The organism is Streptomyces triticagri (genome assembly GCF_003429565.1).
Classification (GTDB): Bacteria; Actinomycetota; Actinomycetes; order Streptomycetales; family Streptomycetaceae; genus Streptomyces; species Streptomyces triticagri.
In genome coordinates, this window is record NZ_QUAK01000112.1 from 1 (window position 1) to 55768 (window position 55768).

Annotated in this window: 56 protein-coding genes and 1 riboswitch (1 of these 57 cut by a window edge); of the genes, 29 read left to right on the forward strand and 27 right to left on the reverse strand. The window is 70.7% G+C overall.

The window, feature by feature from the left end:
• The first annotated feature begins 76 nt into the window (after nt 1–76).
• From DY218_RS20415 to def, 3 genes are all read left to right on the forward strand, one after another.
• Nucleotides 77–1342, forward strand: a complete 1266-nt coding sequence (locus DY218_RS20415; RefSeq protein ID WP_128557597.1) for an HD-GYP domain-containing protein — start codon at nt 77–79, stop codon at nt 1340–1342.
• A 144-nt stretch (nt 1343–1486) separates the two neighbouring features.
• Nucleotides 1487–2467 carry a tetratricopeptide repeat protein gene (locus tag DY218_RS20420; protein WP_128557543.1) on the forward strand — a complete coding sequence of 327 codons (981 nt, stop codon included), beginning with the start codon at nt 1487–1489 and terminating at the stop codon, nt 2465–2467.
• Between the two features lie 80 nt (nt 2468–2547).
• Entirely contained in the window at nt 2548–3198 is a 651-nt protein-coding gene (gene def / locus DY218_RS20425) for a peptide deformylase (protein WP_128557544.1), read from the forward strand.
• A gap of 18 nt (nt 3199–3216) precedes the next feature.
• On the opposite strand, the gene DY218_RS20430 is transcribed toward def, so the two are convergent.
• Nucleotides 3217–4257 (reverse strand): GlxA family transcriptional regulator, encoded by a 1041-nt coding sequence (locus tag DY218_RS20430; RefSeq protein ID WP_128557545.1) that lies wholly within the window; start codon nt 4255–4257, stop codon nt 3217–3219.
• A 114-nt stretch (nt 4258–4371) separates the two neighbouring features.
• Between DY218_RS20430 and DY218_RS20435 the strand changes: the two genes are divergently transcribed.
• From DY218_RS20435 to DY218_RS20450, 4 genes are all read left to right on the forward strand, one after another.
• On the forward strand, nt 4372–5031 hold the full coding sequence (locus DY218_RS20435) for a DUF5701 family protein (RefSeq protein WP_233521732.1): 660 nt from the start codon (nt 4372–4374) through the stop codon (nt 5029–5031).
• 103 nt (nt 5032–5134) lie between these two features.
• A complete protein-coding gene (locus DY218_RS20440) occupies nt 5135–5755 on the forward strand; it encodes a CatB-related O-acetyltransferase (RefSeq protein ID WP_128557599.1) in 621 nt (206 codons plus the stop codon).
• Nucleotides 5748–7028, forward strand: a complete 1281-nt coding sequence (locus tag DY218_RS20445; protein WP_128557546.1) for an erythromycin esterase family protein — start codon at nt 5748–5750, stop codon at nt 7026–7028. The genes DY218_RS20440 and DY218_RS20445 overlap by 8 nt, the downstream gene beginning before the upstream one ends.
• A 110-nt stretch (nt 7029–7138) precedes the next feature.
• A complete protein-coding gene (locus tag DY218_RS20450) occupies nt 7139–7435 on the forward strand; it encodes a hypothetical protein (protein ID WP_128557547.1) in 297 nt (98 codons plus the stop codon).
• Here DY218_RS20450 and DY218_RS20455 read toward each other — a convergent pair.
• From DY218_RS20455 to DY218_RS20480, 6 genes are all read right to left on the reverse strand, one after another.
• The gene (locus DY218_RS20455; protein ID WP_128557548.1) at nt 7348–8382 is read right to left on the reverse strand and encodes a ribonucleotide-diphosphate reductase subunit beta; all 1035 of its coding nucleotides are present in this window, start codon (nt 8380–8382) and stop codon (nt 7348–7350) included. The genes DY218_RS20450 and DY218_RS20455 overlap by 88 nt on opposite strands.
• A complete protein-coding gene (locus DY218_RS20460; protein ID WP_128557549.1) occupies nt 8382–10760 on the reverse strand; it encodes a ribonucleoside-diphosphate reductase subunit alpha in 2379 nt (792 codons plus the stop codon). Before DY218_RS20460 ends, DY218_RS20455 begins: the two co-directional genes overlap by 1 nt.
• 157 nt (nt 10761–10917) lie before the next feature.
• A riboswitch (cobalamin riboswitch) is annotated at nt 10918–10994 on the reverse strand.
• 104 nt (nt 10995–11098) lie between these two features.
• Complete coding sequence (locus DY218_RS20465; RefSeq protein ID WP_128557550.1) at nt 11099–11596, reverse strand: GNAT family N-acetyltransferase; 498 nt, start codon at nt 11594–11596, stop codon at nt 11099–11101.
• 73 nt (nt 11597–11669) lie between these two features.
• Complete coding sequence (locus DY218_RS20470) at nt 11670–11894, reverse strand: CstA-like transporter-associated (seleno)protein (protein ID WP_128557551.1); 225 nt, start codon at nt 11892–11894, stop codon at nt 11670–11672.
• Nucleotides 11891–14101 carry a carbon starvation CstA family protein gene (locus DY218_RS20475; protein WP_199566810.1) on the reverse strand — a complete coding sequence of 737 codons (2211 nt, stop codon included), beginning with the start codon at nt 14099–14101 and terminating at the stop codon, nt 11891–11893. The genes DY218_RS20470 and DY218_RS20475 overlap by 4 nt, the downstream gene beginning before the upstream one ends.
• A gap of 148 nt (nt 14102–14249) precedes the next feature.
• Entirely contained in the window at nt 14250–15023 is a 774-nt protein-coding gene (locus tag DY218_RS20480) for a GntR family transcriptional regulator (RefSeq protein ID WP_128557601.1), read from the reverse strand.
• Between the two features lie 334 nt (nt 15024–15357).
• Here DY218_RS20480 and DY218_RS20485 point away from each other — a divergent pair, with 334 nt between their 5' ends.
• From DY218_RS20485 to DY218_RS20500, 4 genes are all read left to right on the forward strand, one after another.
• On the forward strand, nt 15358–16659 hold the full coding sequence (locus DY218_RS20485) for a sugar ABC transporter substrate-binding protein (RefSeq protein WP_128557552.1): 1302 nt from the start codon (nt 15358–15360) through the stop codon (nt 16657–16659).
• Between the two features lie 96 nt (nt 16660–16755).
• Nucleotides 16756–17766: a carbohydrate ABC transporter permease gene (locus tag DY218_RS20490; RefSeq protein WP_128557553.1), complete on the forward strand. Its 1011-nt coding sequence runs from the start codon at nt 16756–16758 to the stop codon at nt 17764–17766.
• Entirely contained in the window at nt 17763–18653 is an 891-nt protein-coding gene (locus DY218_RS20495) for a carbohydrate ABC transporter permease (protein WP_128557554.1), read from the forward strand. Before DY218_RS20490 ends, DY218_RS20495 begins: the two co-directional genes overlap by 4 nt.
• Before the next feature lie 10 nt (nt 18654–18663).
• Nucleotides 18664–20184: a glycoside hydrolase family 3 protein gene (locus DY218_RS20500; protein WP_128557555.1), complete on the forward strand. Its 1521-nt coding sequence runs from the start codon at nt 18664–18666 to the stop codon at nt 20182–20184.
• 141 nt (nt 20185–20325) lie between these two features.
• On the opposite strand, the gene nagB is transcribed toward DY218_RS20500, so the two are convergent.
• A complete protein-coding gene (nagB, locus tag DY218_RS20505) occupies nt 20326–21111 on the reverse strand; it encodes a glucosamine-6-phosphate deaminase (protein WP_128557602.1) in 786 nt (261 codons plus the stop codon).
• A gap of 230 nt (nt 21112–21341) precedes the next feature.
• Between nagB and DY218_RS20510 the strand changes: the two genes are divergently transcribed.
• Nucleotides 21342–22412, forward strand: coding sequence for an SIS domain-containing protein (locus DY218_RS20510; RefSeq protein ID WP_128557556.1), 1071 nt, complete (start codon nt 21342–21344; stop codon nt 22410–22412).
• Nucleotides 22413–22826: 414 nt separating this feature from the next.
• Nucleotides 22827–24308, forward strand: a complete 1482-nt coding sequence (locus DY218_RS20515) for a sensor histidine kinase (RefSeq protein WP_128557603.1) — start codon at nt 22827–22829, stop codon at nt 24306–24308.
• A 169-nt stretch (nt 24309–24477) separates the two neighbouring features.
• Here DY218_RS20515 and DY218_RS20520 read toward each other — a convergent pair whose 3' ends face one another.
• Together DY218_RS20520 and DY218_RS20525 are read right to left on the reverse strand one after the other, a co-directional pair.
• Complete coding sequence (locus tag DY218_RS20520; protein WP_040248489.1) at nt 24478–24735, reverse strand: WhiB family transcriptional regulator; 258 nt, start codon at nt 24733–24735, stop codon at nt 24478–24480.
• A 318-nt stretch (nt 24736–25053) separates the two neighbouring features.
• Nucleotides 25054–26022 (reverse strand): diacylglycerol/lipid kinase family protein, encoded by a 969-nt coding sequence (locus DY218_RS20525; protein ID WP_128557557.1) that lies wholly within the window; start codon nt 26020–26022, stop codon nt 25054–25056.
• Between DY218_RS20525 and DY218_RS20530 the strand changes: the two genes are divergently transcribed.
• The gene (locus DY218_RS20530) at nt 26021–26524 is read left to right on the forward strand and encodes a hypothetical protein (protein WP_233521733.1); all 504 of its coding nucleotides are present in this window, start codon (nt 26021–26023) and stop codon (nt 26522–26524) included. The two genes, DY218_RS20525 and DY218_RS20530, sit on opposite strands and share 2 nt — an antisense overlap.
• Before the next feature lie 42 nt (nt 26525–26566).
• On the opposite strand, the gene DY218_RS20535 is transcribed toward DY218_RS20530, so the two are convergent.
• The 3 genes from DY218_RS20535 to DY218_RS20545 all read right to left on the reverse strand — a co-directional run bounded on the left by DY218_RS20535 (nt 26567) and on the right by DY218_RS20545 (nt 28508).
• Nucleotides 26567–27589: an RNA polymerase sigma factor SigF gene (locus DY218_RS20535; RefSeq protein ID WP_128557559.1), complete on the reverse strand. Its 1023-nt coding sequence runs from the start codon at nt 27587–27589 to the stop codon at nt 26567–26569.
• Entirely contained in the window at nt 27586–27999 is a 414-nt protein-coding gene (locus DY218_RS20540) for an ATP-binding protein (protein ID WP_128557560.1), read from the reverse strand. The genes DY218_RS20535 and DY218_RS20540 overlap by 4 nt, the downstream gene beginning before the upstream one ends.
• Nucleotides 28000–28247: 248 nt before the next feature.
• Entirely contained in the window at nt 28248–28508 is a 261-nt protein-coding gene (locus DY218_RS20545; RefSeq protein WP_128557561.1) for a UBP-type zinc finger domain-containing protein, read from the reverse strand.
• A 62-nt stretch (nt 28509–28570) separates the two neighbouring features.
• Between DY218_RS20545 and DY218_RS20550 the strand changes: the two genes are divergently transcribed.
• Entirely contained in the window at nt 28571–30169 is a 1599-nt protein-coding gene (locus DY218_RS20550) for a Na+/H+ antiporter (RefSeq protein ID WP_128557562.1), read from the forward strand.
• A gap of 42 nt (nt 30170–30211) precedes the next feature.
• Here the strand turns inward: DY218_RS20550 and DY218_RS20555 are convergent, their stop codons facing one another.
• From DY218_RS20555 to DY218_RS20565, 3 genes are all read right to left on the reverse strand, one after another.
• Nucleotides 30212–31114 carry a 1-aminocyclopropane-1-carboxylate deaminase/D-cysteine desulfhydrase gene (locus tag DY218_RS20555; protein WP_128557563.1) on the reverse strand — a complete coding sequence of 301 codons (903 nt, stop codon included), beginning with the start codon at nt 31112–31114 and terminating at the stop codon, nt 30212–30214.
• Between the two features lie 21 nt (nt 31115–31135).
• Nucleotides 31136–31726, reverse strand: a complete 591-nt coding sequence (locus tag DY218_RS20560) for an N-acetylmuramoyl-L-alanine amidase (protein WP_199566811.1) — start codon at nt 31724–31726, stop codon at nt 31136–31138.
• Nucleotides 31727–31841: 115 nt separating this feature from the next.
• Nucleotides 31842–32075 (reverse strand): hypothetical protein, encoded by a 234-nt coding sequence (locus DY218_RS20565; RefSeq protein ID WP_128557565.1) that lies wholly within the window; start codon nt 32073–32075, stop codon nt 31842–31844.
• A 281-nt stretch (nt 32076–32356) separates the two neighbouring features.
• On the opposite strand from DY218_RS20565, the gene DY218_RS20570 reads away from it, so the two are divergent.
• The 6 genes from DY218_RS20570 (at nt 32357) to DY218_RS20600 (ending at nt 39065) form a co-directional block, all read left to right on the forward strand.
• The gene (locus DY218_RS20570; RefSeq protein WP_128557566.1) at nt 32357–33763 is read left to right on the forward strand and encodes a family 2B encapsulin nanocompartment shell protein; all 1407 of its coding nucleotides are present in this window, start codon (nt 32357–32359) and stop codon (nt 33761–33763) included.
• Entirely contained in the window at nt 33754–34875 is a 1122-nt protein-coding gene (locus DY218_RS20575) for a family 2 encapsulin nanocompartment cargo protein polyprenyl transferase (protein ID WP_128557567.1), read from the forward strand. Before DY218_RS20570 ends, DY218_RS20575 begins: the two co-directional genes overlap by 10 nt.
• Before the next feature lie 265 nt (nt 34876–35140).
• Entirely contained in the window at nt 35141–35737 is a 597-nt protein-coding gene (locus DY218_RS20580; protein WP_128557568.1) for a GNAT family N-acetyltransferase, read from the forward strand.
• A gap of 493 nt (nt 35738–36230) precedes the next feature.
• A complete protein-coding gene (locus tag DY218_RS20590; RefSeq protein ID WP_128557570.1) occupies nt 36231–36689 on the forward strand; it encodes a YciI family protein in 459 nt (152 codons plus the stop codon).
• A gap of 102 nt (nt 36690–36791) precedes the next feature.
• Nucleotides 36792–38090: an RNA polymerase sigma factor gene (locus DY218_RS20595; protein WP_128557571.1), complete on the forward strand. Its 1299-nt coding sequence runs from the start codon at nt 36792–36794 to the stop codon at nt 38088–38090.
• 99 nt (nt 38091–38189) lie between these two features.
• On the forward strand, nt 38190–39065 hold the full coding sequence (locus DY218_RS20600) for a hypothetical protein (RefSeq protein ID WP_128557572.1): 876 nt from the start codon (nt 38190–38192) through the stop codon (nt 39063–39065).
• A 36-nt stretch (nt 39066–39101) separates the two neighbouring features.
• On the opposite strand, the gene DY218_RS20605 is transcribed toward DY218_RS20600, so the two are convergent.
• Nucleotides 39102–39716 carry a response regulator gene (locus DY218_RS20605; protein WP_233521736.1) on the reverse strand — a complete coding sequence of 205 codons (615 nt, stop codon included), beginning with the start codon at nt 39714–39716 and terminating at the stop codon, nt 39102–39104.
• A gap of 71 nt (nt 39717–39787) precedes the next feature.
• Nucleotides 39788–41122 (reverse strand): sensor histidine kinase, encoded by a 1335-nt coding sequence (locus DY218_RS20610; protein ID WP_128557574.1) that lies wholly within the window; start codon nt 41120–41122, stop codon nt 39788–39790.
• A 133-nt stretch (nt 41123–41255) separates the two neighbouring features.
• On the opposite strand from DY218_RS20610, the gene DY218_RS20615 reads away from it, so the two are divergent.
• Both DY218_RS20615 and DY218_RS20620 read left to right on the forward strand, forming a co-directional pair.
• Nucleotides 41256–42260, forward strand: coding sequence for an ATP-binding cassette domain-containing protein (locus DY218_RS20615; protein WP_199566812.1), 1005 nt, complete (start codon nt 41256–41258; stop codon nt 42258–42260).
• The gene (locus DY218_RS20620; protein ID WP_233521734.1) at nt 42257–43117 is read left to right on the forward strand and encodes an ABC transporter permease subunit; all 861 of its coding nucleotides are present in this window, start codon (nt 42257–42259) and stop codon (nt 43115–43117) included. Before DY218_RS20615 ends, DY218_RS20620 begins: the two co-directional genes overlap by 4 nt.
• 52 nt (nt 43118–43169) lie before the next feature.
• On the opposite strand, the gene thrS is transcribed toward DY218_RS20620, so the two are convergent.
• The 4 genes from thrS to DY218_RS20640 form a co-directional block, all read right to left on the reverse strand.
• Entirely contained in the window at nt 43170–44504 is a 1335-nt protein-coding gene (thrS, locus tag DY218_RS20625) for a threonine--tRNA ligase (protein ID WP_128557576.1), read from the reverse strand.
• A 203-nt stretch (nt 44505–44707) separates the two neighbouring features.
• Nucleotides 44708–45631 carry an RNA polymerase sigma-70 factor gene (locus tag DY218_RS20630; RefSeq protein ID WP_128557577.1) on the reverse strand — a complete coding sequence of 308 codons (924 nt, stop codon included), beginning with the start codon at nt 45629–45631 and terminating at the stop codon, nt 44708–44710.
• 39 nt (nt 45632–45670) lie between these two features.
• Nucleotides 45671–46144: a carboxymuconolactone decarboxylase family protein gene (locus tag DY218_RS20635; RefSeq protein WP_128557578.1), complete on the reverse strand. Its 474-nt coding sequence runs from the start codon at nt 46142–46144 to the stop codon at nt 45671–45673.
• An 81-nt stretch (nt 46145–46225) separates the two neighbouring features.
• Nucleotides 46226–46849, reverse strand: a complete 624-nt coding sequence (locus DY218_RS20640) for a TetR/AcrR family transcriptional regulator (RefSeq protein ID WP_407703664.1) — start codon at nt 46847–46849, stop codon at nt 46226–46228.
• A gap of 71 nt (nt 46850–46920) precedes the next feature.
• Here DY218_RS20640 and DY218_RS20645 point away from each other — a divergent pair, with 71 nt between their 5' ends.
• Nucleotides 46921–47907, forward strand: a complete 987-nt coding sequence (locus tag DY218_RS20645; protein ID WP_128557579.1) for a DMT family transporter — start codon at nt 46921–46923, stop codon at nt 47905–47907.
• A gap of 137 nt (nt 47908–48044) precedes the next feature.
• Here the strand turns inward: DY218_RS20645 and sodN are convergent, their stop codons facing one another.
• On the reverse strand, nt 48045–48440 hold the full coding sequence (gene sodN, locus DY218_RS20650) for a superoxide dismutase, Ni (RefSeq protein ID WP_128557580.1): 396 nt from the start codon (nt 48438–48440) through the stop codon (nt 48045–48047).
• A 229-nt stretch (nt 48441–48669) separates the two neighbouring features.
• On the opposite strand from sodN, the gene sodX reads away from it, so the two are divergent.
• Complete coding sequence (gene sodX, locus DY218_RS20655; protein WP_128557581.1) at nt 48670–49122, forward strand: nickel-type superoxide dismutase maturation protease; 453 nt, start codon at nt 48670–48672, stop codon at nt 49120–49122.
• Here the strand turns inward: sodX and DY218_RS20660 are convergent.
• Nucleotides 49029–49655, reverse strand: a complete 627-nt coding sequence (locus DY218_RS20660; protein ID WP_128557582.1) for a CGNR zinc finger domain-containing protein — start codon at nt 49653–49655, stop codon at nt 49029–49031. The genes sodX and DY218_RS20660 overlap by 94 nt on opposite strands.
• A 130-nt stretch (nt 49656–49785) precedes the next feature.
• Between DY218_RS20660 and DY218_RS20665 the strand changes: the two genes are divergently transcribed.
• The 3 genes from DY218_RS20665 to DY218_RS20675 all read left to right on the forward strand — a co-directional run bounded on the left by DY218_RS20665 (nt 49786) and on the right by DY218_RS20675 (nt 52425).
• Nucleotides 49786–50547 (forward strand): class I SAM-dependent methyltransferase, encoded by a 762-nt coding sequence (locus DY218_RS20665; protein ID WP_128557583.1) that lies wholly within the window; start codon nt 49786–49788, stop codon nt 50545–50547.
• 351 nt (nt 50548–50898) lie between these two features.
• Nucleotides 50899–51888 carry a chitinase gene (locus DY218_RS20670; RefSeq protein WP_325052011.1) on the forward strand — a complete coding sequence of 330 codons (990 nt, stop codon included), beginning with the start codon at nt 50899–50901 and terminating at the stop codon, nt 51886–51888.
• Between the two features lie 258 nt (nt 51889–52146).
• The gene (locus tag DY218_RS20675) at nt 52147–52425 is read left to right on the forward strand and encodes a hypothetical protein (RefSeq protein WP_128557585.1); all 279 of its coding nucleotides are present in this window, start codon (nt 52147–52149) and stop codon (nt 52423–52425) included.
• A 55-nt stretch (nt 52426–52480) separates the two neighbouring features.
• Here the strand turns inward: DY218_RS20675 and DY218_RS20680 are convergent, their stop codons facing one another.
• The 3 genes from DY218_RS20680 to DY218_RS20690 are packed head-to-tail and all read right to left on the reverse strand — an operon-like array spanning nt 52481 to nt 55172.
• On the reverse strand, nt 52481–53242 hold the full coding sequence (locus DY218_RS20680; protein ID WP_128557586.1) for an amino acid ABC transporter ATP-binding protein: 762 nt from the start codon (nt 53240–53242) through the stop codon (nt 52481–52483).
• Complete coding sequence (locus DY218_RS20685) at nt 53239–54177, reverse strand: amino acid ABC transporter permease (protein ID WP_128557587.1); 939 nt, start codon at nt 54175–54177, stop codon at nt 53239–53241. The genes DY218_RS20680 and DY218_RS20685 overlap by 4 nt, the downstream gene beginning before the upstream one ends.
• A 32-nt stretch (nt 54178–54209) precedes the next feature.
• The gene (locus DY218_RS20690) at nt 54210–55172 is read right to left on the reverse strand and encodes an ABC transporter substrate-binding protein (RefSeq protein WP_128557588.1); all 963 of its coding nucleotides are present in this window, start codon (nt 55170–55172) and stop codon (nt 54210–54212) included.
• Nucleotides 55173–55705: 533 nt separating this feature from the next.
• Between DY218_RS20690 and DY218_RS20695 the strand changes: the two genes are divergently transcribed.
• Nucleotides 55706–55768 carry the start of an NAD(P)-dependent malic enzyme gene (locus tag DY218_RS20695; protein WP_128557589.1) on the forward strand. Its footprint extends 1146 nt past the window's final position, so only the first 63 of its 1209 coding nucleotides appear in the window; the start codon lies at nt 55706–55708; the stop codon falls past the right edge of the window.

Consider the following 55768-nt stretch of genomic DNA (forward strand, 5'->3'; position numbering starts at 1 on the left):
CCACCCGGCGCGGCAGCCCTTCGGGGGCGCCCCTGCGCCCGGCCCGGCGCACGCCCGGCCACGGCGCCACGGCCCACTGCCCAGTCTCGTACTGATCCACGGCGCGGCCGCCGTCACCGCGGCCCTCTGCCTCACCCACACCCTCTGGCACGGCCTGGACGAGCGCGGCGCGACGCTCGCCTTCGGCACCCTGATCCTGCTCGGCGAGCTGGCCCGCTGGGGCGGCGGCCAGCGCGAGCCGGCGCCCCTCGGGGCGGCCGGGGCCCTCGCGTACGCCCTGCTCGGCGACATCGCGGGCCGGCCGGCGGAGCACGGCGCACTGCAGGTCGTCGCCGTGGTCGGGGCCGCCACCCTGGCCGGCTCGGTGCCGCACATCGCCGCCGGGCAGGGCCGGGCCCTCGAGCACCTCACCCGCCGGACCCTGACCGTGGGCTTCGCCGCCGTCTGCTTCCAGACGCCGTACAACACCGGGCTGCTGGACCAACTCGTGGGCCGTGGACCGTTCTACGCCCTGTGGATCGTGCTCGTCCTGGTGCTCACCGCGCTCAGCGACGCCGTGCTGGCCGCCGCGCTCGCCCGGGCCCGCACCCTCCCCGACGCCTTCCGCCGCACCGGCGGCACCCCGCTCCCGTACGGGCCGCTGCTGCGCGACCAGCTGCGTGCGATGACGGGGATCGTCTCCGCCGTCGGGGCCACCGGCGCCGTGATGGCGCTCGCCGTCGCGGTCGGCGGGCTCTGGGCGCTGCCGGTCTTCTGCGTACCGCTGCTCCTGACCCAACTGGCCTTCCGGCGCTACACCGCGGTGCGCACCACCTACCGGCAGACCATCGCCTCACTCGCCCGGGCCACCGAGATCGCCGGCTACACCCCGCAGGGCCACGCCCGCCGGGTCGCCCTGCTCAGCCGCGCGATCGGCCGCGATCTGGGGCTCACCGGACCCGACCTGCAGGTACTCGAGTACGCGGCCCTGATGCACGACATCGGCCAGCTGTCCCTGGTGGACCCGGTCCCGGCCGGCGCCACCGCCGAGCTGCCGGCCGCGGACCAGCGCCGCATCGCGCTGCTCGGCGGTGCCGTGGTGCGTCAGACCGGAGTCGCCCGGGAGGTCGCGGTCGTCGTGGAACGCCAGGCAGACCCCTTCCGGGAGCAGCCGCTGACCGCCAGGATTGTGCGTACGGCGAACGCTTACGACGAGATGACCCGTGGCGACGGACCCGGCGGCGCCCTGGCCGCACTGGAGCGGCTGCGCCTGGGCACCGGGCACGACTACCAGGCCGAGATCGTCGAGTCCCTGGCACGGGTCCTCTCGCGCGGCGGACCGGCTCGCTCCGCAGCGGTCTGATCCGCGTCCTGCCTGGGTAACCCATGGGTAATGAGCGGGCCGAAGACGGGGCATGGTTGGATGCGAAGTAGTGAGTAGTCATGGGTGCCCGGGGGCACAGGCCCGGCACAGGACAGTTCCCAGTGAAGCTGGCAGGCGGGAATCGTGAGGATCTTCGGCAAGGGACGGCACCGGCCCTCCGCCTCCTGGCGGCAGGCCACCGACCGGGCATTCACGCTCATCGGGGACGGCCGCTACGAGGACGCGGGAGCACTGCTCACCCGGGCCGCCGATCTGGAGCCCTGGCTCTCGGAGTCCTGGTTCAATCTGGCACTCCTGCACAAGTTCCGGCACGACTGGGAGCAGGCCCGCGCCGCCGGACTGCGCGCTGTCGCCCTGCTCGACCGCGAGACGGGCGCCCCCGACTGGTGGAACGTGGGCATCGCCGCGACCGCCCTGCAGGACTGGCCGCTCGCCCGGCGGGCCTGGCAGGCGTACGGCCTGAAGGTCCCCGGCGGTGCGGCCGCCGCGGGCGAGCCGCACGGCATGGACCTCGGCAGCGCTGCCGTGCGGCTCTCGCCCGAGGGCGAGGCCGAGGTGGTCTGGGGCCGCAGGCTCGACCCGGCTCGCCTGGAGATCCTGTCGATCCCGCTGCCGTCCTCCGGGCGCCGCTGGGGCGAGGTCGTCCTGCACGACGGGGTGCCGCACGGCGAGCGGACCACGGCCGCCGGCCACTCGTACCCGGTCTTCGACGAGATCGAACTGTGGGCGCCCTCGCCGGTGCCGACCTGGGTGGTGCTCCTGGAGGCGGCGGGCGAGGCGGACCGCGACGCCCTCGAGCGGCTCGCGGCCGAGGCCGGTTTCGCCGCGGAGGACTGGTCGTCCTCGGTGCGGCTGCTCTGCCGGATGTGCTCGGAGAGCCGGATGCCGAGTGACGAGGGCGACGGTGAGCATCTCGACCCGCACGACCACAGCGAGCCGGGCCATCCGGGCCCGCTCGGCCACCGCAGCCCCGGCGCCCTGTGGGTGCCCGAGCGCGAGTGCGGGATCGCGGCGCCGGCCGGCCTGGTGCGCGGACTGCTCGACGGCTGGGTCGCGGACAGCCCGGACACCCGCGACTGGCGGGACCTGGAAGAGGTCTGCTGAGCCCGTCCGGGACCGGCGGGGCTTTCGGCCCCGTAGGCTGTACGGCATCACAGGCTTGTCGAGGAAGGCATACGTCGGACATGGCGCAGCAGGACACTGAGCAGCAGCACGCCGGGGTGCTCCCCGTCGACGACGAGGGTTTCGTCGTGGACGTCGAGGACTGCGAGGAGCGCGAGGCGGCGTACCGGGAGCGGGGCACGGCGCGGCCGATCACCGTCGTCGGCAATCCCGTGCTGCACAAGGAGTGCCGGGACGTCACGGAGTTCGACGCGGAGCTTGCGAAGCTCGTCGACGACATGTTCGCCAGTCAGCGGGCGGCAGAGGGTGTGGGGCTCGCGGCGAACCAGATCGGTGTCGATCTGAAGGTCTTCGTCTACGACTGCCCGGACGACAACGGCGTGCGGCACGTGGGGGTGGTGTGCAACCCGGTCGTCGAGGAGCTCCCGGCCGCCGACCGCTCCCTGGACGACTCGGGCGAGGGCTGCCTCTCCGTCCCGACCGCATACGCGCCGCTCGCTCGGCCCGACTACGCGGTGGTCACGGGGCGTGACGAGCGGGGGAATCCGATTCGGGTGCGGGGGACCGGGTACTTCGCGCGGTGCCTGCAGCACGAGACGGACCATCTGTACGGGTACCTCTACATCGACCGGCTGTCGAAGCGGGAGCGGAAGGACGCGTTGCGTCAGATGGAGGAGGGGACTCCGCGGTACGAGACGGTGCCCAACGCCTGAGCGGCGGGTATTTGTCCCCTACCCGCCCCTTCCCGAGACTCCTGCTGGAGGGGCCTCCTCAAGCTCCCCCAGACTTCGTCCGGGGGGACCCCCAGGAGGGGCTGTAGAAGGCCCCCGGAACGTACGCCGGTACGAGTGCGGTGTCGTGCCGAGTGAGGCGAGGAAGTGGTGGCGGAGGGCTGCTGCGTTGCCGAAGCCCGCGTGGGCGGCTATCGCGTCGATCGTGTCGTCGGAGCCCTCGAGCAACTCCTGGGCGAGCAGCACCCGTTGCCGCAGCAGCCAGCGGTACGGCGTGGTGCCCGTCTCCTCCTTGAAGCGGCGGGCGAAGGTGCGCGGCGACATATGGGCGCGCTCCGCGAGCGCCTCCACGGTGATCTCCTCGTCCAGATGGCGTTCCAGCCAGGCGAGCACCCCGCCCACGGTGTCGCACCGGGTGCGTGGCAGCGGGCGTTCCACGAACTGCGCCTGCCCGCCGTCCCGGTGCGGCGGCACCACCATGCGGCGCGCTATCGCGTTCGCCACCTCCGTGCCGTGCTCCTCGCGCACGATGTGCAGGCAGGCGTCGATCCCGGATGCCGTACCCGCCGAGGTCACCACCCGGCCCGACTCGACGTACAGCACATCGGGCTCGACCCGGGCCCGCGGGTGGCGTGCCGCCAACTCCGCCGCGTGCCGCCAGTGCACGGCGCAGGGCCGGTCGTCGAGCAGGCCCGCGGCGCCGAGGACGAATGCGCCGGAGCAGACCGAGAGCACCCGGGCGCCGCGGTCCACGGCCCGGCGCAGCGCGTCCAGGAGCTCCTCGGGGAAGGCGCGGTGCACATACGACGTGCCGGCGGGCACCGCGATCAGGTCCGCCTCCTCGAGCCGCTCCAGACCGTGCTCGACCAGCAGGGAGAATCCCGCGTGGGTGTCGAGGCGTGCGCCCTCGGCGGAGACCACCGCGAAGTCGTACACCGGCAGGCCCTCGTCGCTGCGGTCGAGGCCGAACACCTCGCAGACCACGCCGAGTTCGAAGGGGTGCACTCCGTCGAGCAGGACGGCGGCCACGTTCTTCAGCATGTCTCCAGCTTGCCGTAGGTTTCCTGGGGTGGGGAGTCCCGTACGGATGTGACCTGGACTCCCCGACCCGTCCGCCCGGCCGGTCGGGATCACGACTACGCAGTGAGGAACGCCTTGGCCACGGAGTCCCCGACCGTCGAACTGCCGCAGTTGCCCCCGCCGCCGCCCCTCGCCGACCAGGCGGAACGCCTGATCGAGCTCGGTGTGCACACCCTGGCGAAGCTGCCCGCCGAGGAGCTTCGGGCCTTCGCCGCGCAGGCCGGCCGCGACGGCACCCTGCTCGCCGTCCATCCGGACCGGGTTCCCGCGTCCGCGCTCGCGCCGCTGCTCAGCCGCGCGGGCAAGCCGGGTTTCGTCGTGGTCGACATGCCCGACGTCGACGACTTCGCCCCCGTCGGCATCGAACCGCCCGACGCACCCCTGTACCTCCTCGACGCTGTCGACCGCGGCGACGACAAGGCCAACTGGAGCCCGGAGGAGGCCCTTCCGACCCTCACCGAGCAGGGCCGCAGCCCGCTGCTGCTCTCCGAGGGCATCCACTGGGTGCTGCAGCAGCCGGAGGCGCTCGCCCGCAACCGCTGCTTCATGACCATCGGCTCCCGGCTGCGCAAGGCCAACGGCGCCTTCGACGCCCGTACGCCCGCGATCTGGATCAGCAACGGCACGGGGCGGGACGGCAAGGAGCGCCGGGACGCACCCAAGGTCGGCTGGTGCTGGTGGGGCAACCGCCACACCTGGCTGGGCTTCGCCTCCACCACGGGCCGCGGTGCCTAGCACTCCGTACGCGTACGCACCCGGAGCCGTTCGTCCGACCGAGACCGAAGGAAGTGAGCACGTGCCCCCGCTTGTCCCCGCCGACCCCCACGCCCTGCATCCGATGCCGGAGCAGCCGCGTGTGGTGCTGCTCAAGCCGCTGGTCAGCTCGCCGCTGATCGAGGTCGGGGAGTTCTCGTACTACGACGATCCGGACGATCCGACGGCCTTCGAGACCCGGAACGTGCTCTATCACTACGGGCCCGAGAAGCTGGTGATCGGCAAGTTCTGCGCACTGGGCGAGGGCACCCGGTTCCTCATGAACGGCGCCAACCACCGGATGGACGGCCCCTCGACGTTCCCCTTCCCGATCATGGGCGGCTCCTGGGCCGAGCACTTCGACCTCATCACCGGCCTTCCGGGGCGAGGCGACACGGTGGTCGGCAACGACGTGTGGTTCGGCTACCGGTCCCTGGTGATGCCGGGCGTCCGGATCGGCCACGGAGCGGTGATCGCCTCCGGCGCCGTCGTGGTCGACGACGTGCCCGACTACGGGATCGTCGGCGGCAACCCGGCCCGCCTCATCCGCCGCCGCTACAGCGACGACGAGGTGGACCGGCTGCTTGCCGTGGCCTGGTGGGACTGGCCGCCGGAGCACATCACCGAACACACCCGCACGATCATGTCCGGCACCATCGACGCACTCGAGGCGGCCGCGCCGCGGACGGATTCGGCCCATGACTGAGACCACCGACCGCACGCCGTTCGCCGCCTGGCTGCGCGAACACGTCACACCGCTCGACACGATCGACCCCGAGGCGCCGCTCGACGACCTGGAGCCGCTGCGTGAACTGATCGGCGGTGCCCGGGTGGTGGCCGTCGGCGAGAACTCGCACTTCATCGAGGAGTTCGCCGCGATGCGCCGCCGCATACTGCGCTTCCTCGTGGAGCGCTGCGGATTCACCGTGCTCGCCTTCGAGTACGGCTTCAGCGAGGGCTTCGCGCTCGACGCCTGGGCGCAGGGCGGTGGCGCCGAGGAGGATCTCGGGGAGCTGCTCGCCGGGTCGATCCCGGTGGGAGTGGCCGAACCGCTGCGCTGGGTACGGCAGTTCAACCGCGACGCAGGCCGGCCGGTGCGCTTCGCCGGGATCGACGTCCCGGCCGCCGGCGGCTCGCTGCTCCCCGTCCTCGCCCCGGTCGCCGACCATCTGCGCAAGGCCGACCCGGAGGTGCTGCCGCTGATCGAGCGGGCGATGCGGATCGCGGAGTCCTTCGCCGGGCCGTCCGCCGCCGCGGCCGCACCACGGTGGGCACGGCTCGAGACGGCCGAACAGGACGCGCTGACCGCCCTGTTGAGCCGTCTCCTGGTCCGCTGCCGCTCCCTGTCGCCGCTGCACACCACGGCCGCCGAGGCTCATGACCATGCGGTCGCGGTACGGCGTCTGGAGGTCGCCTGTCACGCGGACTACTCGTTCCGCGCGATGGCCGACCTCTTCGCCGGGCGCGGCCTGAGCGGCGACACCTCGGCCCGGGACCGTTCGATGGCCGATTCGCTGCTGTGGCACCTCGAACGCAGCGGTCCCGATGCCCGGGTCGTACTGGCCGCCCACAACGCGCACATCGTGAAGTCCCCGATCTCCTTCGACGGGCACCTCACCGGGCTGCCGCTCGGGCAGCATCTGCACGAGGCGCTGGGCGAGGACTACTTCGCGCTCGGACTGACCGGCGTCGACGGCCGCACCGCGGACATGCTGCCCGACGAGGACGCGCCGTTCGGCTTCACCGTCACCGACGCCCCGCTCGGTCCGCCCGAACCGGACAGCATCGAGGCCGCGTTCGCGGACGCCGGGACCGGACCCGGACTGGCCGGCCTCCGCCGGGCGCGGCCGCTCGGCGGCCTCGCGCGCCCCGACCGCACCCGGCTGCAGAGCGCGTATCTGCAGGTCCCGGTGCTCGACGCGTTCGACGCCGTACTGAACACGGGGACGTCCACGGTCGCGGCGGAAGCCCTGCAGTGAGGGGCGGCAGGAGCGGCGTCCGGGACCCGGAGACCGGTTGGCAGTAATTCGATGATGCATGACAGTCCTGCCACTCACCCCGCGCCGCCGGCCGCGGGAGAGTGGGGGACATGAACGCATTCATCGACTGGTCCACCGTCCTCGGCGTCGCCCTCCTGCTCGCCGCCCCCTCCCTCGCGGGCCACCTCAACGACCGGCGCATCGACCGGCAGTTGAGGAACGCCGAGCGAGGTCCCGCCGGGAAGGTCCGGATTCCCGATCCTCCCCGACGGGACCTCGTGGTCCCCCTGCCGATCGTCCGGAACGCGCCGGCGACCGCTCAGAACTCGTCGTCGAACGACACCGAGCCCTCCACCGCCACCTGGTACGCGGACGGCCGGCGCTCGAAGAAGTTGGTCAGCTCCTGAACGCCCTGCAACTCCATGAAGGAGAAGGGGTTCTGCGAGCCGTACACCGGCGCGAAGCCGAGGCGTACGAGCCGCTGGTCGGCCACGCACTCCAGGTACTCGCGCATCGACTCGGTGTTCATCCCCGGCAGTCCGTCCCCGCACAGGTCACGGGCGAACTGCAGTTCCGATGCGACCGCCTCCCGGAGCATCTCGGTGACCTGCTGCTCCAGCTCCTCGTCGAAGAGGTCCGGCTCCTCCTTGCGGACGGTGTCGACCACCTCGAAGGCGAAGTTCATGTGCATGGTCTCGTCCCGGAACACCCAGTTGGTGCCGGTGGCGAGGCCGTGCAGCAGGCCGCGGGAGCGGAACCAGTACACGTAGGCGAAGGCGCCGTAGAAGAACAGGCCCTCGATGCACGCCGCGAAGCAGATCAGATTCAGCAGGAAGCGGCGCCGGTCGGAGCGGGTCCTCAGCTGGTCGATCTCCTCGACCGAGTCCATCCACTTGAAGCAGAACTCGGCCTTCTCGCGGATCGAGGGGATGTTCTCGACCGCGGCGAAGGCGGCCGTACGGTCCTCCGGATCGGGCAGATAGGTGTCGAGCAGCGTCAGATAGAACTGGACGTGCACGGCCTCCTCGAACAGCTGCCGGCTCAAGTAGAGCCGCGCCTCGGGGGAGTTGATGTGCTTGTACAGGGTGAGCACCAGATTGTTCGCCACGATCGAGTCGCCGGTGGCGAAGAAGGCCACGAGGCGGCCGATCAGGTGCTGCTCGCCGGGGGTGAGCTTCGCCAGGTCGGACACGTCCGAGTGGAGGTCGACCTCCTCGACGGTCCAGGTGTTCTTGATGGCGTCCCGGTAGCGCTCGTAGAAGTCCGGGTAGCGCATGGGACGCAGGGTGAGCTCGAAGCCGGGGTCGAGCAGGTTCTTGGCCGTGGCGGCGGTTGCTTCGGGTGCGGTGGTCATTACTGGCAGGCCTCGCAGGACTCGGGGTTTTCCAGGGAGCAGGCGATCGCGTCGGCCTCGGCGGCCGGCTGCTGGGGTACGGGGGCGGATTCGCTGGTGGCGCCCGATCCGGCCGCGCGGGCGATCCGCGTCGCAGGCCGGGAGCGCAGGTAGTACGTGGTCTTCAGGCCGCTCTTCCAGGCGTACGCGTACATCGAGCTCAACTTGCCGATGGTCGGCGTCTCCAGGAACAGGTTCAGGGACTGCGCCTGGTCGAGGTACGGGGTGCGGGCCGCGGCCATGTCGATCAGGGCACGCTGCGGGATCTCCCACGCGGTGCGGTAGAGATCGCGCACCTCGGCGGGCAGCTCGGTGAGGCCCTGCACCGAACCGGAGGAGTCCCGCAGGATCTCGCGGGTCGCCGCGTTCCACTGCCCGAGCCGCTTCAGATCCTCCACCAAGTAGGCGTTGACCTGCAGGAATTCACCGGAGAGCGTCTCGCGCTTGAAGAGGTTGGAGACCTGCGGCTCGATGCATTCGTACGAGCCGGCGATGGAGGCGATCGTCGCGGTCGGCGCGATGGCGAGCAGCAGGGCGTTGCGCATGCCGGTGGCGGCGATACGCTCCCGCAGGGCGGCCCAGCGCTCCGGCCAGTGCGGCTCGACGCCGTAGTGGTCGGGGTGCAGGACGCCGCGGGCGGCCCGGGTGTGCTCCCAGGCGGGCAGCGGTCCCGCCTTCTCGGCGAGGTCCGCGGAGGCCTCGTACGCGGCGAGCATGATGCGCTCGGCGATCCGCGTGGAGAGCTCCTTGGCCTCGGGGGAGTCGAAGGGCAGCCGCAGCTTGAAGAAGACGTCCTGCAGGCCCATCGCGCCCAGACCGACCGGCCGCCAGCGGGAGTTGGAGCGCCCGGCCTGCTCGGTCGGGTAGAAGTTGATGTCCACGACGCGGTCGAGGAAGGTGACCGCCGTGTGCACGGTGGCGTCCAGGCGCTCCCAGTCGATCGTGCCGTCCTCGGTGACGAAGGCTCCGACGTTCACCGAGCCGAGGTTGCAGACGGCCGTCTCGCCGTCGTCGGTCACCTCGAGGATCTCGGTGCACAGGTTCGAGGAGTGCACCACGTGGCCGGGCTCGGCGGTCTGGTTGGCGGTGCGGTTGGCGGCGTCCTTGAACGTCATCCAGCCGTTCCCGGTCTGCGCGAGGGTACGCATCATCCGGCCGTACAGGTCGCGCGCGGGCAGCGTGCGGCGGGCGAGCCCGGCGGCCTCGGCCCTCCGGTACGCGGCGTCGAACTCCGCGCCCCACAGGTCCACAAGCTCCGGCACGTCCACCGGCGAGAACAGCGACCAGGTGCCGTCCGTCTCCACCCGCCGCATGAACTCGTCCGGGATCCAGTGCGCCAGATTGAGGTGGTGGGTGCGGCGGGCGTCCTCGCCGGTGTTGTCCCGCAGTTCGAGGAACTCCTCGATGTCGGCGTGCCAGGTCTCCAGGTAGACGGCGGCCGCACCCTTGCGCCGGCCGCCCTGGTTCACCGCGGCGACCGAGGAGTCGAGGGTCTTGAGGAACGGCACGATGCCGTTGGAGTGCCCGTTCGTCCCGCGGATCAGCGAACCCCTCGCGCGGATACGGGAGTACGAGAGGCCGATGCCGCCGGCGTGCTTGGAGAGGCGGGCGACCTGGTGGTACCGGTCGTAGATCGAGTCGAGCTCGTCGGCGGGGGAGTCCAGGAGGTAGCAGGACGACATCTGCGGGTGCCGCGTACCGGAGTTGAAGAGCGTCGGCGACGACGGCAGATAGTCGAGCCGGCTCATCAGGCGGTAGAGGGAGGCGACTTCGTCGACCGCGGGGGTGCTCGCGTCCGCGGCCAGACCGGCGGCGACGCGCAGCATGAAGTGCTGCGGGGTCTCGACGACCTTGCGGGTCAGCGGGTGGCGCAGCAGATAGCGGCTGTAGACGGTGCGCAGGCCGAAGTAACCGAAGCGGTCGTCGGCGGCCGGGTCGATCAGGGCGTCGAGGCGCGCGGCGTGCGCGGTGACGAACTCGGCGGTGCGGTCCGCGATCAGGCCCTCGCGGTGCCCGGTCGCCACCGAGTCGGTGAAGCTGCGTACGCCCTGGGTCGCGGCCTCCTCGGCGATGGTGAGGGTGAGCAGACGCGCGGCGAGGCGGGCGTACGCCGGGTCGTCCGAGATCAGACCGGCGGCCGCGTCCGTCGCGAGCTCGCGCAGCTCCGCCTCGTCGGAACCGGCGTGCCGGCCCCGGAGCGCGGCGGCCGCGACCCGGCCGGGGTCCGTGTCGGGCAGATCGGCGGTCAGCTCGGTGAGGGTACGCAACAGGGCGGTACCCGGGGCGTCTTCGACCTGTTCGGCGACCGCGGCAAACGGATCGGCTGGCGCGATGGTCACGTGGTGCTCTCCCTCGCTCGGCTCGGGGCCGTGCGGGAGGCTTGGCGTCACGGATCGGCGCGCCCGCGCAGGGCCGCGCTCCGCGTCCACCGGCCCATTCCGCGAGGCCCGGACGTCGTCGGCACCCGGGCCGGACGGACCGGGTGCACTGTCGTCAGGTCCTCGGACTCATGGGTACGCGAATGCGCACACATACACCGTTGCGGGACAGTTCCGGATTCGCACCGGATTCCCCTGGCATGACAGCGAGCACGAGCATACATGTTGGGTCTGACTCTGCGGGCGCACCCCACATCTTGTGTCACGGCGCGTTCATACCGGAGCGTCCCGGCCGGGCCCTACAGGGCCAGACGGTACGTCAGCAGGCTGACGCCCGGCACGGGGACCCAGTCCCGCTCGGGTGTCCGGGCGAAGCCGAGCCGCCCGTAGATGCGGTGGGCCGTGCGCATCGTCTCCTGTGTGGACAGGACGACGGCGGTGCAGCCGGTGGCTCTCGCGCGGTCCAGACAGGCCCGCACCAGCGCCTCGCCGACGCCACGGCCGCGCGCTTCCCGCGCCACCGCGAGGGCACGGAACTCCGCCTCGCCGGGCAGGCAGACCTGGGCGTACGGCGTGCCGTACGGCGCGAACGTCACGCCGCCGAGCAGCCCGCCGGACCCGTCCACGGCGACCAGGACCTCGGCCTCGGCGGCCCGCTCCGCGACCGCGCGCAGCGTGTCCAGGTAGGGGTCGTCCGTGCGGAAGCCGAGCAGTCCGTCCTGCAGATAGGCCTGCACCGTGAGCTCCCCGAGCGCCTCGAACTCACCCTGCACGGCCCGCCTGATCCCGAAGTCCATCCCCGAATTCTGCCGGACGCCACCGACAACGGGCCGGGCGCCCTCCGAAGAGGCCGCCCGGCCCGCGCCCGGCTCAGCAGCAGCGGAAGCCTTCGCGGGGGTCCGCCTCCTGCGCGTCCGTGCGGCTGCGTTCGAACTCGCGGCGGGTCATGACCTCCGCGTCCGGACTGCAGGACCGGGTGTGCGCCACGTACCGGTCGTACGTCGCCTCGCCGGTCAACTCCCGCCAGTAGTAACGGAATCGGCTCGCGAAGTGCCGGACCCGGCCTGCGGCGGCGGTCCCGGCGCCCGCGGTCACGACCGGCCCCCGTCCCCGTCCGCCGGCTCGGACGCCGCACCGACCGCGGCGAGTTCGGCCTTCTCGCGCTGCGTCGGGAACATCCCGTCCGGCGCGACCAGTTTGGACTCCACGTACTTCACCTCGGCGAGCTTCGCGCTCTGCGGATCCCGGATGACCTTGTAGCAGACCCGGGCCGCGTCCGCGAGGACGATGATGATGAGGACCGCGAAGAGGATCGAAAGGACCCCGTCCACCGTGGAGTTGGTGACCACGGTGTGCATGTCGTCCATCGACTTCGCGGGCGGGAGCACCTCACCGGCCTCGATGCCGTCCTGGTACTTGGCGCGCTGCGAGAAGAAGCCCACGGCCGGGTCGCCGGAGAACACCTTCTGCCAGCTCGCGGTCAGGGTGACCGCCGCGTCCCAGGCGAGTGGTACGGCCGTGATCCAGGCGTACTTGAGCCGCCCCGACTTCACCAGGAGCGTGGTGCAGACCGCCAGAGCGACCGCGGCGAGCAGCTGGTTGGCGATGCCGAACAGCGGGAAGAGCTGGTTGATGCCGCCCAGCGGGTCGTGCACGCCGACCCAGAGGAAGTAGCCCCAGCCGCCGACCACGACGGCGCTGGCGATCCAGACGCCCGGCTTCCAGCTGACGTCCTTCATCGGCTTGTAGACGTTGCCCAGCATGTCCTGGAGCATGAAGCGGCCGACCCGGGTGCCGGCGTCCACGGTGGTGAGGATGAACAGCGCCTCGAACATGATCGCGAAGTGGTACCAGAAGGCCTTGAGTCCGGCCCCGCCGATCACCGAGGAGAAGATCTCGGACATGCCGAGCGCGAAGGTCGGTGCACCGCCCGTACGGGAGAGCAGGCTGGCCTCCTCCACGTCCTTGGCGGCCTGCGCGAGATCGTTCGGCGAGATGCTGAAGCCGAGTCCGGCGACCGCCTGCGAGGCGGACTCCACGGTGGTGCCGATGACTCCGGCCGGCGCGTTCATCGCGAAGTACAGACCGGGATCGATGATGCAGGCGCAGATCAGGGCCATGATCGCGACGAACGACTCGGTGAGCATCGCCCCGTAGCCGATCATCCGGACCTGGGTCTCCTTCTGGATCATCTTCGGGGTGGTGCCCGAGGAGACCAGCGCGTGGAAGCCGGAGAGCGCGCCACAGGCGATCGTGATGAAGACGAACGGGAAGAGCGACCCGGCGAAGACCGGCCCGGTCTCCTCGAAGGCGAACTTGGTGACGCCCTCCATCTGCAGCGTCGGCAGCGCGATGACGACTCCGACGGCGAGCAGCACGATCGTGCCGACCTTCATGAACGTCGACAGGTAGTCGCGCGGCGCGAGCAGCATCCACACCGGCAGGACCGAGGCCACGAAGCCGTAGATGACCATCCAGATGACGAGCGTGCCCGCCTCGAGCGTGAAGGTGTCGGCGAGCGAGGACTCGGCGACCCAGCCGCCGGCCACGATCGCGAGCAGCAGCAGTGCGACACCGATGAGCGAGACCTCGGTGACCCTGCCAGGGCGGAGCGTACGCAGATAGAAGCCCATGAACAGGGCGATCGGGATCGTCATGCCGATCGAGAAGACGCCCCAGGGCGAGTCGGCCAGGGCGTTCACGATGACCAGGGCGAGCACCGCGAGCAGGATGATCATGATCATGAACACCGCGACGAGCGCCGCGGCACCGCCCAGCGGCCCGATCTCGTCGCGCGCGATCTGCCCGAGCGAACGCCCGTCCCGCCGCGTCGAGAAGAACAGGACCACCATGTCCTGGACGGCACCGGCGAAGATCACGCCGGCCACGATCCAGATGGTGCCCGGCAGATAACCCATCTGGGCGGCGAGGATCGGACCGACCAGCGGGCCCGCGCCGGCCACCGCAGCGAAGTGGTGCCCGAAGAGCACCCGGCGGTCCGTGGGGTGGAAGTCCACGCCGTTGTTGAGGCGTTCGGCCGGTGTCGCACGGGTGCGGTCGGCCTTGAGGACCTTGTACTGGATCCACTTCGCGTAGAAGCGGTAGGCGATGGCGTAGGAGCCGAGTGCCGCAGCGAGCATCCAGACGGCCGACACCTCCTCGCCACGGGCGAGTGCGAGTACGACCCAGCCCACCGCGCCGATGACGGCCACGAGTGACCATCCGGCGATGGCCTTGGGCGTCAGTCTCCGTGCGTCCTCCGGCGGTGTCGTCGTCGGTGGCGTCGGTGTCGGCTCTGACATCGGTGGGCTCCGTCCCCTAGATCCCCCACGTATTAATGCGCTGGAAATCTAGAGGACTGTCTCGCAGGGAGTCACCCCCCGTCCGCATATCGGTACGGACACAAATCGGGGTCCGGTGGAACCGAATCGGGACAACCCGCCAACCGCCTCAGTCCTGCGGCCTCTTGAGCCGTGCCACGAACTTGTACCGGTCACCGCGGTAGACCGACCGCACCCACTCGACCGGGTGACTCGAACCGTCGAGCGAGTGCCGCGAAAGCATCAGCATCGGCAGTCCGACGTCGGTGCCGAGCAGCCCGGCCTCGCGCGGGGTCGCGAGCGAGGTCTCGATGGTCTCCTCGGCCTCGGCCAGATGGACGTCGTATACCTCGGAGAGCGCCGTGTAGAGAGAGGTGTACTTGACCAGCGAACGGCGCAGCGCGGGGAAGCGCTTGGCGGACAGATGGGTCGTCTCGATGGCCATCGGCTCGCCACTCGCCAGGCGCAGCCGCTCGATGCGCAGCACCCTGCCGCCCGCGGCGATGTCGAGCAGTCCGGCGAGCCGGTCGTCGGCGGTGATGTAGCCGATGTCCAGGAGCTGCGAGGTCGGTTCGAGCCCTTGGGCCCTCATGTCCTCGGTGTACGAGGTGAGTTGGAGCGCCTGCGAGACCTTCGGCTTGGCGACGAAGGTGCCCTTGCCCTGGATGCGCTCGAGCCGCCCCTCGACGACGAGCTCCTGCAGGGCCTGGCGCACGGTGGTGCGGGAGGTGTCGAACTCGGCGGCCAGCGTGCGCTCGGGCGGGACCGGGGTGCCGGGCGGCAGCGTCTCGGTCATGTCGAGCAAGTGCTTCTTCAGTCGGTAGTACTTGGGCACGCGCGCGGTGCGTCCGGCCGCGGCCGGTTCGGCCGACGGTGTGGCCGTCGCGCCCTGCGTGCTGCCCATGCTCGACCCACCCGTCTCCCGGCCGGCGTTCGCGGTCGTCGCACTGCGTGCGGTACCGCGCTGCGGCTCCTGTGCTGCTGCCGTCACCGGCTCCTCCGTCTGTCGCGGCTCACATCGTGGCACGGCCTGCCCGGCACCCGCCGTAGTCGCTCAGGTGTCGGTCCGGTAACGGGATGTGCGACCCCTCTTATACACCCTTGACACCCCTAAAGGTCTAGGCCAAGCTCCCCGTACTGGTCTACACCATTAAAGACCAGATCCCGGCCCCACGGCAGTACTTGGCGTATCTCACGCAGCGGGCAGGGGGGTTGTGAGCATCCCTGAGGAGGGTGGCGTGAAGCGCAAGCTGATAGCCGCGATCGGTGTCGCGGGCATGATGTTCTCGATGGCCGCGTGTGGTGATTCCGGCAGTTCCAACTCGTCGAAGGACCCGAAGGACCGGGACGAGACGCTGACCGTGTGGCTGATGGTCGATGCGCAGAGCACCTGGCCGGAGCTGGTCAAGGACGTCAACGCCCAGTTCAAGAAGAAGTACCCGAAGGTCAACGTCAAGGTGCAGTACCAGCAGTGGGCCGACAAGGCCAAGAAGCTGGACACCGCACTCGGCGGGGACAAGTTCCCCGACGTCGTCGAGCTCGGCAACACCGAGACCATGCAGTACATCCTCAACGGTGCGCTCGCCGAGATCGACCCCAAGAAGTACGACAACTCCGACACCTGGATCCAGGGCCTCAAGGACACCTGCTCGTTCGAGGGCAAGCAGTACTGCGTCCCCTACTACGCCGGCGCCCGAGTCGCCGTCTTCAACAAGGAGATGGTGAAGAAGGGCACGGACAGCGACAAGCTGCCCACCACCGAGGACGAGTTCCTCGCGGCGATGGACGACGTGCAGAAGGAGTACGGCACCAAGGACAAGCGCTTCTCCTCGCTCTACCTGCCCGGCCGTTACTGGTACGCCGCGATGTCGTACGTGCACGCCTACGGCGGCGAGATCGCCACGTACGACGAGGGCTCGAAGGAGTGGAAGGGCGCCCTCTCCAGCGCCAAGTCCAAGCAGGGCATCGAGCACTTCGTGAACCTGGTCAAGAAGTACAACAAGGCCGACCAGACGAAGGACGAGCAGGACCACGCCAACGTGGTCGCCAACTCCAAGGCCGCCGTCATCTACGGCAACGGCTGGGAGGCCGGCTCGGTCGTCGAGGGCAAGAGCGGCAACCCCAAGCTCAAGGGCAAGATCGACGTCGCCGCGATGCCCGGCCCGAACGGCAAGCCGCTGCCCTCCTTCATCGGCGGCTCCGACCTCGCGGTGACCGCCAAGTCCAAGTCCGCGGACCTGGGCGAGGAGTGGATCTCGATGTACACCAGCGAGAAGTCCCAGGAGGTCCTCGCCTCCAAGGACATCCTGCCGAACAACACCAAGCAGCTCGAGCCGCTGACCAAGAAGCCGGCCACCGCGCCGGCCGCGAAGGCCGTGCCCGAGGCCTGGTTCACGCCGATCGCACCCGGCTGGACCTCGATCGAGAAGGAGGAGGTCCTGGAGAACCTGCTCCTCGACATCCTCAAGGGCGGCTCCGTGGACGCGGCCACCAAGAAGGCCGACGCCAAGATCGACGAGCTGATCAACAAGGAGTCCTGAGCCAACAGGCTCCCGGGCGGTGGGCGGCGACGCGTCGGTACGGGTCGCCGCCCGGCCGCCCCTTTCGGTGCAGAGAACAAACGGAAGGTCCCCCACGTGACTGCCGCCGACACCCAGGCCGTAGAAGCGAAGGCCCCCGTCGCCGGGGGCGTGAACGAACCGGGCACCCGGCCGCCCGCACCATCGGGGAGCGGCGGAAAGGGCCGCGCGGGGCGAGGGAGGAACGGCCTTCTTCCCTACCTCCTGATCCTCCCGGCCATCGTGGCGATCGCCGCCGTATACGCCTACCCCCTGGCTCGTACGGTGATCATGTCCTTCCAGGACATGGGGCGCCGCGAGCTGTGGACCGGTGAGTCACCGCCCTGGGTCGGGCTCGATCAATTCACCAACATCCTGGGCGACTCGGAGTTCTGGAGCGTCACCGGACGCACCGTGCTCTTCATGACCGTGTGCGTGGTGCTCACCATGGGTCTCGGCCTGCTGATCGCCCTCCTCATGCAGCGCCTGACCACCTGGGTCCGCCTCACCCTGACCGTGGCCCTGATCGCCGCCTGGTCGATGCCGCTGCTCGTCGCCTCGTCCATCTTCCGCTGGCTCGCGGACTCCGACTACGGACTGCTCAACACCCTGATCGCCAAGGTCGCGGGGGAGGACTTCCTCGGCCACAACTGGTTCCTCAACCCCTGGCAGGGCTTCGCGGTCATCATCTGCCTGGTCGTCTGGGGCGCCATCCCGTTCGCGGTCATCACCCTGTACGCCGCGCTCACCCAGGTGCCCAAGGAGCTCGAAGAAGCAGCCCAGTTGGACGGCGCGAGCCCCTTCAGCGTCTACCGGTTCGTCACCTGGCCGGTCATCAAGCCCGTCTTCATCATGGTCACCACGCTCTCGGTGATCTGGGACTTCAACGTGTTCGGCCAGATCTGGCTGCTGCGCGGCAACAAGCCCGAGCCCGAGTACGAGACCCTCGGCCTCTACTCGTTCTCCAAGGCCTTCGAGTCCACCTCCTTCAGCCAGGGCACCGCCATCGCCCTGATCACGGTCGTCCTGCTGTCCGGCGTCGCCGTGTACTACCTGCGTCAGCTGATCAAGACAGGAGAGGTCGAATGAGCGCCTCCGCCCCGGTGAGCCGTACGCCGGCCGCTCCGTCCGAGCCGCGCGTGCTGCGCCCCGACCGCAAGAAGTCCCGCTTCGGCTACAACGTCATCGGCCTGGCCGTCGCCGCCGTGATGGCCTTCCCCGTCTACTGGCTGATCGTCAGCGCCCTGCGCCCGAACCACGAGATCCGGTCGTACGACCAGACCCTGTGGCCGTCGTCGATCACCTTCGACAACTTCGCGCGGGCCGCGAAGCAGGCGAACTTCGGCACCGCGATCCAGTCGAGCCTGATCGTCTCCATCACGGCCGTGCTCGGCGGCATGATCATCGCGACCTTCGCGGCCCTGGCGATCGGCCGCTTCCGGTTCTTCGGACGCAAGTCCCTGCTGCTCGTGCTCATCCTGGTCCAGATGCTGCCGCCGACCGCGATGCTGATCCCGATCTACGCCCAGCTGAACTCGATGGGCGGGCTGAACGAGTACTGGGGCCTGATCGTCGTCTATCTGGTCTCCACACTGCCGTTCGCGGTCGTGATGATCCGCGGCTTCGTGGTCAACATCCCGGTGGAGCTCGAGGAGTCCGCGATGGTCGACGGGTGCACCCGGATGGGTGCCTTCCGCCGGGTGGTGTTCCCGCTGCTCGCCCCCGGTCTCGCGGCCGCGTCGATCTTCGCCCTGGTGAACGCGTGGAACGAGTACCTCTTCGCGTACATCCTGATGAACGACAACGACAAGTACACGCTCAACGTGTGGCTGATGACCTTCACCACCGAGCGAGGCACCGACTACGGCGCGCTGATGGCCGCGTCCACCATGATCGCCCTGCCGGTGGTGATCTTCTTCATGATCATCCAGAAGAAGATGGCCACGGGGCTCACCTCCGGCGCTGTGAAGGGATGACTCCGCCTCCATGACCACACTCGCCCGCGGCACGGACACGCTCACCCGCGACGTCCTCACCGTCCTGCAGCCCGGCTTCACCGGGACCACCGCCCCCGACTGGCTGCTGCGCAGGATCGACGAAGGTCTGCACTCCGTCGGCCTGTTCGGCCGGAACATCGCCTCCGAGGAGCAACTGGCCGCGCTCACCGCCCAGTTGCGCGCCGAGCGCGGTGACGTACTGGTCGCCATCGACGAGGAGGGCGGCGACGTCACCCGGCTCGAGGTGCGCACCGGCTCGTCGTTCCCCGGCAACCACGCCCTCGGCGCCGTCGACGACCCCGAGCTCACCCGCCAGGTGGCCACCGAACTGGGCCGCCGGCTCGCCGCCTGCGGAGTCAACCTCAACTGGGCGCCGTCCGCCGACGTCAACTCCAACTCCGAGAACCCGGTGATCGGCGTACGCTCCTTCGGCGCAGACCCGGACCTCGTCGCCCGGCACACCGCCGCGTACATCACCGGTCTGCAGTCGGCCGGCGTGGCCGCCTGCGCCAAGCACTTCCCCGGACACGGCGACACCTCGGTGGACTCGCACCACGCGATGCCGCGCATCGACGCCGACCCGGACACCCTGCGGGTCCGCGAGCTGGTGCCGTTCCGTGCGGCCATCGAGGCCGGCACCAAGGCCGTGATGAGCGCGCACATCCTGCTGCCGGCCCTGGACGCCACCCACCCGGCCACGCTCAGCCCGGCCATCCTCGCCGGACTGCTGCGCCGGGAGCTGGGCCACGACGGCCTGATCGTCACCGACGGCATGGAGATGCAGGCGATCTCCGCCACGTACGGCATCGAGCGCGGCAGTGTGCTCGCCATCGCGGCCGGCGCGGACGCCATCTGTGTGGGCGGCGGACTCGCCGACGAGGACACCGTGCTGCGACTGCGCGACGCGCTGGTCGCCGCGGTGAAGTCCGGCGAACTGCCCGAGGAGCGCCTCGCCGACGCGGCAGCGCGGGTACGGGCGCTCGGCGAGTGGACCGCGGCGGCCTCCTCCGCCGCGCACCGCGAACCGGTCGCCCCGCGCACCGACATCGGCCTGGTCGCGGCCCGCCGGGCGCTGCGGGTCACCCGCACCGAGACCGTGGTCGAGCCGCTGACCGAGGCCCCCTACGTCGCGGCCTTCACGCCGGTCGCCAACATCGCCGTGGGCGACGAGACCCCCTGGGGCGTCGCCGCGGAGCTGGCGCGCCTGCTGCCCGGCACCGAGACCGGCAGCTACGCGGGGGCGGACGCCGAGGCGGACGTACGCACCCTCGTGGCGGGCCTCCTGGCGGCCGCGGGGGACCGGCGGGTGGTCGCCGTGGTCCGCGACGTGCACCGTCACCCCTGGATGGCGTCCGCCTTGGACGAACTGCTCGCCGCCCGGCCCGAGTCGGTCGTCGTCGAGATGGGCGTCCCGGGCGCCCCGCCGTGCGGCGCCCTGCACCTCGCCACGCACGGCGCGGCCCGGGTCTGCGCCGTGGCCGCGGCAGAGGTGATCACCGGCCGTCGGTAGCCGAGGTGATCACCGGCCGTAGACGAGTGCCCGAGCCGGCCGCGTGCGTCGGCGGTGCGGCTCGGGATCCGTCCGTACGACGCACGACTGCCGGGCACCCCATGACGGGTGCCCGGCAGTCGTGCGTGCGGGGGAGAGGCGTCAGATCCCCTGCCAGTCCGGCTTGTTGACGTAGGCGTGCCGGAAGTAGTCGGCCAGCTTCAGCTTGGACGCCGCCGCCTCGTCGACCACCACCGTCGCGTGCCGGTGCAGCTGCAGCGCCGAGGCGGGCACCACGGCGGCCACCGGGCCCTCGACCGTCGCGGCCACCGCATCGGCCTTGCCCTCGCCCGTGGCGAGCAGCACCAGGTGCCTGGCCTCCAGGATGGTGCCGATGCCCTGGGTGATCACATGGTGCGGGACCTGCTCGATGTCACCGTCGAAGAACCGGGCGTTGTCCACCCGGGTCTGCTCGGTGAGCGTCTTGATCCGGGTGCGCGAAGCAAGCGACGAGCAGGGCTCGTTGAAGCCGATGTGCCCGTCGGTGCCGATGCCGAGCAGTTGCAGATCGACCCCGCCGGCGTCGGCAAGGGCCTGGTCGTACGCCTCGCACGCACCCTGCACGTCCTCGGCGCTGCCGTCCGGACCCATGAAGGAGTCCTCGCCGAGCCCCAGCGGCGCAACGACCTCGCGCAGCACCACCGAGCGGTACGACTCGGGGTGCCCGGCGGGCAGTCCCACGTACTCGTCGAGCTGGCAGATCCGGGCCCGCGAGGCGTCCACCTCGCCGGCGCCGGCCTTGGCCGTCAGCGCCTCGTAGATCGGCAGCGGCGTGGAGCCGGTGGCCACGCCGAGCAATGCGTCGGGCTTGCGCCGCAGCAGGCCGGCCATGGCCTCCGCGATGAGCTCTCCGCCTGCCTTGGCGTCCGGGACGATGACAACTTCCACGCTTGGCCTGCCGATCTGGTGAAGGGGCATCGGGTCACTGCATGTGGTATAGACCAATCTAGCAGAGTGTGCCCATCGGCACACCCGCTACTGCTCCGCCCGGACGCACCGCGACCGGGCGCACCGCGACCGGGCGGCCCGGGATCACCCGCGGCTCCGGCTGGCGACGGCGGCGACCCCCGTGGTCGACTTGGAACAGCCCCGCGGCCGCCCCTGGGAGGAAGACCGGAATGTCCGCCACGACGAGCGCCCGGCACAGCGAGCGACCGGGCAGCATCATGTCCGGCGAGATGGCGGAGCAGCCCGCGGTGCTGCGCCGCATCCTCACGGACGGTGCGCCACGCATCCGCGAGACCGCCGCCCGGATCGCCGCCAAGAACCCGCGCTTCGTCCTGCTCACCGCCCGCGGCACCTCCGACAACGCCGCCCTGTACGCGAAGTACCTGCTGGAGATCCGGCTCGGTCTGCCCTGCGGCCTCGCCTCGATGTCCACCACCACGGCGTACGGGGCGAAGCCGGACCTCACCGACGTGCTGGTGATCACCGTCAGCCAGTCCGGTGGCTCACCGGACCTGGTGGCCTCGACACGGGCCGCGCGCGAGGCCGGCGCGATCACGCTCGCGGTGACCAACAACCCGGACTCGCCGCTCGCCGCCGTCTCCGAGTTCCACCTCGACATCCTGGCCGGACCGGAGCGGGCACTGCCCGCGACCAAGACGTACACCGCGTCCCTGCTCGCCCTCTACCTCTTCGTCGAGGGCCTGCGCGGCGGCGACGGCGCCGCGGCGGACGGGCTGCCGGACCAGGCCGCCGGGCTGCTCGCGCGCCAGGACGAGGTGCGCGGGCTCGCCGCCCGCTACCGCTTCGCCGAACGCATGGTCATCACCTCCCGCGGCTACGGATACCCGACCGCCAAGGAGGCCGCCCTCAAGCTGATGGAGACCAGCTACATCCCCGCTCTGTCGTACTCCGGTGCCGACCTGCTGCACGGCCCGCTCGCCATGGTCGACAACATCTCTCCGGTGATCGCCGTCGTCACCGACGGCCGCGGCGGCGAAGCCCTGCAGCCCGTACTCGACCGGCTGCGCGGCCGCGGCGCCGACCTCGTGGTGATCGGCCCGAAGGCACAGGTGGAAGCGGCTTCGGCCGGCTTCGAACTCCCCACCGCGGGCGTCGCCGAGGAGGTGCAGCCGATCCTCGAGATCATCCCGCTGCAGCTGCTCGCCTACGAGGTGACCATCGCCCGTGGCCAGGACCCCGACGCCCCGCGCGCCCTGGCGAAGGTCACCGAGACCCGCTGAGCGCCGCGACCGGTGAACCGCTGCGGCACACCCGCCGTGCTCCTGGGTGCAGGGCCTTCGTACGGTGCCATCGGTACCTGTTGGAGAAAACCACGGAAACTCACACCGCCGCACGCATGGACACCGGAGAATGGTCTAGTCCACAATGCAGTAGTCCACCCTGGAGTGGACAGGCTCCCGCTCTCCCCGCACAGGAGAGCGGAGCGAGGCACCGGCGCTCTCTGCCCTGACTGCGCCGGAGCCTCCACTCGGCCGCCGGGACCGCACACCCGCCGGCCGATGCAACCCGGGCTGCGGTGCCGGGAGGGCTGAGGGTCCCTCCCGAGCGCCGCGGCCCGCGGGTGTCTGCGGGGCCCGCCCACCGGCCGTGACCAGGCACGACTCCCGGCCGGGTACGCTCGGCCCGTGCCCTCCATGAACGAACTCGTACGCCAGCACACCGCCCTCGGCGACACCGACCTCGAGTGGCTGCATCTGCTGGTCTCGGAGTGGCAGCTGCTCTCCGACCTCTCGTTCGCCGACCTGGTCCTGTGGGTCCCGACCCGGGACGGCACGCGCTATGTCTCGGTCGCCCAGATGCGGCCCAACACCGGCCCCACCTCGTACCAGGACGACATGGTCGGGCACCTGGTCCCGCGCGGCCGCCGCCCGCTCCTGGACGCCGCGCTCGACGACGGGCGCATCGTGCGCGAGGGGGACCCGGAGTGGCGAGAGGAGGTGCCGGTCCGAGTCGAGTCCATCCCGGTACGCCGGGACGGCCGGGTCCTCGGCGTCATCGCCCGCAACACCAATCTGCTCACCGTCCGCACCCCGTCCCGCCTCGAACTCACCTATCTGCAGTCGGCGTCCGACCTGGCCCAGATGATCGCCGCGGGTTCCTTCCCCTTCCCCGACCAGCAGGTCGACATGGACGCCTCGCCGCGCGTCGGCGACGGACTCATCCGGCTCGACGCCGACGGCATCGTCCAGTACGCCTCGCCCAACGCCCTCTCCGCGTACCACCGGCTCGGCCTCGCCGCCGATCTGGTCGGCCACCACCTCGGCACCGCCACGGCCGAACTCGCCCCGTCCCGCGGCCCGGTGGACGAAGCCCTGGTCAAACTCGCCAGCGGCTACGCCCCGCGCGAGACCGAGGTCGAGGGCGACGACGGCGTCATCCAGCTCCGCGCGATCCCGCTCAAGCCGAAGGGCACCCGCATCGGCTCCCTGGTGCTCTGCCGCGACGTCACGGAACTGCGCCGCCGCGAACGGGAGTTGATCACCAAGGACGCCACCATCCGGGAGATCCACCACCGGGTGAAGAACAACCTGCAGACGGTGGCCGCCCTGCTCAGACTGCAGGCCCGGCGCATCGGCTCGGAGCGCGGCCGCGAGGCCCTGGAGGAGGCGGTACGTCGGGTCGGCTCCATCGCCATCGTCCACGAGACGCTGTCCCAGAACCTGGACGAGCGCGTCGAGTTCGACGAGATCGCCGACCGGGTGCTCGCGATGGTCGCCGAGATCTCACCGGGCAAGGTCACCGGACGGCGCACCGGCCGCTTCGGCATCCTGGACGCCGAGGTCGCCACGCCCCTGTCGATGGTCCTCACCGAGGTACTGCAGAACGCCCTGGAACACGGCTTCGGCGAGGGCGAGCACGGCACCGTCGAGGTCTCCGCGGTCCGCGGCGGCACCAGCAAGGAGCGCCGGCTGCTCGTCACCGTGCAGGACGACGGCGTGGGGCTGCCCGAAGGCTTCGACGTCCGGCAGGCGGGCAATCTGGGCCTGCAGATCGTACGCACCCTGGTCGAGGGGGAGTTGGGCGGCACCTTCGACATGGTCCCGGCGCCGGAGCGCGGTACGCGGGTGATCCTCGACATTCCGGTCCGAGCCGAGAAGGTCCGCCCCGATCAGTAGCCGCACAACCCGGTAGCCGCACAACAGTGAGCCCCGGACCGTGGTGCGGTCCGGGGCTTCACTGTCTACGGCTGAGCGCATTGAGGGTACTGCGCGCTGCGGCTCGGGGGCGGGAGATGCGTACTCGCCGTACGCGCCGCCGGGCTCAGGCTCGTGATGGGGTGGGGCGTCAGGCGCTGGCCTGGCGGGCCCGGTTGCGAGCGGCGCGGCGCTTCATCGCGCGGCGCTCGTCCTCGCTGAGGCCACCCCAGACGCCGGAGTCCTGGCCGGACTCGAGCGCCCACTGCAGGCACTGCTCCACGACGGGGCAGCGACGGCAGACGGCCTTGGCTTCCTCGATCTGCAGCAGCGCAGGACCGGTGTTGCCGATGGGGAAGAACAGCTCGGGGTCTTCCTCGCGGCAAACGGCGTTGTGACGCCAGTCCATGGCTGCTACCTCTCTTGGTGTTTCGGACACTTGTGCTTGTGAATGTGAACGCTTTCACGAATCCCTCCGCAAGGGAAGGGGCGACCACCAGATGACTGGCGTCGTCCTTGCGTTTGAGGAGGGGGTTCGGGCTCTCTGTGGGGCCGGTGGTGCGGGCCGTCCTGAGCGCCATGTAGAGATTCGCAAACCTCGGCTGCGGATACAACCCCTTCCGAGAAGTTTTTTTTGATTCCTCGGTGTCGACTAGGTCACAGCCGTACTTCCATGGGGTGGACCCTGGCCTAAACGTTCGAGTGAAAGGACTTTAGGCCCTTCCACTCACACAATCACACGCAGTGCACGGCGAACGCCTGTGAACGTCACGCTCGTCCGCAGCCCCAGATGGTCACCGTCCATCTGCAGGGGCAGGGGCACCTTCGAATGCAAGGTGAAGCTCGAGAGGTCGTGGAGCGTGACCGCGTTCTTGCCGCGCGGGCCGCGTTCGGGCGTCGACATCAGCAGTTGGGTGCCGTAGCGGGTCACGGCGGGAGTCGAGAGTTTCTTGAGTCCGAGCACGTCGAGGCCGGTGTCGAAGGACGCGTCCGGCGTCGGATACAGCGGCTTGTTCCCCAGGAACGACCAGGGCGACGTGTTGCTGACTATGGACACGACCAGATCCTCGACCGGGTCCTCGCCCGGCCGGTCCAGGGTGATCGTCCCGTGCCGCCGGTCGGCCTCGCCGAGGAACTGGCGTACCACCTGGCGCACATACAGGGCATGTGTCGAGCGCTTGCCGCGCTCCCGCTGCTGCTCGACCCGGCCGACCACACCCGCGTCGAAGCCGAGGCCGGCGCTGAAGGTGAACCAGCGGGGCGGCACCGCCTCGTCCTCGGTGCCCGGGGTGCCTGCGGTCAGTCCGAGGCCGACCGTGCGTTCGCTGCCGGTGCGCAGGGCGTCGAGCAGGGCGCCGGTCGCCTCCACCGGGTCGTTCGGCAGACCGAGGGCGCGGGCGAACACATTGGTGGAGCCGCCGGGCACCACCGCGAGACCGGGCAGCGAGTCCGGCTGCGGGCCGGCGTGCAGCAGGCCGTTCACCACCTCGTTGACCGTGCCGTCGCCGCCGAGGGCGACCACAAGGTCGATGTCCTTGCTCTCCGCCGCCTGCCTGCCGAGGTCGCGGGCGTGACCGCGGTACTCGGTGGTCACGGCCTCGAGCTTCATCTCGCTGGCGAGGGCGTGGATCAGTACGTCACGAGTGCGCGCACTGGTCGTGGTGGCAGCCGGATTGACGACGAGGAGTGCACGCATGCGATGCAGCGTACCTACCGCCCTCCACCGGGCACAGGGCCAGCCCCCGGGCGGCCGGGGCTACCCTGCAGGGGTGAGCAGGCTCGACGACACCACGAACGACCAGGGTCCCCGCCCCGTGCGGCTGACCGCCGCCGCCGCACTGGCCGCCCTCGAAGGGCTGGCCCTCGTGGCGGCCGGCGGCTATCTCCTCGTCGAGGGGGTCTTCGGCAGTCCGGACAGCGCCGAGCAGGCCGTGACCGGCGGCGTCACCATGATCGTGCTCGCCGCGCTGCCGCTGATCGCCGCCCGCGGACTGCTCAAGCTGCGCCGCTGGGCCCGCGGTCCGGTCCTGGTCACCCAGATCCTCGCGCTGCCCGTCGCCTGGCAGCTGCTGCAGGCGGACAGCCTGCTCATCCCCGGCGGTATCGCACTCGCCGCTGTGGCGATCACCACACTCGCCCTGCTGCTCAATCCGGAGTCCACCGAGGCCCTGGGCATCGGGCCGCGCGACACGGCGTAGGCCCGTACCCGCCGCGTGCGGATACGGGCCCGGGGCCGTCACTCACTCCTCGACGAGGAGCTTCTCGCGGAGCTGGGCCAGGGTCCTGGCGAGCAGCCGGGACACGTGCATCTGGGAGATGCCGACTTCCTGGGCGATCTGCGACTGGGTCATGTTCGCGAAGAAGCGCAGCAGCAGGATGCGCTTCTCGCGCGGTGGCAGGTCCTCGAGCAGCGGCTTGAGCGACTCCCGGTACTCGACGCCCTCCAGAGCCTCGTCCTCCGCGCCGAGCGTGTCGGCCACCGCAGGTGACTCGTCGTCCGTGTCCGGGACGTCCAGGGACAGCGTCGAGTACGCATTGGCCGATTCGAGTCCCTCGAGGACCTCCTCCTCCGAGATGCCGAGCTTCTGGGCCAGCTCGTGCACGGTGGGGGAGCGGCCGTGCAGCTGGGAGAGCTCCGCGGTCGCGGTCGTCAGGGAGAGCCGCAGCTCCTGCAGCCGGCGTGGGACCCGTACCGCCCAGCCCTTGTCGCGGAAGTGGCGCTTGATCTCGCCGACCACCGTCGGGGTCGCGTACGTCGAGAACTCGACGCCCCGCTCGGGGTCGAAGCGGTCCACCGACTTGATCAGGCCGATGGTGGCCACCTGGGTCAGGTCGTCGAGGGGCTCGCCGCGGTTGCGGAAGCGGCGGGCCAGGTGCTCGACGAGCGGCAGATGCATACGGACCAGGCGATTGCGCAGATCCGCGTACTCCGCGCTGTCCGGGGGCAGCTTGCGCAGCTCGAGGAAGAGCGCCCGCGCGCCGCTGCGGTCGTGCGGATCGTGCTTGTCGTGCCTGTCCTCGTGATCCGTCATGTGTCCCGCCCGTCGCCCGCCGTCGACCCGGCCGGTGAGCGCCTCATGCTCGCCCCCGTCATCACGTCCCGTCCGCCGTACCGCTTGCTCCTGAGATTCCTGTGGGTGCGGCCGGGCCTGCTGCTCCGGGATGCCGGCGGCGCGCGATGTGCCGTCCCTGCCGCCGGTGTCCGCGGCGGAGGGCCTGCGTGTGCCGTGCTCCCCGTCCCGCACGGGCCCGTCCCCGCTCACGCCGGCCCGGGTCCCGCGCCGCGCTGTTTGTAGAGGCTGATCGAGACCGTGCGGTCGTCGGCGACCGTCGATTCGACCTTGCCGGCGAGGGCCGAGAGCACCGTCCAGGCGAAGGTGTCGCGCTCGGGTGCCCGGCCGTCGGTGGTCGGCGCCGACACCGTGACCTCCAGGGAGTCGTCGACCAGGCGGAAGACGCAGCTGAGTACGGAGCCCGGAACGGCCTGCTGCAGGAGGATCGCGCAGGCCTCGTCGACCGCGATACGCAGATCCTCGATCTCGTCGAGGGTGAAGTCCAAACGTGCCGCGAGACCGGCCGTGGCCGTACGCAGCACTGAGAGATAGGCACCCGCAGCCGGCAGCCGGACTTCCACGAAGTCCTGCGTCCCGGGCTCGCCTGCGATCTGGGACACCCTCACCTCCAAGGTGGTACAAGCTCATTCGAGTCGACGGTCCACCGCGGCGCAGCGGTGGGTCCGGCACAGCGTCGCACGGGGTGACGCTCCCGTGTTCCAGCGGTGACGCTATCGCGCTCCTCGGCTCCGTGTCCCGGTGACCCCCGGCCTTCCTGTCACTCATAGTAGGCCTTCGGGTACGCACAGTGGCAGGGGTCTGCGGGCCCAATTGGGAAGAGCGCGCGCCGGGTTGACGTACCCAGGCGTCAGACGATCGAACCGTCCACGAAACACCACCGCCAATCCTCGCCCGGCTCGAAGCTGCGCATCACGGGATGGCCGGTCGCCTCGAAGTGCCCCGTGGCATGGCGCAGCGGGGACGAGTCGCAGCAGCCGACGTGCCCGCAGACCAGGCAGAGGCGCAGCTGCACGGGGTGGGCGCCGACGGCGTCGCAGGCCGGACAGCTCGCGCCGAGCGGCGTCGGTTCCGGCTGTGGCAGCAGGGCCACATGCTGGCATTCATCCATGATTGGCAGGTTACGTCGAGGCCCGCGGAACGGGACGTACTGCCGGACGGGATGTGCTGCCGATGGAAACCCTGCCCCTGCTCCTCCTGGTCGCCGGGAGCACGGCCGTGGCCGGTGCCGCCCGGCGCACCCCGGTCCCCGCGCCCTTGCTGCTCGTCGCCGTGGGGCTGCTCGTCTCGTATCTGCCGGGAGTGCCGGAGTACGAGCTCGATCCGCACATCGTGCTGCCGCTGCTGCTGCCGCCCCTGCTGTACACCGCCGGTGTGGAGAGCTCGTATCTGGATCTGCGGGCCAACTGGCGTCCCGTGGCGCTGCTTTCGGTGGGGTACGTGCTCTTCGCCACAGTCGCCGTCGGGTGGGCGGTGCACCAGCTCGTGCCGGATCTGCCGCTGACCGCGGCCCTTGTGCTCGGTGCGGTGATCGCCCCGCCGGACGCGGTCGCGGCCACCGCGATCGCGCGTCGGGTCGGACTGCCGTCCCGGATCACCACGATCCTGCAGGGCGAGTCCCTGGTGAACGACGCCACCGCGATCACCGCCTACAAGGTGGCCCTCGCGGCGGCCGTGGGGGAGGGCGCGAGCTGGGCGGCGGGCGTCGGCGAGTTCGCGCTCGCCGCGGTCGGCGGGGTCGGGGTGGGACTCGTCCTGATGGTGCCGCTGCACTGGCTGCGCACCCATCTCGACGAGGCCCTGCTGCAGAACACGCTGTCGCTCCTGATCCCGTTCGTCGCCTATGCGGTGGCGGAGCAGGTGCATGCGTCCGGGGTGCTGGCGGTGGTGGTCGTGGCGCTGTATCTCGGCCACCGTTCCTGGCAGGTGGACTTCGCGACCAGGCTGCAGGAGGCCGCGGTGTGGCGGATGGTCGGCTTCGTCCTGGAGTCGGCGGTGTTCGCGCTGATCGGACTGCAGCTGCCGGTGGTGCTGCGCGACCTCGGCGAGTACGCGGGCGTGCAGGTCGCCTGGTACGCGGTCGCGGTCTTCCTGATCGTGGTGGTCACCCGGTTCGTGTGGGTGTACCCGGCGACGTATCTGCCGCGGATGCTGTCCGCTCGGATCCGGGAGCGGGAGGCGGACACCGACTGGACGCGGCCGCTGATCGTGGGCTGGGCCGGGATGCGCGGGGTGGTCTCGCTGGCCATCGCCTTCTCCGTCCCGCTGACCGTCGACGACGGTTCGGACTTCCCGGCGCGGAATCTTGTCCTGTTCCTCACCTTCACCACCGTGATCGGCACCCTCGTCGTGCAGGGACTGAGCCTGCCGGCCCTGATCCGCCGGCTGCGGCTGCCCCGGCGCGACGTCCGCGCGGACACTCTCGTCGAGGCGCAGGCCCAGAGCGAGGCCTCGGCGGCCGCGCAGCAGCGCCTCGACGAACTTCTCGCGGACGAGCACAACAGCCTGCCTCCGCCGCTCGCCGACCGGCTGCGCACCGTGCTCGAACGCCGCCGCAATGCGGTGTGGGAGCGGCTCGGCGCGGTCGACGCGGTGACCGGGGAGAGTGCGGACGACACTTACCGGCGGCTGGCCAGGGAGATGATCGCGGCCGAGCGCGAGGTGTTCGTGGCGCTGCGCGACCGGCGGCGCATCGACGACGAGATGCTGCGGACCCTGCTGCGGAGGCTCGATCTCGAGGAGGCGGCGGCGTACCGGGAAGAGGAGCTGTGAGTATCTGGCCGACGGCCCGGGGGTGGTTGCGTGGGCCGGGGTTCAGGGCTCGCGGCGGCCGGTGATCACTGCGGCGATCCGGGTGCCCGGGCGGAAGGCGCCCCGCTCGGCGAGTGACGTGAGGGCGAGGAGCATCTTGGCGACGTACAGACGCTCCACCGGCAGTCCGTGCCGGTCCTCGAAGTCCGCTGCGAACGCCTCGAGTTCGGGTGTGGAGCGGGCGTAGCCGCCGCAGTGGAAGCCGTCCTCGACGTGCCACTCGCCGCGTGGTCCGCCGAACGCCTCCTGCTGCAGCCGGGCCACCTCGGCGCTCAGGAAGCCGCCGCGCAGCACGGCGACGCCGATCGCACGCTGTCCCGGGGCGAGGCCCGCGGCCAGGCCGGCCAGCGTGCCACCGGTGCCGCAGGCCACGCCGACCACGTCCGCGCGGCCGCGCAGCTCTGTGCCGAGGGGCAGACAGCCGGTCACGCCCAGGGTGTTGCTGCCGCCCTCGGGGACGATGTGCACCGGGCCCGTGAGGGCGGCGCCGGCCAGCACCTCGTCCAGGACGAGCGGGTCGGTCACTTGTCGATACGTCGATCGGTCGATGAAGTGGAGCCGCATGCCGTCGGCCGCGCACTGGGCGAGCGATGGATTCAGCGGTCTGCCGGTCAGTTCGTCGCCCCGTACGAAGCCGACCGTGCGGAAGCCGAGCAGCCGGCCCGCGGCCGCGGCGGCGCGCAGGTGGTTGGAGTACGCGCCGCCGAAGGTCACCAGGGTGCGGTCCGCGGCGGCCGTCAGATTTGGGGCGAGTTTGCGCCATTTGTTGCCCGGGAGGGCCTGGTGGATCAGATCGTCGCGCTTGAGCAGGAGGCGGATGCCGCGACGGGTGAAGCGCGCGTCCTCGATCTCCGTCAGGGGAGACGGGATGCTCGGCCGCAGGCCGTGGTCCTGGTGCGCGTTCACCCGTCCATTGTCACCGGTGAGTCACTTCAGGCGCTCGGCAATGCGCTCGCGCATCGCGTCCATCGTGAAGCCGCGCGGATCGACCTTGCCCGGCTGCCATTCGAGGTGGCCGATCACCGATGGGGCGTTCCACCCGTGGACCCGGAGCAGGGCCGCCGACGCCTTCTCGATGGCCTCGAGCTGGGCGGCGGGCCAGGGGTCCTCGCCGTCGCCCAAGTTCTCGCATTCGAAGCCGTAGAAGTGGCGGTTGCCGTCCGTGTTCGCCTCGTTGTCCGGGGGGAGGCGCTTTTCGGCGATGACGGCGCGCAGGACGTCGTCATCGCCCATGCCGGCGTGATTGGCCCTGCCGTATCCGACGAGGTGGACCCGGCCGTCCTTGGTGATGACGCCGTGACACAGCGGGCCCGGCAGCGAGGCGTATCCGTCACGGCAGATCTCGACCGTGCGTGCGCTGCCGGACGTCACCGTGTGATGGATCATCACGCCGTGCACCGGGCCCCAGGGGCCCTTGTGATTGCGGTTGTGCTCACGCCAGTTGCCGACCTCGACCACGGTCAGGCCCTCGTCCTTCAGGGCCTCGAGGAACCGATCGGCAGACATGGGTGGGGCCATGGCCGTCTCCCTTGCGCAGTGCGGCGGCCGCTGGTCGCGAGCCGCCTCGTACGCCGCTTCTACCCCAATGTCCGGTCCCCGACCAGCCGTTCACCCCCGGAACGACTCGATCCGGTCAGCTCCTGAGGAAGCCGTCCCCGTTCGCCGCGATGTGTGATTCGAGGGCCTGCAAGGCCTGCTGGGTGGCCTGCGGGCTGCCGGTGCCGCGCTTCTCCTCGTAGTACGCGACGCCCAGCTTCTTGAGCAGGTCGGTGCCGGCGCGCTGCATCTGGACCTCGTCGATCTTCTGCTTGCCCTGCGTGATGCCGCGCTGCGCCTGCTCCTTGGCGCGATCCAGGAAGCCAGCCATCGTCTTCTCCTCTTCGACGTGCGGTCGGTGCGTTGCACTCGGTGAACGGAGCGGCCGATCTTGGAGTTCCCCGCCGGCGGCCCCCTTTGCAATTGCCCGTATTTGCTCGCGCCCGACCGTGTGTGATCACGCTTCGGGTCGGCCGCCGGCTCGATGGGCCGCTTCCCCGACCGCGGTGATCCATTCCCCCTCGTTTGTGTAATGGCGCAGACACGAAGCGTGCTGGAACGCTGCTTTCTGCACGTCAGCGCATTGCCGTTGCACGATCTGGAGGCACATACATGTCGGTAGGCGAAGAGATCCGTACGGAGCAGGGCAGGCCGCAGCAGAGCCTTGCCACGGGGGCCGCACGGAATCTGGCCACCACGACCAAGTCCACCCCGCAGATGCAGGAGATCAGCTCCCGCTGGCTCCTTCGCATGCTGCCCTGGGTGCAGGTGCAGGGCGGCACGTACCGGGTGAACCGCAGGCTGAGCTACTCGGTGGGCGACGGTCGCGTCACCTTCGTGAAGACCGGGGACCAGGTCCGGGTCATCCCGGCCGAGCTCGGCGAACTTCCGGCGCTGCGCCGGTTCGAGGACCTCGCCGTCCTCGAGGAGCTCGCACAGCGGTGCAGGCAGCGGGAGTTCGGCCCGGGCGAGACCATCGCGTCCTTCGGCAGCGCGGTGGACGAGGTGTATCTGCTCGCCCACGGCCGCGCGGAGAAGCTCGGCACCGGACCGTACGGCGACGACGCGGTGCTGGGCGTCCTGGCCGACGGCGCCTACTTCGGCGACCAGTGCCTCGCCGACCCGGACGCCATCTGGGAGTACACGGCGCGCGCCGCCACCGCCTGCACCGTCCTCGCCCTGTCCCGGCAGGACGTCGCACAGCTCGCCGAGCGCGCGGACTCCCTGCGCACCCACCTCGCCGGACTGCACGCGGTCCCCGCCCAGCGGACCAACAAGTACGGCGAGAAGGAGATCGACCTCTCCGCAGGCCATGTCGGCGAGGCCGACATCCCGGGCACCTACGTCGACTACGACGCGGCGCCCCGCGAGTACGAACTGAGCGTCGCCCAGACCGTGCTGCGCATCCACACCCGGGTCGCCGACCTCTACAACCAGCCCATGAACCAGACCGAGCAGCAGCTCCGGCTCACCGTCGAGGCACTCAAGGAGCGCCAGGAGCACGAACTGGTCAACAACCGCGAATTCGGCCTCCTCAGCAACTGCGAGTACGACCAGCGACTGCAGCCGCACGCCGGTGTGCCCAGCCCCGACGACATGGACGAACTGCTCAGCCGCAGGCGCGGATCCAAGATGTTCCTGGCCCACCCCCGGGCGATCTCGGCCTTCGGACGTGAGTGCACCAGGCGCGGCGTCTACCCGGACACGGTGGAGGTGGCCGGCCACCACGTCCCCGCCTGGCGCGGCGTCCCGATCTTCCCGTGCAACAAGATCCCGATCAGCGACGCCAGGACGACCTCGATCCTGTGCATGCGGACCGGCGAGGAGGACGCCGGCGTGATCGGTCTGCAGCAGGCCGGCATCCCCGACGAGATCGAACCGAGCCTGTCCGTCCGCTTCATGGGCATCAGCGAGCAGGCGATCATGTCGTACCTCGTCACCGCCTACTACTCGGCCGCGGTCCTGGTCCCGGACGCCCTCGGGGTCCTGGAGAACGTGGAGATCGGCCGATGGAGGTGACCGGGACGGCGGGGACGACGGAGACGGCAGGGGCGTGGCCCGCCGCCGTGCCCGCCCAGGGCCGCGGGACCAGGGCCGGGCCGGACGGCGCTGCCGACGGCCAGGAGGCCGCCGACCTCCTGGAGCGGACCCGGCAGGCGGTCGAGCCCGAGCTGCGCAGGGCCGTCGCGCTGCTGCCGGAGCCGCTCGGCCGGATCGCCCGGTACCACCTCGGCTGGGAGGCGGTCGACGGCACACCCGTCACCGGGCAGTCGGGCAAGGCGATCCGGCCGGGTCTGGTGTTCGCCGCGGCGCGGGCGACCGGCGGGCAGCCGGCGGCGGCCGCACGGGCGGCGGCAGCAGTGGAGTTGACCCACAACTTCACCCTGCTGCACGACGACGTCATCGACCGCGACCACACCCGCAGACACCGGCCGACGGTCTGGACGGTCTTCGGGGACGCGGACGCGGTGCTCGCCGGGGACGCCCTGCAGGCGCTCGCCGTACGGCTGCTCGCCGAGGACTCGCATCCGGCCGCGGCCCGGGCCGCGGCGCGACTGGCCGGCTGTGTGATCGAGCTCTGCGCGGGCCAGCAGGCGGACTGTGCACTGGAGCACCGGCCTCCCGGGGAGGTGACGCTCGAGGAGTGCCTGGCGATGGCCGAGGCCAAGACGGGAGCACTGCTCGGCTGCGCCTGCGCCCTCGGTGCCCTGTATGCGGGCGCGGAGCCGGACGAGGTGGAGGCGATGGACGGCTTCGGGCGCCAGGCCGGTCTCGCCTTCCAGCTCATCGACGACGTGATCGGCATCTGGGGTGATCCGGCTCGTACGGGCAAGCCCGCGGGCGCCGATCTCGTCGCCCGGAAGAAGTCGCTCCCGGTGGTGGCCGCGCTCACCTCGGGTACGGCTGCGGGGGCCGAACTGGCCGCGTACTATGCCGGATCGACGGACCCCGCAGCGGTGGACCGGGCCGCGGACGCCGTGGACCGGGCGGGCGGCCGCGACTGGGCGCAGGCGCAGGCCGCGGACCGGATGGCCCGAGCCGTGCACCAGCTGTCCCGGGCCGTGCCCGATCCCGACCGGGCGGGAGGTCTGCTGGCTCTGGCGGAGTTCGTCACGCGCCGGACGCACTGAGGCCGCGGCACTCCAGCCTGCGCGAGGGGTCCGGCCGGCCGGACCCCTCGCGCAGCGCCGCCGAACCTCGCGCAGGACCGAACCCTGTGCGGGGGGACCGATCGAACGAGGAATCCGAACACCGGGGAGGTGATCGCCTNACCTCGCGCAGGACCGAACCCTGTGCGGGGGGACCGATCGAACGAGGAATCCGAACACCGGGGAGGTGATCGCCTACGCTGCCAACGGACAGTGCGGCAGCGGTTGTTGAGGAGTGAGGACCGGGATGGGCGTGACGGTGCGCAGGGCGGGCGAGAGCGATCGGGAGGCCCTGGTGCGGCTTCTCGAGGAGACCTTTCACGACGACCCGGTCAGCAGCTGGGTCTTCCCGGACGAGGCGAGGCGCGCGGAGACGCACGGCCGCTTCATGGGCTGCTTCCTGGATGCGGCGCTCGGCGAGGGCTGGGTGGACATGACGGAGGACGGCACGGCCGTCGCCCTGTGGCTGCAGGTGCCCGCCGGTGAGCCCGAGGGCGAGGACGACACCCCGGCCCTCATGCGGGAGGCGTCGGACCCGGACAATGAACGGGCCGAGCTGGTCGGCCGGTTGACCGGCGCGATACACCCGTACCACCGGGAGCACGCCTATCTGCTCCTGGTCGCGGTGGCGGACGGCGAGCAGGGCCGGGGGCTCGGCAGCGCGCTGCTCGGCGAGGTGCTCGACCGCTGCGACCGGGAGGGCCTCGCCGCCTATCTGGAGGCGAGCAATGTGCGCAGCCGGGAGCTGTACGAGCGACTCGGCTTCCGGCTCAGGGACAGGCCGCTCCAGCTGCCCGACGGTCCACCGATGTTCCCGATGTGGCGCGAACCCCAGGGCGTCTGAGGCGCGGTTCCCGCGGCTCGCCCGGGCTCCCGGGCCGGCCGCGGCGCGTACCTCCGCGGGCACGGGCCGTGACGCACACCTGGTCGACCTGCCGATTCCCGCCTAACCTGGGCATATGGGCAAAGACGCCGAAGACGCGGCCCACACCGAGTCTTCGCAGGGCGGCCTCGTCTGTCCGGCCTGCAAGCGACCGGTGGAGACGGTCGTACGACGCCGTAAGGTTCTCGGGGCATTCGTCCCCGTCTGGGGTCCCGGCCCCTGCCACAACGAGCAGTGCCACGCATATGTGGAGGGCGAGCCGGAACCCGTGAAGAAGATCGGACGCCATTCCAGAAAGCGGCCCGGCCGGGAGATCCGGCCCGACCGGGACGTCCGGCCCGACGGAAAAAGCTGAAATCCGGCCCCGCGGGATGTCGAGGACGTGGGTCCGGCTCCGACGTACCCGTGAAAGCCGCCCGCGAGGGGCGGCGGCAGGGACGAAGGAGTGGGACTCATGAAGTATCTGGTGATGGTTCTCGGCAGCCAGGCGGACTACGAGGGGATGACCGGAAACCCTTCCCCGGGCAGCCCGGCGTGGAACGAGCAGGAGATGGAGGCGATGTTCGCCCACATGTCCGCGATCAACGACGATCTCGCCGAATCGGGCGAGCTGGTCGACGCACAGGGCCTCGGTGAGCCGGGCAAGGCCCGATACGTCACCGCGGGCAGTGACGGGAAGCCCGTCGTGACGGACGGCCCCTACGGCGAGATCAAGGAACTCCTGGCCGGCTACTGGGTGCTCGAGTGCGAGAGCCTCGACCGCGTCACCGAGATCGCCGGCCGCGTCGCGCAGTGTCCGGTTCCGGAGGGCAGCACCGAGTACCCGGTCGTCATCCGGGAGATCCAGGGCGGAGTCGACGACCCGGCGGCCGTGGCCGACGCCGAAGACCGGCTGAAGAGCACGACCCGCTGAACGGCCGCCGGGCCGAGGCCCGAGGCCGGCGCAGTCCCCGAGCACCCCGCACACGGCGCGGGGTGCTCGACGCGCGCCCGTGCGCACAGCACCATCGTCGGCATGACGAACGCAGGCGCCGACCACGGCACGACGCACCCGGCCGCCCGGGCCGACCTGCCCGCCGGTGGCGCCGGGCCGTCGCGGACCGAGGCGTTGCTCCGCGAGCATGCGCCCCAAGTGCTCGGCGCACTCGTACGCCGGTACGGGCACTTCGACCAGGCCGAGGACGCGGTGCAGGAAGCCCTGCTCGCCGCCGCCGGACAGTGGCCCGACCAGGGCGTGCCCGACAACCCCCGCGGCTGGTTGATCAAGGTGGCGTCCCGCCGTCTGGTGGACCAGCTCCGCGCCGAGCAGTCCCGCAGGCGGCGCGAGGAGACGGCCGCCGCCCTGTCCGTACGCGACCACGACGCCGCACCGGCGCCCGGCGAGAGCCGCGCGCCGTCCGAGGACGACACGCTCACCCTGCTGTTCCTGTGCTGCGACCCCTCGCTCACGCCCGCCGCGCAGGTCGCCCTCACCCTGCGGGCCGTCGGCGGGCTCACCACCGCCGAGATTGCCCGCGCGCACCTGGTGCCCGAGGCGACCATGGCCCAGCGGGTCAGCCGCGCGAAACAGAAGCTCAAGGGCGTCCGCTTCCGGCAGCCGGGTCCCGGCGACCGCGACGCACGCCTCGACGCCGTACTCAAGGTGCTCTACCTGATCTTCAACGAGGGGCATACGGCCACATCGGGCAGCGATCTGCACCGGGCGGAGCTCGCCCGCGAGGCAATCCGGCTGACCCGTGCGGTGCGCCGGCTGCTGCCCGAAGAGGGCGCGGTGACCGGCCTGTTGGCGCTGATGCTGCTCACCGAGGCGCGCAGCCCGGCCCGTCTCGACGCCGACGGCACACTCGTCCCGCTCGACGAACAGGACCGCACCCGCTGGGACACCGGCGCCGTCGAGGAGGGCCTCGCGCTGGTCCCTGAGGCCCTGGCCCGCACCCCCGTCGGCCCGTACCAACTGCAGGCCGCCATCGCCGCGGTGCACGACGAGGCGCCGCGCGCCGAGGACACCGACTGGCCGCAGATCCTGGGGCTCTACGACGTACTGGTGCGGCAGCAGCCCGATCCGATGGCCCGGCTCGGCCGCTCCGTCGCCGTAGCCATGGTGCACGGCGCCGACGCGGGCCTTGCGGAGGTCGCGGCGCTCGACGGCGAACTCGGCGAACACCACCGGCTGTTCGCGGTGCGCGCCCACCTCCTGGAGCGGGCCGGCCGCGGCGCGGAGGCCGTGGCCGCCTACCGGACGGCCGCCGAGAAGACGCTCAGCACTCCGGAGGCGGAGTATCTGCGGCGCAGGGCGAAACGCCTGGACGCCTGAGGCACGCCGCCGCACCTCCTGGGCCCCAGGGCCCGCACCCGCCCCTGACCAGCACCCTTGCCCGGTCAAAGGCCGTACGCGCGCGATAGATTGCGCGTCATGTCGATACCGAACCCGTACGGGCAGAGCTCCGATCCCCATGCCGGCCCCAACCCGTACGCCCAGCAGCCTCCGCAGGCGTCCCAGGCCCCGGGTACGAACCCGTACCAGCAGGCTCCGGGAGCGGTATCGCCCCATCCCTACGCAGCGCAGCCCTCGCAGCCCGGCGGATACCCGCCGCCGCCCGGCGGTCCGGGCGCTCCGCCTCCCGGCACCCGCCGTTCCGCGCCTTCCTGGCTGTGGGCCCTCGGCGGTGTGGTCGTCGCCTCCGCCGTCTGGGGCGGGCTGCTGCTCACCGGCACGGTGGGATCCGGATCCGGCTCCGGCGACGCCGACTTCGCCGGGAACGCCTTCCAGAAGAACCTGTGCAGCACCGTCGAGCTCAAGGCGATCCAGAAGCGCTACGCCCTGAAGACGTCCGACGACGGCGAGACCAGGTTCGCCTCCCGGCAGCCGGGTCTCGACCGCTCGCACTGCGGCCGTCCGGTCGAGGACCGCAAGCCGGGCGGCGGCTCGACGAGCACGTACATCCACACCACCGCCGAATGGCACAAGAAGACCGATCCGAAGGGCGAGTTCGAGTCCCGGCAGCGGGGCTACGAGGACCAGTCGGAGGACACCTACGCGTACGAGACCGAGGAGGTCGGCGGGATCGGCGACGAGGCCTATCTGATCGCCGAGCGGCGCGGGGACGACAAGGACACGCTCGGCGGCATGACACTGGCCGTCCGCGAGGGGCACTTCACCTTCGAGATGCGCTGGAGCTGGTTCGCCGGCAGCAGCGAGAACCGCGCCGATCCGCCCTCCGAGGAGGCGGTCGAGAAGATGCTCCGGGCCGATGTGAAGTCGGCCCTCGCGGCGATGAAGCAGGGCTGAACCCGGCGCGCGCATCGGGGACTTGGGCTCCCGCCGTCACCGCCCGGGTGCCACGAGGCCCGCCTCGTACGCGATGATCACCAGCTGGACCCGGTCGCGGGCGTCGAGTTTGGCGAGCAGCCGGGTCAGATACGTCTTGGCGGTGGCGACGCTGATGTGCAGGCGTGCCGCGATCTCGGTGTTCGACAGGCCGCTGCCGACCAGGGTGAGGACCTCCCGTTCCCGGCTGGTGATCGCGTCGAGCGCGGCGGTGGCGGCGGAGTCCGGGGCGGACCCGCCGTCCGGCCGCCGCGCGAACTCGCGGATCAGCCGACGGGTCACCCCGGGCGCGAGCAGACCGTCCCCGCCGGCGACGACCCGCACCGCCGCGAGGATGTCGTCCAACGCCATGTCCTTGACCAGGAATCCGGCGGCGCCGACGCGCAGCGCCCCGTACACGTACGCGTCGTCGTCGAAGGTGGTCAGGACGATGACATGCGCCCCGGACGGCCCTTCGGTGATCCGGCGGGTGGCCTCGATGCCGTCCGTGCCGGGCATCCTGATGTCCATCACCACGACGTCGGGGGTCAGGGTCTCGGCGAGCCGCGCGGCCTCGGCGCCGTCGGACGCCTCGCCCACCACCTCCAGATCGTCCGCGTCGGCCATCACCATGCGCAGCGCGGTCCGCACCAGCGGCTGGTCGTCGGCGAGCACGATCCGCAGCGGCGCGGCGCTCCCGCCCGTCACCGCACACCCTCCGGACGCCGCCGCCCCTCGGGACCGGCGAGCGCGCCCCCTTCGTGCGCCGGGGGCCCGTCCGCCCCGGGCGGCAGCGGCAGCACGGCCGACACCCGGAAGCCGCCGCCCGCCCGCCGGCCCGCGCTGAACTCGCCGTCGAGCAGGGCGACTCGCTCCCGCATCCCGACAATCCCGTAGCCGTGCACCGCGACACGGTGCGCGGGCCCCGAACCCAGCCCGCGTCCCGCGTCCACCACCTCGACGGCGAGCGAACCGGCACCGTACTCCACGGTCACCCGGCAGGAGGCGCAGTCCGCGTGCCGTACGACGTTCGTGACCGCCTCCTGCACGATCCGGTACGCGGCCCGGTCGACCTCCGGCGGCAGTGGACGCTCCGTGCCGTACTGCCGGATGTCGACCCGCACCCCGCAGGCCGTGGTCGTCTCCGCGAGCCGCGCCAGGTCGGCGAGGCCCACACCGTCCGCGGCGGGAGCCTCCGGGGGCAGGCCCCCGCCACCGTCGCCGTCCGGCTCCCGCGGCCGGTGCTCCGCGGTGCGCAGCGCGCCCAGCATCCGGCGCAGCCCGGACAGGGTCTCGCGGCCGGTCGTCTCGATGCTGCACAGGGCCTCGCGAGCATCGCCCGGCCGGCTGTCGATCACCCGCCGGGCCGCGCCCGCCTGCAGGGCGATCACCCCGATGCTGTGCGCCACCATGTCGTGCAACTCGCGGGCGATACGCAGCCGTTCCTCCGCCACCGCCCGCTCGGCGGCCTCTGCGCGCACCTTCTCGGCGTGGTCGCGGGACTGCCGCACCGAGTTGCCGACCAGCCAGGCCGCGGCGGCGACGGTGGCGTAGAAGCCCCAGGAGGACCAGCTGCTGCCGAGCGTGCCGGAGTACTCGAGCGGAAGCCCGAGAGCGATGCGGGTGAGCGCGTACGCGGGTACGAGGCCGAGCGCCAGGACGCTCGCCGCGCCCCACACCGCGCGCCGGCAGTCGGCCACGATCGCGCCGAACGCCACCATCACCGCCAGGACGTGCGGGACGGCGATCTCCGCCTCGTCGACGGCGATGGTCGCCGCGAAGGTCGCGGTGAGCAGCAGCGCGAAGGCGAGCAGCGGCATGCGGCGCAGGAGCCGGGTGGCGGCGACCACGGCGACCGCGGTGGCCACGGCGAGCAGCGCCCAGTCGTACGGGGCCGGGGTGCGCTCCGGGCTGTGCGGCATCAGCGGGATGCCGAGAAAGGCCCGTACCGACACCAGCGTGTACGCACACCACAGACAGGCCGTCCAGGCGCCCGGCGAGATGCGCCTGAACAGGGGTGGAGCCGGGGTCGTGGGCATGCACCGATCGTAGTCAGGGCCCCCGCGGCCGGGCATCGGTCCAGGGCTGTACAACCGGGGTCGACACCGGCGCCCGCAGGTGTCGGCGCCGGTCCGATGCCGGCGGCGGGCATCCGGCGGCACGGTGTTCTGTGTGATCGAAGTCAGCGAACTCACCAAGAGGTACGGGCCGAAGACGGCCGTCGACGAGCTCTCGTTCACCGTGCGGCCGGGACGGGTGACCGGCTTCCTCGGGCCGAACGGTGCGGGCAAGACCACCACCCTGCGCATCCTGCTCGGTCTCGTACGGCCCACCGCCGGAACGGCGACCGTCCTGGGGCGTCCGTTCCGGGACCGCCCGCGCGGCCTCCGGGACGTCGGCGCGCTCCTGGACGCGGGCGATGTGCACGGCGGGCGCACCGCGCGCGGGCATCTCCGGTTCCTGGCCCGCGGCAACGGTCTGCCGCGCGGCCGGGTCGAGGAGGTGCTCGACGAGGTGGGCCTGACCGATGCGGCGGGCCGGCGCATCGCCGGCTACTCGCTGAGGATGCGCCAACGCCTCGGTATCGCCGCGGCGTTGCTCGGCGACCCACCGGTCCTCGTCTTCGACGAGCCGCTGAACGGGCTCGACCCGGAGGGGGTGTGGTGGGTGCGCGGCCTGTTCCGCCGGCTCGCCGACGAGGGGCGCACGGTCTTCGTGTCCAGCCATCTGATGTCCGAGATGGAGAACACCGCGGACGACCTGGTGGTGATCGGGCGGGGAGCGCTGGTCGCCGCCGAGCCGCTCGCCGCGTTCGCCGCGCGGGCCGCGGCGCCGGTCGTCACGGTGCGTACGCCGGAACCCGAGGCGCTGGGTGCGCTCCTGACGGCGGAAGGGGCCTCGGTGGAGCGGGGCGGCACGACGGGTCCGGAGCAGGAGGCCAACGAGCTGTCCGTCGCCGGGCTCTCCGTCACCGAGCTGTCCGTCTCCGGACTCTCCGAGGCACGGATCGCCGAAGTCGCCCTGCGGCACGGTCTGTTGATCCTCCAGCTCACCCCTCGGACGCCCTCGCTCGAAGCCGCCTTCCGGGAGCTCACCGCCGACCACGTCGAGCACCGGACGACGCCCCTCGCGCCGCCGCCCGCCGCCGATTCCCACCACCCCGGAGGCCCTGCATGAGCACCGTGACCGACCGCCGCAGCGATCCCCATCCCCGCGACATCGACCCCCGCCCCACCCATCCCCGCTTCACGGACCTCCTCGCCGCCGAGTGGCTCAAACTGTGGTCCCTGCGGTCCACCCCGTGGACACTCGGTCTGGTCCTCGCCGGCGTCGTCGCGTTCAACGCCGCGATGGCCTGGGACACTTACCGCTACTGGACCTACGACGACCCCGGCGAGGCCGAGCGTTACATCAGCGACGGCATCCCGTTCCACGAGGCCTTCAACGCCAATGCGGCGCTGTGCTTCATGCTCGCCGTCGCCGCCGTCGGGGCGGTCACCGTCGTGGGGGAGTACGGCACCGGTCTGATCCGTACGACGTTCGTGGCCGTGCCCGCGCGGCGTTCACTGCTCGGGGCGAAGGTGCTCGTCGTCTCCGCCGTCACCACCGTGCTCGGCGGCTGTGCCGCGCTCGGCTCGTTCCTGCTGACCCAGGCGATCCTGTCCGGGCGGGGCGTGGGGGTGTCGCTCGGCCACCCCGGGGCGTGGCGGGTGGTCCTGGCGTCCGCGCTGATCGCGCCGGTGTGTGCGCTCTTCGGCATGGCCGTCGGCGTGATCCTGCGGCACACGGCGACCACCCTGGCGCTCACCTTCGGCGTACTCGTCGTCCTGCCGCCCGCGTTCAGCGAGGAACGGCACTGGTCGGCCGTCGTCAACCACGCGCAGCCGTTCATGGCATGGAACCGTCTGACCGACGTCCCGTACGAGCCCGCCGCCCACCCGTGGTCCACCGCGGGCGCCTGGTCCGTGTACGCGGTCTGGGCCCTGGTCGCAGCGGCGGTCACCGTCCTGGTGCCGCACCGCCGCGACCGCTGACCCGGCGCGCAGACCACTGACCCGGCGCGTACGCCCGCCGGCCGCGCCCGGATCAGGCCTCGTCGCCCCACAGCCGGATCGCGCGCCCCCGCACCAGACCAGCCACCCGGTCGGCGAACTCCCGCACGGGCAGCGGCGGCAGCCGGCGCCCGTCCCGCAGCCGTACGGACACCTCCCCGGCGTCCGCCTCCCTGCCGCCGACCACCGCCTGGTACGGCACCAGGCGGGCGTCCCGGATCCGGGCGCCGAGGCTGCCCCGGCCGGCCGGGACGAGCTCGGCGCGCAGCTCGCGCTCCGCGCAGAGCGCGACGAGGTCCCGGGCGGCGCGCTCCTCCAACTCCCCGCCGGACACCGGGAGTACGGCGACCTGGGTGGGCGCGAGCCACGCCGGGAAGGCGCCGCGGTGCACCTCGATGAGCTGGGCCACGGCCCGCTCCACGCTGCCGATGATGCTGCGATGGACCATCACCGGGCGGTGCTTGGCGCCGTCCTCGCCGATGTAGTGCAGTCCGAAGCGCTCCGGCTGATGGAAGTCGATCTGCACGGTCGACAGGGTCGACTCGCGGCCCGCCGCATCCACGATCTGCACATCGATCTTCGGACCGTAGAAGGCGGCCTCGCCCGGCACCGCCTCGTACGCCACCCCGGACCGTTCGAGCACCTCGGTGAGCAGCGCGGCGGCCTGCTTCCACATGGCGGGCGCGGCCACGTACTTGCCGCTGTCGGCGACCGCGTCATCGTCGGCGATCGCGTCGTCGTCGGGCAGCGACAGGCGACAACGCGCCGCCTCGATGCCGAGATCCCGGTACACCTGCCGGATGAGTCCGAGCGCGGCCGCCGCCTCGTCGGCCGCCTGCTCCAGGGTGCAGAAGACATGCGCGTCGTTCAGCTGGATCGCCCGTACGCGGGTGAGGCCGCCGACCACACCGGACGGCTCGGAGCGGTACATGCCGCCCAACTCGGCCATACGCAGCGGGAGTTCGCGGTAGCTGCGGGACCGGGAGCGATAGATCAGCGCGTGGTGCGGACACAGACTCGGCCGCAGTACGAGCTCACCGTCGGCGTCTTCCTCCCCACCCTTGAGGGCCATCGGCGGAAACATGTCCTCCCGATAGTGGGACCAGTGCCCGGAGATCTCGTACAGCTCCCGCTTGCCGAGCACCGGCGAGTACACATGCCGGTAGCCGGCCCGCCGCTCGGCCGACCGGATGTACTCCTCCAGGGCGTGCCGGACGGTCGCCCCGTCGGGCAGCCAGTACGGCAGTCCGGCGCCCATCAGCGGATCGGTGCCGAAGAGCCCGAGCTCGCGGCCGAGTCTGCGGTGGTCGACGGGGGCCTCGTCCTGCCCGACAGGGGCCGCATCGGGGTTCACCGGGTTCTCATTCATACGGGGTCTCCTCGCGGAAGGGAGCGAGTGACCGCACGGCGAAGCCCCGGGGCACTCGCCCCGGGGCTTCGAACCAAGACAACTCTCAGCGCGCCGGGACACTCTCCGGCGTCGTCGTGATCGACACAGCGCGCTGCATGCCCCGAAGGTAGCAGCACGCCTCGGCCGGCGCCCACCGGTTTCCGCCGCGGTCGTGCCACCCCTCAGCGCGGACGCCGGCCCATCCGTCGTACCTCCTCGTGGAGGGCCCAGGCGTCCGCCACCGGACCCAGGTGCCCGAGCTTGTCCGGGTTGCTCACCGAGAGCACCGACCGGATGTGGCCGTCGGCCATCTCGAGGGCCAGGGTGTGCAGCACCCTGCCGTCCCGGTCGCGGAAGACCGCCCCGGGCAGGCGGTTGATCTCGTGCGGCTCGAAGGTCACCCCGGTCAGCGCGATCCGCGGATACACCGAGCCGAGCAGCCGGGCCATCGCATCGGCACCGCCGACGGCCCGCGCGAGCGCCGGTGTCCTGCCGCCGCCGTCGCCGACCAACGTCGCGTCCGCGGCGAGCAGTTCGCGCAGTACGTCGATGTCCCCCTTGGTCAGCGCCTCGAAGAACCGGGCCGCCAGCTCCTGCCGTTGCTCGGCGGCCGCCTCGAAGCGCGGCCGGCCGGCGTCCATATGGCGCCTGGCCCGTACGAGAAGCTGCCGGCAGGCCGACTCGGACCGGCCCACCGCGGCGGCGATGTCCGCGAAACCGAAGGCGAACACCTCCCGCAGCACGAACACCGCCCGCTCCGGCGGACTCAGCCGCTCGAGCAGCAGCAGGGCCGCCGTGGACACCGAGTCGGCCAGCTCCGCCGACCGCTCGGGGTCCTCGTACGGGTCGCTGAGCAGCGGCTCCGGCAACCAGGTCCCCACGTACGACTCACGGCGCATCCGGGCCGAGCGCAGTACGTCGATCGAGATGCGGGTCACCGTGGTGGAGAGGAACGCCTTCGGCGAAGTGGGCCGGGTCGCGGAGAGGTCGTAGCGCAGCCAGGTCTCCTGGACCGCGTCCTCGGCCTCGCCGACGCTGCCCAGGATCCGATAGGAGATCGAGAACAGCAGCGGCCGCAGCGCCTCGAACTCCTCGACCTTGCTCACGTCGTACTCCCTCTCACCGGAACGTGGCCGGGACGGTGCTCAGTGGAACTGTCCGGGCTCGTAGTCGCCGGCCGGCTGTCGGGTGATGATGTTCATCCGGTTCACCGCGTTCATGAAGGCGATCAGGACCACCAGGGCGGTGAGTTGATCATCCGAGTAGTGCTTGGCGGCCCGCTGCCACACCTCGTCACTGACCCCGTCTGAGGCGTCCGCGACCCGGGTGCCCTCCTCCGCGAGTTCGAGCGCGGCACGCTCGGCCTCGGTGAACGGCTTGGCCTCCCGCCAGGCCGCCACGAGATTCAGCCGCACGGGGCTCTCGCCCGCGGCGACGGCGTCCTTGGTGTGCATGTCGATGCAGCCCGCGCAGCCGTTGATCTGGCTGATGCGCAGCGACACCAGCTCCCGCGTCGTCGCCGGCAGCGGGGACTCCATGACCACCTTGCCCGCGCCCATCAGGTGCTTCATTACCTCGCGGGTGCTCGGGGCGCTGAAGAAGTCGAGTCGGGCATCCATGGCGTACTCCTGTGTGCTCGTCGGTACACGCTCGTACTCCTTGAGACGAGACAGTCCACCGCCCTGTGACATGCCAGGCCGTCACCGGCCGTGGACGTGGAGCAGCTCGCGTGCGCGCCGTCCGGCCTCGGCCACCGGATCGTCGAAGATCTGCAGACCGTGCGCGACCAGCGCCCCCTCGTGGAGCAGCATGAGCGACCGGCCCAGCTCCTCGGCCCTGCCCTGGTCGACCTCGCCGGCGAGGCGGGTGAACAGATCGAGCATCCACCGCTTCTGCCCGGTGATGATCGGATGCGCCGGGTGGGACGGATCGCTGATCTCGGCATGGGCGTTGACCATGCTGCAGCCCTTGGTGCTGTGCTCGGCCGTCCAGGCGCGCGAGGCGTCGAAGACGGCCAGGATGCGGGCGGCGGCGTCCGGTTCCGCGTCCCGTGCTTCGAGCTCCTCAAGCCACCGGGTGAGGAACGCCCGCCACCGCTCGTCGCGGTCCGCGAGGTACTCCACGACGAGCTGCTCCTTGGAGCCGAACCGGTCGTAGAGCGTCTTCTTCGTCACGCCCGCCTCCGCCGCGATCAGGTCGACCCCGACGGCGTGGATGCCTCGCTCGTAGAACAGCTTCCCGGCCGCTTCGAGGGCGCGACCGGCCGCCGGCGTCATGACGGTCCGCCGCGGCCCTCCGCCCGTCTGCGTCGTCTCGGTACCCATGGCACCCACTATACCGATCTGTATAGTCTACGAGTACAGATATACCGATCTGTTTACTTGGAGGCCCCGGCATGAACGTCCTGCTCTCCGCCGCCTTCGTGCTCTGCTGGAGTTCCGGATTCATCGGGGCCAAGCTCGGCGCGGGAAGCGCGCCCGCGGTGACGGTCCTGATGTGGCGGTTCCTGCCGCTGGCCGCCGTCCTGCTCGCGGTCGCTCTCGTGGCCCGAACGGCCTGGCGCGGCCTGACGGTTCGGGACGTGTCCCGGCAGGCGGCGATCGGCGTACTGTCCCAGTCCGGCTATCTGCTCACGGTCTACTACGCCATCGAGCTCGGCGTCTCCAGCGGCACCACCGCCCTCATCGACGGCATCCAGCCCCTCGTCGCGGGCGCGCTGGCCGGCCCGCTGCTCCGCCAGTACGTCTCCCGCCGCCAGTGGCTCGGCCTCCTCCTCGGGCTCGGCGGAGTCGCGGTCGTCACCACGGCCGACGCGGCGGCCGGCACCGCCGTCGCCGGGTGGGCGTACCTGATCCCGCTGCTCGGCATGTTCTCGCTGGTGGCGGCCACGTTCCTGGACGGCCGCTCGCGCACCCGAGTGCCGCCCACGGTGGCCCTGACCATCCACTGCACCACCAGCGCCCTGGTCTTCACGGCCCTGGCCACGGGCGCCGGGGCCGCGCTGCCGCCGGCGGGCACCTCGTTCTGGCTGGCGGTCGGCTGGCTCGTCGTCCTGTCGACCTTCGGCGGCTACGGCCTCTACTGGCTCATCCTGCGACGCTCCGGCGTCACCGAGGTCAACACCCTGATGTTCCTGATGGCCCCGGTCACCGCGGTCTGGGGCGCCCTCGCCTTCGACGAACCCTTCGGCCCCCGCACGGCCCTCGGCCTCACCCTCGCCCTCACCGCGGTAGCGGTCGTACGCACCGCAACTCACCGCGCACCGCCCACAGTCGATCCCCTCCACGACCACACCACCGCCCCCACCCCAGAGCTCCCATCCGCCCAGCGGGACTCCCCGGACCACACAGTCCCCAGCACCGGAGGACCGACGAAACCATGACCCCCCGGGCATCCACCTGGCCCTGCCCCCAAACAAACCGCACCCGGCCCGTCACCGATGCCGAGGAACGGCGTGGTGCGGACCGGGTGCGGTCGGATGGTCCGTGAGCTCCGCCCCGGGGCGGACGACGGGACCGGTCAGGCCTTCTTCGTCTCCCAGAAGATCTTGTCGATCTGGGCGATGTAGTCGAGCGCCTTCTGGCCGGTGGCCGGGTCGGACGAGCCCTTCGCGGCCGAGAGGGCCTTGAGGGTCTCGTTGACCAGCTGGTGCAGCTCCGGGTACTTCTCGAAGTGCGGCGGCTTGAAGTAGTCGCTCCACAGCACCGAGACGTGGTGCTTGGCGAGCTCGGCGCGCTGCTCCTTGATGACGATGGCGCGCGTCTGGAACTGGGCGTCGTCGTTGCCGGCCATCTTTTCCTGGACGGCCTTGACGGACTCCGCCTCGATTCGAGCCTGGGCGGGGTCGTAAACGCCGCACGGGAGGTCGCAGTGGGCGCTGACCTTCACCTTGGGGGCAAACAGGCGGGAGAGCATGGAGCTGTCCTTCCTCGTGATCGTCTTCTCAAGGGGGACATTACTCCGTGGCGGACGGGTTTTCGCGAGGGGCCCCATGGGCTTAGGACGAAAGTCCAGGGTCGGGTTCGAGACTTCTCGAAGGGTCTGGCGGATCCCATCAACGCCTCCGGGCGGGATCCGACCGGAGGCGCCCGGCCGGCCGCCCGAGGGCGCACACTGGTTCCAGGATCGGACCGGGAGGTGCCGGATGCGGGAACCAGGGGTGGAGCCGGGGCGGCCCGGTGAGGCGCGCAAACCGTTCGGCCTGGCCGAGGTGTACGGGCCCTCGATGGTGCCCACGCTGCGTCACGGGGACCAGCTGCTCGTCCGTTACGCGGCGCGGGTGCGCCCGGGGGACGTGGTGGTGCTGAGGCACCCCTTCCAGCAGGATCTGCTCGTGGTGAAGCGGGCCGTGGAGCGCCGCGAGGGCGGCTGGTGGGTGCTCGGCGACAACCCTTACGCGGGGGGCGACAGCACGGACTACGGCACGGTGCCCGAGGAACTGGTGCTTGCCAGGGTCGGGCTGCGCTACCGGCCGCCGGGGGCGGGACGGCGCGGTCCGTTGCGCTATCTGCTCTGGGCGCTGTCCGCGGTGCGGCCCGTACTGCGTGACCGGTCGTCGCGCGGCTCCTCGCGCTCCTCGCGCTTGCGGGCCCGGTAGGCGGCCACATTGGCGCGGGTGGCGCAGCGGTCGGAGCAGTAGCGCCGGGAGCGGTTGGTCGAGGTGTCCAGATAGGCGTTGCGGCAGGGGCTCGCCTCGCACAGGCCGAGGCGGTCGACGCCGTGCTCGGTGAGGTGGAAGGCCAGACCCATCGAGGCGATCGCGGCGTATCCGGCGGTCGCGTTCGACGGATGGTCGGCGAGGTGCATGTGCCACAACGGCCTGCCGTCGTCGTCCCGGTAGTCGTGTCCGGAGATCTGCGGGCTGACGGGGAACTCGAGCAGCAGTGAATTGAGCAGGTCGACGGCGAGCGTCTCCTCGCCGGAGTCGGCCGCCTCGAAGACGGCACGCAGCCGGGCACGTACCGAACGGAAGCGGGTGACGTCCGCGTCGGTGGCGCGCCTGGCGGCCGAGGCATTGCCGCCGAACAGCTCCCGGACCGCGTCCACCGTGGTCAGGGAGTCCGTGCCGCGACCCGGTTCCTCGCTGTTGACCAAGCGCACGGCGTAGTCCGAGTAATGGGTCAGTTCCACTTGTAGTCCTTACGGAGGCGGGCTAGGGTCGGGTCAGTCCTGGTAATGGGTGAATCTCAATCCAGGGTATTACGAAGAGCGTAGGACGAGAGCGCAGAACGAGAGCGTAGGACGAGAGGGAGGCCTTCCGATGACGGAAACCGCTGCGGGAACCGACTGGCTCGCCTGGCAGGAGAGCTGGGACCGACAGCAGGAGTGGTACATGCCGGACCGCGAGGAGCGGTTCCGGGTGATGCTCGACATGGTCGAGGCGACGGTGGGCCCCGAACCGAGGGTGCTGGATCTCGCGTGCGGTACGGGCAGTATTACGGACCGGCTGCTCAAGAGGTTCCCGAACGCCACCAGTACGGGAGTCGACCTCGACCCCGCACTGCTCGCGATCGCCGAGGGCACCTTCGCCGGGGACGGCCGGGTCACCTTCGTCACCGCCGACCTCAAGGACCCGCGATGGCCGGACGCGCTGCCGCACGACTCCTACGACGCGGTGCTGACCGCCACCGCACTGCACTGGCTGCACGCGGAGCCGCTGGCGGCGCTCTATGGGCAGCTGGGTCAACTCGTACGTGAGGGCGGCGTGTTCATGAACGCCGACCACATGTGTGACCAGGCGACACCGCGGATCAACGAGGCGGAGCGCGCCCTGCGGGTCGCCCGGCGCGAGGCCGCGCAGGACGCGGGCGCACTCGACTGGACCCAGTGGTGGGAGCTCGCCGCGAACGACCCGGTACTCGCGGGGCCGACCGCGAAGCGGTTCGAGATCTACGGCGAGCACGCGGACGGCGATGTGCCGCCGGTGGAATGGCATGCGCGGACGCTGCGCGAAGCGGGGTTCGCGGAGGCGCGGGCGGTGTGGGCTTCGCCCTCGGACGCGCTGGTGCTTGCACTCAAGTGAGGTGTGGGGAGTGGGTGTTCGGCAGCATCCACTCCCATCTCTCCCGCTGCGTCCGCCGGTTGAGGTGCCACGGACGAACGGGGGCGGGTGCCACGGACGAACAACGGACGAACAGGGGCGGGCGGTGCGGACGGCGGACGGATGCACAGCTGTCGAGAGTCACCGGGCTGAACGCTGGTCCAGTCCAAACCCTTGACGCGTACTGCGTGCGCACTTTAAATCAAGCCTTGACCGAAGGGTCGTATCACCTCCCCCCACTCCCACACCCGTATCGGATGTGACTGCATGACACCCCCACAGCGCCATGCCCGCCACACTCGCCGCACCCGTCGCACCCGTCGGTTAGCCGCCGTGTCGGCCGCCCTGCTGGCGGCCGGCGGCCTCTCCTTCGGCCTCCTCGCCAACGCGGGCGCCGCCGAGGAGCACACCGAGCGGCCCGCCGACGTCAAGGCGGCCGCCGACCCGATGACCGTCGCGCCCTACCTCTACAACGGCTGGGGCGACCCGCCGGACCCGAGCACCGTCTCGGAGGCCACCGGCGTCGAGTGGTACACGCTCGCCTTCGTACTCAGCAACGGCACCTGCGACCCGCAGTGGGACGGATCCCGTCCGCTCTCCGGCGGTGTCGACGAGCAGACGGTGGAGACCGTCCGGTCAGGCGGCGGCGACGTGATCCCGTCGTTCGGCGGCTGGAGCGGCAACAAGCTCGAGACGTCCTGCTCCTCGGCCGACGAGCTGGCCGGCGCCTACCAGAAGGTCATCGATGCCTACGACTTGAAGGCCATCGACATCGACATCGAGGCCGAGGCGTACGACGACCCCGAGGTCCAACAGCGCACGGTTGACGCCCTGTTGGCTGTGCAGAGCGACAATCCCGAGCTGAAGGTCCACGTCACCTTCGGCACCGGCCAGTCCGGCCCCGACACCAGCCTGATCCAGCGTGCCGCGGACTCCGGTCTGACCGTCGACGCCTGGACCATCATGCCGTTCAACTTCGGCGGCGGCGGCCAGAACATGGGCGAGCTGACCATCCAGGCCGCCGAGGGCCTGAAGAGCTCGCTGGTCGACATCTACGGCTACGACGAGTCCGAGGCGTACACCCATATGGGCATCTCGTCGATGAACGGCATCACCGACGGCGACGAGACCGTCACCGTCGGGGACTTCGAGACCATCCTGGGCTACGCGCAGGAGGCACAGCTGTCCCGGCTGACCTTCTGGTCGGTCAACCGCGACCGTCCCTGCGAGGGAGGCGGCGGCGACGACACCTGCTCCGGAGTGGACCAGGAGCCCTGGGAGTTCACCAGCGTGCTGGCCCGGTACGTCACGGAAGGGCGGTGACCGATGAGACGACGATCCGGACACGGGACCGGGACCGCCCCGCTTCAAGTCCAAGCGGGACACCCGGCAGGCGATCCGCTTCACTGCGAACGCCGGATGGAAGATCACCCCAGGCGGAAAACTGCGCGTGGAGAGAGCAGGAACCCACCCGGAGCAGCGCCCGACATCGGCGCGGCAGACGCGAATCGCCCTCCTTCAGGCGGGCGAGGACGTCAACAGAATGAGATGCCCTACGATCCGCCGGACCAGGAAGCCTGGATGGACGGAGACAACCGCGGCTATCCGGCTTATCAGGTGGCCGACTCCGTGACCGACCACCAGGCGTGGGGGCTCGGCAGTTACTGCTTCTTCAGCTTCAACCCCGATGTGGTCGCCGACCGCGCCATCTCCGCGCCGGAGGCGTCAGGCGTCCGGTTCAACCACATGGTGACCGTCTCCCTGGGCGGCGGCACCGGCAGCATCGACAACATCATCAACGACACGGGCGACTCCGTCGGTCCCGGCAACGAGGTGGTCAACCTCGTCAGTCACCCCTGATCACCGTGTGCGGCCCCGAGATGCTCCGGGGCCGCACACGGATCGCCCCGCAGGGCTAGAGCACCTTCGACAGGAACGACTTCGTCCGCTCGTGCTGAGGGTCCGTCAGGACATCCCGTGGATGGCCGGATTCGACGACCACACCCTCGTCCATGAAGACGAGCGAGTCGCCCACCTCACGGGCGAAGCCCATCTCGTGCGTGACGACGACCATCGTCATGCCGTCCTCCGCGAGGGACCGCATCACGTCGAGCACATCGCCCACCAGCTCCGGGTCGAGCGCCGACGTGGGCTCGTCGAAGAGCATCAGCTTCGGCTCCATCGCGAGCGCCCGCGCGATCGCGACCCGCTGCTGCTGTCCGCCGGAGAGCTGCGAGGGGTAGTTGCCCGCCTTGTCGGCGAGCCCCACGCGGTCGAGCAGCCGCTCGCCCCGCTCCCGGGCCACCGCCTTCGTCTCGCCCTTGACCTGCACCGGCGCCTCCATGACGTTCTCCAGAGCCGTCATGTGCGGGAAGAGATTGAAGCGCTGGAAGACCATGCCGATGTCCCGGCGCTTGAGGGCGACCTCGCTGTCCTTCAGCTCGTAGAGCTTGTCGCCCTTCTGCCGGTAGCCGACCAGCTCGCCGTCCACGTAGAGCCGGCCGGCGTTGATCTTCTCCAGGTGGTTGATGCACCGCAGGAACGTGGACTTGCCGGAACCGGACGGACCGATCAGGCAGAACACCTCACGCGGCGCGACCTCGAGATCGATGCCCTTGAGCACCTCGACGTGACCGAAGGACTTGTGGACGCCCTCGGCCTTGACCATGGGAGTCATCGCTTGGCCTCCGGCGAACGGGTGGAGAAGGAGAACAGGTTGGCCCGCAGCCTCTGCAGCGGCGTCGGCGGCAGACTCCGGGACGAGCCACGGGCGTAGTACCGCTCCAGGTAGTACTGACCGATGCTGAAGACGGTGGTCAGGACCAGGTACCAGAAGGCGGCCAGGAACATCATCTCGACCGTCGCGCCGGAGCTGGTGCCGATGTCGCTGGACTCCTTCAGGAGCTCGTAATACTGCACCACGTACACCAGGGAGGTCGTCTTCAGCATGTTGATGACCTCGTTGCCCGTGGGCGGCACGATCATCCGCATCGCCTGCGGGATGACGACCCGGCGCAGTGTCTTGCGGTGGCTCATGCCGAGCGCGTGCGAGGCCTCGGTCTGGCCCTCGTCCACCGACATCAGACCGGCTCGGCAGATCTCCGCCATGTACGCGGCTTCGTTCAGGCCGAAACCGAGCAGCGCCGTGAGGAACGGCGTCATGAAGTCCGACCACTCGTCCTTGTAGATCGGACCGAGGTTGATCGTGTCGAAGACGAAGCCCAGGTTGAACCAGACCAGGAGCTGGACGAGCACCGGGGTGCCGCGGAAGAACCAGATGTAGAACCAGGCGATCGACGACGTCACGGGATTCTTGGACATCCGCATGATGGACAGCACGATGCCGCCCGCGATGCCGATGGCCATGGCGGCCAGGGTCAGGATGAGGGTCTCCCGGACACCGCGCAGGATGCGGCTGTCGAAGAAGTAGTCCGGGATGACGCCCCAGTTGATGTCGCCCTTCGCGAAGGCGACGACGATGGCGGCGAGGATGCCGAGCGCGATCAGCGCGGAGACGTACCGGCCGTAGTGACGGACCGGGATGGCCTTGATGGCTTCCGGAGGAGTCGGAGGGGTGTCCTCCGGTCCCGCCTTGTTGATCTCAACAGTCACAGGTCAATGCCTTTCAACAGCGACGGTCGGTGTCACTTGCCGCCGTTGACCTCGGCCGACTTGATCGCGCCGTCCTCGACGCCCCACTTCTTGATGATCTTGGCGTACTCGCCGTTCTCGATGATGGCGTCGAGGGCTTCCTTGATCGCGTCCCGCAGCTCCGGGTTGGACTTCGGCACCGCGATCCCGTACGGCGCCGCCTGGACCTGCTCGCCCACCAGCTCGAAGTGCTTGCCGCCGCCGGAGGTCTTCACGGCGAACGCGGCGACCGGGAAGTCGGAGGAGCCGGCGTCCGCGCCGCCCGCCCGCAGCCGGGTCTGCGCCTGCTGGTCGTTGTCGAAGGTCTCGAGGGTGATCTTGCCCTTGCCGTCGCTCTCGCACTTCTTCGACTCGTCCTTGGCCAGGTCGTGCGAGACGGTGCCGCGCTGCACCACCATCTTCTTGCCGCAGAGGTCGGACCAGGTCTTGATGCCCTGGGTGTCGCCCTTCTTGGTGTAGATCGAGACACCCGCGGAGAAGTAGTCGACGAAGTCGACGCCCTCGCCGACCTTCTTGCCGGTCTCCGCGTCGACGCCGGACTGGCGGTCCTTGGTGTCGGTCATGGCCGACATCGCGATGTTGTACCGCTTGGAGCGCAGACCGCCGAGCAGCGTGTCGAAGGTGCCGTTCTCGAACTTGAACTCCACGCCGAGCTGCTCACCGAGCGCCTTGGCGATGTCGAGGTCGATGCCGACGACCTTGCCGTCCTTGTCCCGGTATTCCACCGGCGGATAGGCGATGTCCGAGCCGACCTTGATGACACCCGCGTCCTTGATGGCCTTCGGGAGCTTGTCGGCGAGCGTGGCCTTGCCGGAGTCCTGCTTTTCCGAAGCGTCGGAATCGGCGGTCTGGTCGCCGCAGCCGGTCAGGATCAGGGTGCCGGCCACCGCCATCGCGCCGACCGCGGCAATCCGGGACTTCGCGGTGCGATTACGACAGCTGCTGCGTGCGGTCATGGTGGGTTCCTCCGGCGGGGGGTGTAACCGATGGGTCGGGCACACACCTTCGGGTGTCGCGACCTTGTGTGATTACGGCATCCTGCCATTCGGACGCCCCGATTCAGGGTGCCGGGCATGTCAAAAATGGATAACAGGAAGGGTCATCCGGCCCGTTCCTGTCCAGTTCGGGTGCACCTTCTCCCGATCAGTACCCGGGGTACCGGAGATTCTCCGATACGTCTCGGATTCCGGCGCCGTTCGTATCGTCGGCCTCTGCGTTCGTACCGCCGCGCTGAATGTCCGGATTTCGGACTATGAGGGATCTCACCGATCAGTATCCGACTCGTCGGCCCCCCGTGCCATCCGGTAGAACAGACGGTTACACCCCTCATCCGGGGCTCAGGGCGCGTGTGCGGCGCGCCCGCGTGTCCGTACCTCCCCTTGTGGAGGCGGTCCAACCGCCGAGACAAGGCACGGACACGGTGCCCGCCCACTCCTCAACCAGGGAGTGGTCACCCTCAATTGATAAAGACTTAAGGGGTCAGACAACAGTGGCAGCGGAGATCGTCAATCCTCGCAGCGACGCCGGTACGGACGGCCCGGAAGAGGCCTTC

What these genes read in the sequence shown, in the direction of transcription:
- def (WP_128557544.1), top strand. Translation starts at nt 2,548, where the DNA reads ATGGCGCAGCAGGACACTGAGCAGCAGCACGCCGGGGTGCTCCCCGTC.
- DY218_RS20430 (WP_128557545.1), bottom strand. Translation starts at nt 4,257, where the DNA reads ATGCTGAAGAACGTGGCCGCCGTCCTGCTCGACGGAGTGCACCCCTTC.
- DY218_RS20440 (WP_128557599.1), top strand. Translation starts at nt 5,135, where the DNA reads ATGCCGGAGCAGCCGCGTGTGGTGCTGCTCAAGCCGCTGGTCAGCTCG.
- DY218_RS20445 (WP_128557546.1), top strand. Translation starts at nt 5,748, where the DNA reads ATGACTGAGACCACCGACCGCACGCCGTTCGCCGCCTGGCTGCGCGAA.
- DY218_RS20450 (WP_128557547.1), top strand. Translation starts at nt 7,139, where the DNA reads ATGAACGCATTCATCGACTGGTCCACCGTCCTCGGCGTCGCCCTCCTG.
- DY218_RS20455 (WP_128557548.1), bottom strand. Translation starts at nt 8,382, where the DNA reads ATGACCACCGCACCCGAAGCAACCGCCGCCACGGCCAAGAACCTGCTC.
- DY218_RS20465 (WP_128557550.1), bottom strand. Translation starts at nt 11,596, where the DNA reads ATGGACTTCGGGATCAGGCGGGCCGTGCAGGGTGAGTTCGAGGCGCTC.
- DY218_RS20475 (WP_199566810.1), bottom strand. Translation starts at nt 14,101, where the DNA reads ATGTCAGAGCCGACACCGACGCCACCGACGACGACACCGCCGGAGGAC.
- DY218_RS20480 (WP_128557601.1), bottom strand. Translation starts at nt 15,023, where the DNA reads ATGGGCAGCACGCAGGGCGCGACGGCCACACCGTCGGCCGAACCGGCC.
- DY218_RS20495 (WP_128557554.1), top strand. Translation starts at nt 17,763, where the DNA reads ATGAGCGCCTCCGCCCCGGTGAGCCGTACGCCGGCCGCTCCGTCCGAG.
- DY218_RS20500 (WP_128557555.1), top strand. Translation starts at nt 18,664, where the DNA reads ATGACCACACTCGCCCGCGGCACGGACACGCTCACCCGCGACGTCCTC.
- DY218_RS20510 (WP_128557556.1), top strand. Translation starts at nt 21,342, where the DNA reads ATGTCCGCCACGACGAGCGCCCGGCACAGCGAGCGACCGGGCAGCATC.
- DY218_RS20515 (WP_128557603.1), top strand. Translation starts at nt 22,827, where the DNA reads ATGAACGAACTCGTACGCCAGCACACCGCCCTCGGCGACACCGACCTC.
- DY218_RS20520 (WP_040248489.1), bottom strand. Translation starts at nt 24,735, where the DNA reads ATGGACTGGCGTCACAACGCCGTTTGCCGCGAGGAAGACCCCGAGCTG.
- DY218_RS20530 (WP_233521733.1), top strand. Translation starts at nt 26,021, where the DNA reads ATGCGATGCAGCGTACCTACCGCCCTCCACCGGGCACAGGGCCAGCCC.
- DY218_RS20525 (WP_128557557.1), bottom strand. Translation starts at nt 26,022, where the DNA reads ATGCGTGCACTCCTCGTCGTCAATCCGGCTGCCACCACGACCAGTGCG.
- DY218_RS20545 (WP_128557561.1), bottom strand. Translation starts at nt 28,508, where the DNA reads ATGGATGAATGCCAGCATGTGGCCCTGCTGCCACAGCCGGAACCGACG.
- DY218_RS20550 (WP_128557562.1), top strand. Translation starts at nt 28,571, where the DNA reads ATGGAAACCCTGCCCCTGCTCCTCCTGGTCGCCGGGAGCACGGCCGTG.
- DY218_RS20560 (WP_199566811.1), bottom strand. Translation starts at nt 31,726, where the DNA reads ATGGCCCCACCCATGTCTGCCGATCGGTTCCTCGAGGCCCTGAAGGAC.
- DY218_RS20565 (WP_128557565.1), bottom strand. Translation starts at nt 32,075, where the DNA reads ATGGCTGGCTTCCTGGATCGCGCCAAGGAGCAGGCGCAGCGCGGCATC.
- DY218_RS20570 (WP_128557566.1), top strand. Translation starts at nt 32,357, where the DNA reads ATGTCGGTAGGCGAAGAGATCCGTACGGAGCAGGGCAGGCCGCAGCAG.
- DY218_RS20575 (WP_128557567.1), top strand. Translation starts at nt 33,754, where the DNA reads ATGGAGGTGACCGGGACGGCGGGGACGACGGAGACGGCAGGGGCGTGG.
- DY218_RS20580 (WP_128557568.1), top strand. Translation starts at nt 35,141, where the DNA reads ATGGGCGTGACGGTGCGCAGGGCGGGCGAGAGCGATCGGGAGGCCCTG.
- DY218_RS20590 (WP_128557570.1), top strand. Translation starts at nt 36,231, where the DNA reads ATGAAGTATCTGGTGATGGTTCTCGGCAGCCAGGCGGACTACGAGGGG.
- DY218_RS20595 (WP_128557571.1), top strand. Translation starts at nt 36,792, where the DNA reads ATGACGAACGCAGGCGCCGACCACGGCACGACGCACCCGGCCGCCCGG.
- DY218_RS20600 (WP_128557572.1), top strand. Translation starts at nt 38,190, where the DNA reads ATGTCGATACCGAACCCGTACGGGCAGAGCTCCGATCCCCATGCCGGC.
- DY218_RS20605 (WP_233521736.1), bottom strand. Translation starts at nt 39,716, where the DNA reads ATGGTGATGGCCGACGCGGACGATCTGGAGGTGGTGGGCGAGGCGTCC.
- DY218_RS20610 (WP_128557574.1), bottom strand. Translation starts at nt 41,122, where the DNA reads ATGCCCACGACCCCGGCTCCACCCCTGTTCAGGCGCATCTCGCCGGGC.
- DY218_RS20620 (WP_233521734.1), top strand. Translation starts at nt 42,257, where the DNA reads ATGAGCACCGTGACCGACCGCCGCAGCGATCCCCATCCCCGCGACATC.
- thrS (WP_128557576.1), bottom strand. Translation starts at nt 44,504, where the DNA reads ATGAATGAGAACCCGGTGAACCCCGATGCGGCCCCTGTCGGGCAGGAC.
- DY218_RS20635 (WP_128557578.1), bottom strand. Translation starts at nt 46,144, where the DNA reads ATGGATGCCCGACTCGACTTCTTCAGCGCCCCGAGCACCCGCGAGGTA.
- DY218_RS20640 (WP_407703664.1), bottom strand. Translation starts at nt 46,849, where the DNA reads ATGGGTACCGAGACGACGCAGACGGGCGGAGGGCCGCGGCGGACCGTC.
- DY218_RS20645 (WP_128557579.1), top strand. Translation starts at nt 46,921, where the DNA reads ATGAACGTCCTGCTCTCCGCCGCCTTCGTGCTCTGCTGGAGTTCCGGA.
- sodN (WP_128557580.1), bottom strand. Translation starts at nt 48,440, where the DNA reads ATGCTCTCCCGCCTGTTTGCCCCCAAGGTGAAGGTCAGCGCCCACTGC.
- sodX (WP_128557581.1), top strand. Translation starts at nt 48,670, where the DNA reads ATGCGGGAACCAGGGGTGGAGCCGGGGCGGCCCGGTGAGGCGCGCAAA.
- DY218_RS20665 (WP_128557583.1), top strand. Translation starts at nt 49,786, where the DNA reads ATGACGGAAACCGCTGCGGGAACCGACTGGCTCGCCTGGCAGGAGAGC.
- DY218_RS20675 (WP_128557585.1), top strand. Translation starts at nt 52,147, where the DNA reads ATGGACGGAGACAACCGCGGCTATCCGGCTTATCAGGTGGCCGACTCC.
- DY218_RS20680 (WP_128557586.1), bottom strand. Translation starts at nt 53,242, where the DNA reads ATGACTCCCATGGTCAAGGCCGAGGGCGTCCACAAGTCCTTCGGTCAC.
- DY218_RS20690 (WP_128557588.1), bottom strand. Translation starts at nt 55,172, where the DNA reads ATGACCGCACGCAGCAGCTGTCGTAATCGCACCGCGAAGTCCCGGATT.